The sequence below is a fragment of the Adlercreutzia muris genome (assembly GCF_008831045.1).
GTDB lineage: Bacteria > Actinomycetota > Coriobacteriia > Coriobacteriales > Eggerthellaceae > Adlercreutzia > Adlercreutzia muris.
In genome coordinates, this window is record NZ_WAJS01000006.1 from 1 (window position 1) to 56,455 (window position 56,455).

Here is a 56,455-nt window from a genome sequence, read left to right on the forward strand (position 1 = left end):
CAACAGCTACGGGAGCACGCTTTTTGAGCCAGTGAGAAGTTGGCGCGGAGCAACTTGCGGCGTCGATTTATCGAGCACGACCTCGCGGTTACTCATCGTGGGGAGCACACTTTTTGAGCCTTAACTCGGTGTTGCGGCATCTAGTTGCTTCCGTCGGAGTTCCTCTGAGGGTGCTTTTCCTGAAGCGAGGCTGTTTTTCCAGACCGCGACGGGGTTCTGCGGTATTATGATCGGTTAGGAAAACGCGCTTATTTTTGGGGCGCATAAGGGGAAGGACGGAAGTTTGAGCACCTACGATTGGAAGGTCGGCAAGGAGTACCGCGAGATTCGCTACGAGCTGTGCGACGGGGTGGCGAAGATTTCCATCAATCGGCCGCATCGTCGCAATGCGTTCACGCCGCTCACGGTCATGGAGATGTACGACGCCTTCTCCGAGGCCCGCGACGATGCCTTGGTGGGCGTCATTTTGCTCACCGGCGTGAACCACGGCGGCGCCCACGAGGACGAGGCGTTCTGCTCTGGCGGCGATCAGAAGATTCGCGGCAATGGCGGCTATGTGGGCGAGGACTCCATCCCGCGCCTGAACGTGCTGGACCTGCAGCGGCTCATCCGCGTGGTGCCCAAGCCTGTCATCGCCATGGTGAACGGCTACGCCATCGGCGGGGGGCATGTGCTCTCCATCCTGTGCGACCTCACCATTGCCGCCGACACGGCGAAGTTCGGTCAGACCGGCCCTAAGGTGGGCTCCTTCGACGCCGGTTACGGCGCAGGGTACTTGGCCGCCATCGTGGGTCAGAAGAAGGCCCGCGAGATCTGGTACCTCTGCCGCCAGTACAGCGCCGCCGAGGCGCTGGAGATGGGCCTGGTGAACAAGGTAGTGCCCTTCGACGACCTCGAGCGGGAGTGCATGGACTGGGCCGCCGAGATGATGCAGTTTTCCCCCACGGCCCTGCGCTTCATGAAAGCCTCCTTCAACGCCGCCACCGATGGCCTGGCGGGCATTCAGCAGCTGGCCGGCGACGCGACGCTTCTGTACTACACCACCGATGAGGCCAAAGAGGGTCGCGACGCTTTCAAGGAGAAGCGCGTTCCCGACTTCACCCAGTTCCCGAAGTTTCCGTAGGATGGGGAGCCGAGGGGTGTTCGGGATCCGTCGATGATCGATATATTTGAAAGCACTGCTCAGGCGCGGCCCGATGCCGTGTTCTTCTCCTTCGTCGATCGGGCGGGGGAGGAGACGGCCTACACCTATCGCCAGACGCGGCTCATGGCTGCCCAGCTGGCCCGGCGCCTGCGGGACAAGGGGGTCTTTCCCGGCGACATGGTGGCCGTGGACCTGCCGAATTGCCCCCTGTACGTGTTTCTGGCCCTGGCCGCTGCCTACGGGGGCTTCGGGCTGGTGGTCCTCAACCACCGGCTCACCGATGCCGAGAAGCTCATGCGGCTTTTGGAGCTGGAGCGCTGCGGCGTGCGCATCGCCCATCGCGTGGATGCCGCGAGCGAGCGGCGGCTCTTCGATCAGGTGAGCCAGTCGCTGCTGCGGGGAGAATCGCGCACGGGGCGCGTGGACGATTCCCTCGGCGGCGTGGTGGAGGACGCCATCCACTTCGCCGAGCGGGCGGCCCACACCTTCGATGCGGGGCACCGGGCCCTCATCATGTTCACCTCGGGCACCACGGGCAAACCGAAGGGAGCCGAGCTCACCTGGCGCAACCTGGTGGAATCGGCCGAGGCGTCGAACCGGGTGCTCTCGCCGCGCACGCTGAACCGGGGCCTATGGCAGGCGGTGCTGCCCTTCTTCCACGTGGGGGGCTTCCAGGTGCTCGTGCGCAGCGTGTGCAGCCGCTGGTCGCTGCGACTCTACGAGCGTTTCGACGCGGGCACGGTGCTCCGCGACGCCACGGAGCTGCACGCCACCCATATCTCGGTGGTGGACAAGATGCTCCAGGATATGCTGAACTGCCGCCCGAGCGTGCTGGCCCAGTACCACTGCCTGCTGCTGGGGGGCGGCCCCCTGAACGCGAACACGGTCAGTCTCGCTTTGGAGGCCAAGGCGCGCATCTATGCCAGCTACGGCATGACCGAGACCTCGAGCCAGGTGGCGAACACGCTCATCACCCCTCAGTTCACCGGTGGCCTGCGGCTGCTGCCCGGCTATTCGGCGCGCATCGTGGAGCCGGACAGCGCCGGCTTCGGCCGCTTGGCCCTGCGCGGTCCCGGAGTGTTTTCCGGCTACGCCAACGGGCGGGCGGCCTTCACGGTGGACGGGTTCTTCCTCACGGGCGACACGGCCGCATTGCACGAGGGGTGCCTCTACATCCGCGAGCGCACGGCGGACATGTTCGTGTCCGGCGGAGAGAACGTGTACCCGGCCGAGATCGTCGATGCCCTCGTGCGCATCCCCGGCATTGCCGATGCCTACGTGTTCGGCGTGCCCGACCTGAGGTGGGGGCGTCGCCCCGCCGCTGTTGTGGAACTGGCCCCGGCCGCGCCGCCCCTATCGGCCGCCATCATCAAAGATGCCCTGGCCCGGCGCCTGTCGCGCCTTTACATTCCCGAGCAGATCTGCATCGTGGACGAGATGCCGCGCACGGGTATCGGCAAAGTCGATCGGGTGGCCTGCGAGGGGTTGTTCCGCCAGCATATCGACATCAAGCGCGTGGTGCTGCACAAGGTGCGCCTGCCGTTTTCCAAGCCCTTCAAGACGCCGAAGGAAACCCTGACCTACCGCGAGCTCGTTATCGTGGAGGTGGTGGACAAGAAGGGCCGCGTGGGCGTAGGGGAATGCACGGCCTTCGACACTGACTGGTACTTGCCCGAGACCCTCGGCGACGATCTGGCGGTCATGCGGGAGGTGCTGGCCCCTCGCGTGATCGCCGGCACCTACCTGCATCCCCGGGAAGTGGCTGCCGACCTGGCGGCAGTGGAGGGCATGGAGCGGTTTCCCATGGCTATGAGCGCTATCGAGATGGCCTGCTGGGACCTGTTCGGCAAGGTGACCGAGCAGCCGCTGTGGGCCCTGCTCGGCGAGGAATTCGACCGCCTCTCGCGGGTGGCCGCCTTCTGCGAGGAAGAGCCCGCGGCCCTGGGCCACGCGACGGCCGTCGGGCGGCGCGCCCGACCGCGCCAGGTGTACAGCGGGGCTGTGGTGGGCATGGGCACGCCGGCCCAGACCGTGGCCGAGGTGCGCGAGTGCGTGCGCCAGGGCTACCAGCGGGTGAAGCTGAAAGTGGCTCCGGGCAAGGGGCTGCCGGCGGTGCGGGCCGTGCGCCGGGCCTTCCCCGACCTGCTCATCACGCTGGATGCGAACCAGAGTTTCAGCCTGCACCACATGGCCGAGCTGCGTTCCTACGACGAGCTGGACATCGGCTGGATCGAGGAGCCGCTGAATCTGGATGCGGCGGGGGTGAGCCGCCATGAGAACGCCTTCTCCCGGCTGGCCTCGTTCCAGCATACGCTGGCCATGCCCCTGTGCGTGGATGAGTCCTTCGTGAACGCCGCCGAGGCCGCTCGCATCTTCGATTACCCGGAGCTGCGGTGCGCCATGGTGAAGATCGGCAAGTTCGGCGGCATCCAGCGCTCTTTGGAGTTCGTCCACAAGGCGCTCTCGCGGGGGCGCGAGGTGTGCATGAGCGGCATGTACGACACGGGCGTGTCAAGGTTCGTCCATGCGGCCTTCCAAACGCTGCCCGGCGTGGTCATTCCCGGCGACTTGGGTGCCACGGACCGCTACTTCGACGCCGATCTCACGGTGCCGCCCTATACGGCGCCCGACGGCATCATCACGCTGAACGGGGAAGGTCACGAATTCGGCATCGGCTGCGAGCTGGCCCCCGACGCCCTGGCGGCTCACCGCCAGCGTCGCTTCACGGTGGAGTAGGAGGGCCTTGCCCCCGCCGGGCGCGTTGCGCTGGCTGCCGAGCGGCCGCGGTGCCCCTTGCAGATTCTTGTGCCCTTTTAACGGCTTGGCAACATTGGCACAGGTACACCATTTATACTAATTGGGTAAGCGATCTTTCTGAGATGGAGGATTCCGTGGGCGGCTTTTTCGGAGCAGTTTCCCAGCGCGACGTGGTGCTGGATGTTTTTTTCGGTGTGGACTACCATTCCCATTTGGGCACTCGGCGGGCGGGCATGATCGTGCGCGATCACGCCGACGGGTTCCAGCGCCAGATTCATTCCATTGAGAACACGCCGTTCCGCACGAAATTCGAGGACGACATCGTGCGCTTCCACGGCACGAGCGCCATCGGCTGCATCTCCGATGCCGACCCCCAGCCGCTGCTGGTGCGCTCGCACCTGGGCACCTTCGCCATCACCACCATCGGCGCCATCAACAACGCCGAGGAACTGGTGGAGGAGTACTTCTCGGGGCGCACGACCCAGTTCATGGCCTTGAGCTCCGGCGCGGTGAACGCCACCGAGCTGGTGGCGGCCCTCATCAACCAGAAGGACGATCTGGTCAGCGGCATTCAGTACGCCCAGTCGAAGGTGGATGGGTCGCTCACGCTGCTCATCATGACCGATACGGGCGATCTCATTGCGGCCCGCGACTTCATGGGGCGCCTGCCCGTGCTGGTGGGGCGCGACGAGAACGGCCATTGTGTGGCCTTCGAGAGCTTCGCCTACCACAAGCTGGGCTACCACGATGAGTATGAGCTGGGGCCGGCCGAGATCGTGCGGCTGACGCCCGATGCGGTGGAGGTGCTCGCCCCGGCCCGTGACGAGATGAAGATGTGCGCCTTCATGTGGGTGTACTACGGCTACCCCAATTCCAACTACGAGGGCATGAACGTGGAAGTGATGCGCTATCGCAACGGCGCCATCATGGCGCGCGACGAGGCCGCTCGCGGCGCGCAGCCCCAGGTGGATTACGTGGCCGGCGTGCCCGACTCCGGCGTGCCCCATGCCATCGGGTACTCCACGGAAAGCGGCATGCCCTTCGGGCGCCCCTTCATCAAGTACACGCCTACCTGGCCGCGCTCCTTCATGCCGGCGAGCCAGGATCTGCGCAACAAGATCGCCAACATGAAGCAGGTGCCGGTGCCCGAGCTCATCCGCGACAAGAAGCTGCTGTTCGTGGACGACTCCATCGTGCGCGGCACCCAGCTGCGCGAGACGGTGAACTTCCTGTACGATTCGGGTGCTGCCGAGGTGCACATGCGCAGCGCCTGCCCGCCCATCATGTACAGCTGCAAGTACCTGAGCTTCTCGTCGAGCAAGTCCGATATGGACCTCATCGCCCGTCGTGTAGTGGACCAACTGGAAGGCGAAGAGGGCGTGGCGCATCTGGACGAGTACGCCGATGCCACCACCGAGCGCGGCCAGTGCCTGCTGAAGACCATCTGCGAGGACATGGGCTTCGATTCTTTGAGCTACCAGAGCCTTCAGGGCATGATCGAGGCCATCGGCATCGACCCGGAGAAGATCTGCACCTACTGCTGGGACGGCCGGGAGTAACGGCGAGCGGCGGTTGATGTTGCCGCAAGCGAGCTTCTTAGGCGAGTCGCATAACCGGCTCGCCTTTTTCTTGTCTTCTGAGTCTGTAACAAATATTTACAGATTTACGAGAAAACTGAAAAAATCTGTTACAGATTCAGAAGAAGAACTTTGCCGTTGCCAAACGATGAGGGTGGCCTGCGAGCTCGATGTGGCTTGATAAGGCAGGGAGCGCATTTACCGCATGAATGCGTCGGCTTCTTCCAAGTCGCGGGCTTCGCAAGGGATTGGCGTCTTTTCTTCGACCGCGCGTTGGGTGCGCTTCTTCTCGGCGCGCAGGGGCAGGTACTCGCTGATGACGATGCCGGCGAAGATGAGGGCGAAGCCGGCGAACAACGACGGCGTGAGCACTTCGCCGAGCAGGGCGATGGAGAACACCACGCCGAAGACGCATTCGGTGGAGAGGAAGAGCGACGCCTGGGCGGGATCGACCCGGGCCACGGCGGCGTTCTGGAGGCCGAGGGCGATGCATGAGGCGAAGACGGTCAGGTAGGCGAGGCTCACCCAGGTATCGGGTGCCAGGTGCGCGAAATCCGGCGTCGGCTCGGTGAGGGCTCCGGCGGCAAAGCCGAGGATGCCGGCCGCTATGAATTGGATGACCGTGAGCACCGTCATGGAACGGCCGGGGGCGAACTTGGCCGTGTACAGCACGTGCAGGCTGAGGAAGAGCGCCGAGAGCAGCGTGACGAGATCGCCGAAGCGCAGCGAGAACGCGCCGGCGCCCGTGTAGGAGACGCAGGCGACGCCGGCTGTGCAGGCGAGCGCCGCCACGATGTTGAACCGCGTAGGTTTCTTCCGGATGACGAACCAGCTGAAAAACGGGATGATGACCACGTACAGCGTGGTGAGAAACGAGCTGTTGGAGGCAGTAGTGTCGGTGAGTCCCGAGGAGTTCGCCCAGTAGGAGAGGAAAAGCAGCACGCCGAGCACGGCTCCATCGCGCAGATGGCCCGCGCCGTCGGCGGCCAGGCGGTCGCGTAGCTTGCGGAAGCTGACGAGGCCGAGGATGATTCCCGCGCCCGTGAAGCGCACGCCCACGAGCCAGGAAGGCGGGAACTCGTCTACGGTGGATTTAATGACGACCGTGCCCATGCCCCAGATGGCCGCCGCAACGAGCAGCGCCGCTTTGTAGGCCCACGAGGGCAGCCCGTTTTGTTTGAGCTGAGAAAACATAGTGCCGAGCATGATAGCACGGCAGCCGTGCGCGGTGCGAGAAGGTGGGGCAATCCTGAGCTGTCTCGGCTGGTGCACGAGAGGCTTTCGCGGGCTATATATGCAGGAATTGTGCCCTTTTCTGTAAAGTGTTGCTGCTGGCTTGCAATCGTCGCCCAAACGAGTAATATAAATCCTTGCCCATTGAGGCAACCCATTGCGGGGTGGAGCAGTCTGGTCAGCTCGTCGGGCTCATAACCCGAAGGTCGTCGGTTCAAATCCGGCCCCCGCGACCAAGAATTGTCGGCCGCCGAGTTCGCTCGGCGGCTTTTTTGTTAGAGCGTAGGCGTTGCGATGGGCATGGGGGAGACATTCTGGCCGGGGCTTAGTTGGGCATAGCAGTAGGTACTCTCACTGCAAGGAGCCCTCATGAGCGACATCGAGATCTACGAATCACCCGATGGCGAGATTCGCCTGAATGTCCAGCTTGAAGACGAGACCGTTTGGCTGACCCAACGACAGATGTCTGCTCTTTTCGGACGTGATAAGTCAACCATCTCAAGGCATATTCAGAGTGTGTTTGATGACGGCGAGCTTGAAGCCGATTCAACTGTTGCAAATTTTGCAACAGTTCAAATCGAGGGCGGTCGTGAGGTCGAACGCATTGTTGAGCACTACAATCTCGACATGATAATCTCTGTCGGCTATCGGGTAAAATCCCAGCAAGGTGTTGCCTTTCGTCAATGGGCGACCAAGATTCTCAAGGAGTACGCCGTTAAAGGATTTGCGCTTGATGATCGTCGACTCAAAGATGGTCGTAGTCGCTATTTCCGCGAGTTGCTTCAGCGCGTGCGCGACATTCGCTCCAGCGAACGCAATCTTTATCAGCAAGTGACGGACATTTACGCCACGGCGATTGACTACGATCCCAAAGCGTCCATCACTCGCACGTTCTTCGCAACGGTGCAGAACAAGCTGCACTATGCGGCTCATGAGCACACGGCGGCTGAAGTTATTTACGAACGCGTTGATCGCGATAAGCCGCTGGTGGGCATGACCACGTTCGACGGCGACTACGTGACGCGGGCTGACGTTCGCATCGCCAAAAACTATCTCACCGAAAAAGAGTTGCAAACGCTCAACCTGCTCGTGTCCCGTTTTCTCGATTACGCGGAATTGCAAGCGTTGGAAGAGCGCACCATGACCATGCAGGACTGGATTGAGGAGCTCGACCGAGAGATCATCAACTCGCGGCGCGCGTTGCTCGAAGGCAAGGGGCTCGTATCGCACAAGCAGGCCATTCAGAAGGCGGAAGCAGAATTTGAGGCGTACCGTGCCCGCGAGATGCGCGAACTGGAGAGCGATTTCGATCGTGCCATCAAGCAACTAGAGGGGTAGCGGCCCATCGTTCGTTCGAGAGCCTGTATCGGCTGAACTCACGAGCCAGGGGGCTCGGGACAAGTTTTGGACGCGTTGAGACATTTGTTCCGGAGATTTCCGCGAAGTCCCCCTCCTCATCCTGTGCCGCCGCCTAAGCCGTGTGGTTGGGAGATGTTCCTGTTCGGCTTCCTGTTGTTCGTATCGACTTAATATGGGAAGATATTCAGCGTAAACGGACAAAAGGGGTGATGGGCGTGCAAGCTATCGTCGACTTGGCGGAATCGAACGGCGGTCTGGTGACGACGGCGCAGGTTGTGGGCGCTGGGATTCCCCGAGCGCGAATCTCGGACATGGTGAAGACGGGCGATCTTGAGCGTGTGCAGCGCGGTGTCTACTGTTTGGCAGGCGCATGGGAAGACGAATTCCTTGCCACCCAACTCCGTTTCCCCAAAGGCATCCTCTCGGACGGAACTGCGCTCTATCTCCACGGTTACGCCGATCGCGTGCCGTTTCAACTCACGATGACCTTCCCGCGCTCGTACGGGGCGACCAAGGCGCGCGAGGCGGGCATCGAGGTGCGCACGTGTGCGGATGAGGTGCTCGGTCTGGGACTCACGGCGATCAGGACCCCGTACGGTAACGAGGTGAGCGCCTACGATCTGGAGCGCACGCTCTGCGACATCGTCCGGGGACGTCGTGTCGTTGACGTGCAGGTGGTCAATCCGGCGATGAAGCAGTACGCCCGCAGCGGGGGGAAGGACGTTCAGAAGCTGCTGGATTACGCGCAAGCACTCGGTGTAGAGAAAAAGATACGCAACTACTTGGAGGTGCTGCTGTGAGGACCAAAAATGCAATGCAGCTCAAGGCTATTATTGGCAATCGCGCCAAGGAGAGCGGGGTACCGCCGCAGTTGGTGATGCAGAACTATCTGCTCGAGAGGTTGCTCGAGCGGATATCTCTCTCATTGTGGCGGAACAAGGTCGTCGTCAAGGGAGGCATGCTCATCAGCTCGCTGGTGGGGGTTGATAGGCGAAGTACCAAGGACCTCGACGCGACAGTTCGCGGCTTCCCGCTTACCCACGAGAGCGCAGAGAGGGCATTCCGCGAGATTGCGGCTGTAGAGGCTGATGACGACTTTTCGTTTGAGTTCGTCCGCACTGAGGATATTCGCGAGGCCGACGACTACCCAGGTATACGCGTGCACCTATTGGCCAGCTATGACAAGATGCGTTCGCCTGTCACCGTCGATGTGACTACAGGAGACAAAATTACGCCCGATGCTGTTGAGTACAGCTACCCACTCATGTTTGACAACCGCTCGCTCTCGCTCATGGCCTACCCGCTCCCTACTACGCTGGCGGAAAAGCTGGAGACGGTTGTGAGCCGCGGTATCGCGAACACGCGGCCGCGCGACTACTACGACCTGCGCACGCTCTGGCTCACAAGGAAGGCGGAGGTGGAACTGGGTGTGCTCCGGGATGCCCTTGCGGCTACGTCTGAGAAGCGCGGCTCATTTGGCGGGATGGGTCGCTACCGTGAGGTGATGGCTGAGGTAACTTCTGACGCTGTCATGCAGGATCGATGGACGGCGTATGCCCATAGGTATCCGTATGTTGGAAGCATGACCCTCGCTGAGGCGTGCGAGACAGTTGTGGCGATCATGGAGGATATCAGCTGGTAGGCGCGCTTGCGAATTTGCAGACACCCCCACCGCAGTGACGCGGCACGGAGGCGATGCAACGCGGATCCAAGGTATGGGAAGGAACTTACTTCACCACGGCGAGGTTCACGCTGGCGAGCAGGCCGGGGATGCTGCGCACGGCGGAGCGGTTCCATTCCTTGGCGCGGTCGGGTAGCTCCTCCCAGGGCACCAGGTAGGGGCTGCGCTTATGCTCCACGTCCTTGGAAGAACCGTAGCGCCAGCCGGCCTTCTGCCGCTCGCGCAGCCAACGGCGATGCTCCAGAATAGCGAGGCACTCCACTTCGCTGGCCGTGAAGGCGGCCACGCAGCGATCGGGATAGCAGCTGCCGGCGGGGAGCACCTCGTAGCCGAGGGTGTCCAGCTTGCGGTGGATGCTGCTGATGTAGGCGATGGATGAATCGCGCAGGTCGGCAGGAAGGCTGGCAAAAGTGGCGAACTCCTGGTCGGCCTGGGAGGCGATGCGGTCGGCGGTATAGCGCTGGAACGAGGTGTGCGCCAGCTCGGTGATGACGTCGGTTTTGCCCGCTAATGTCATCGTACTTTCTATTGCAAATGAGTTTTGACGGAGCGCTCTCGGCCTGATGACTGGTGAAATATTGCTTGGCGGCTTTTACCAAGCCTCCTTTGGTTCATAGATCGATACCCATATTTTCATTAAGGTTATGCAAGGATGCTAAGTGTTTCGTTTGTCTACTGAGCGTCACAGAGCGATTCCATCCTTGACGAGGAGTTCGCGGAGTACATGCGGCGGTGTGGAGGGATTTGAGGCAACGCCTATTTGTGTCCATGTGTCCAGAGAAAGCTCTTGGAGCACATCTTGCGGTGTGGAAGAATTCCTAGCGATGCATGGGCGTACGCGCCCCTCGCAATCACGTGACAGTTCGCGGAGCACATCCTGCGGAGCATGGGAGTTACATGCTACGCATCTGCGTACTGGCTCTTCGCTGTCGTGTGAGAGACTTCGGAGCACGTCCTGTGGTGCCGAGGAACTTCTGGCGGGTATACACCGCATTAGCAGGTCCTCGTCAAGCGAGAGTTCGCGGAGTAGATCGGAGGTAGCAGAAATCTTCTCCGCTGCATGCAAGCGTACTTCTCTGAAGCGGTCGCGCATGAGATCCCGAAGTATGTCCCCTGATGCGTTTGGATTATCGGCGACGGCTCTCCGCACGTCCAGTTCATTATCTTGGACGAGTATCTGAAGCAGTTCCTGCGGTGCGGAGGGGTTGCGCGCGACGTTACACCGCACGCGCTCGTCGACATCGCGATGCAAAAGGCGGAGCACGTCCTGGGGTGTGGTGGGATTGCACGCCAGGCTTCCACGTACTTCGGTGTCGCGAGAGAGCTCCCGGAGAACGTCCTGCGGCGCGGAGGGGTTGCGCGCGACGTTGATCCTCACTCTTTCGTCGACATCACGGTATAAAAGGCGAAATACGTCCTGCGGCGCAGATGGGTTTTCGCCGATACCCATGCGCACCCATTCGTCGCTATCACGCGCGAGCTCTCGCAGCACATCCTGGGGTGTGGAGGGATTCTGCGCGACTCCCGTGCGTACCAGATCCTCGTTGTCGTGAGAGAGTTCGCGAAGTATGTCTTCCGGTGCCGATAGGTTTTTTGCTACAGCCCATCGCACATCTGTGGTGCAATCGCTTGAGAGCTCACGGAGGATGTCCGGTGGGGTGGACGGGCTTTCGGCGATAGATGCGCGAGGCATCCAATCGCAATCGCGTGAGAGTTCACCAAGTAGATCTATTGAGGCAGAGTTGTTGCGAGTCACCGATTTTCGTACGTAGTGATCACTATCATGAGCAAGCTCCCAGAGTACCTCTTGTGGTGTATTGCGGTTTATAGCGATTCTCGTCCGCACCCCAGCGTTCCGGTCGTGTGAGAGTTCTCGGAGCGTATCCTCCGGTGTGTTGCGGTTTCCAGCGACGTTTTTCCGCACCTCTTCGTCCCAGTCGTGCGAGAGCGCCCGCAGTATGTCCTGCGGTGCATTGGGGTTCTGGGCAATTCCGTTTCGTAAATGGTGGTCCATGATGCCCGCCTCTCTGCTGCCTGGGATGTGTGGTGAAATGGCGATTCGTATTATACAATCACAGGGGAACAATTGCATGACGCGAGAGGGCTCGTCGATGTCCTTTTGAGTAATAAGCAGTTGAGGAAAGGGGTTTGGCAGAGATGCTCGAATCACTGCTTGAGACAGGAGCTGCGCGGCTCTACTCCTGCCTTCGTCGTTGGAGAACTGAACGTCGAAGGCGATATTTGAGAAATGCAATATATTTTGAGACCTCAAGTGAGCAAAATACGAGAACCAAGAAAAGGATAACTCGACTCCTTAAACAGAAGAAGAATATGGTTGCCGAGGATGCGTTCGTTGTCACGGGAATGCATGTAAACGCTAGTAATCTAGTCTATGAAGCAGCAGTTCTACGCGCGTTTTTTAATAACAAAACTGATCGATTCACTTTTCTTGAATGTACGCGAATTTTAGCTCTCTATGAGCATACTCTAATTGCCGAATTCGTGAAGTCGATGGGTTCTCGTAAAGAGCCTATTGATGCACTCGCCTTTTCTGGATTATATAAGATACGATACAAATCGGGCTATATCCGCACTCGCTATGACGAGTGGGACGATGAGGAAATATTTGAAGAGTACTCCGGAATTAAGTTTGTTGAGGGCTCTTCGCTATCTTTCTGCGTTAACGGAACCGGGAAAGAGCTTGCAAGGATTCTATCGGAAGTTGACGTTTGAACTTGAGTGGATGAAATATCCAATCCTCTCCAGTTATCGCGGAATTTGCAACAACTGAAGAGGAGCGACTCGAACCGAGCAGGCCCAGACATTCGGCGCCCACGCCGGCGAAGAAGAGGATGCGGGTGTCTACCCAGTAGTCGACGGCTTTCGCCGCGGCCGAGCCCAGGGCGAAGCCCGCATCCATGGCGTTCACCTCGCGGGGGACCGCCCTGGCTTCTCGCTCGTGTTTGAAGCCGTAGTGGGGTGAGGTGCTACCTCAAGTACGCCTTGATCACTCCCATAGCCTTCGTCACTGAATCGCAGGTTTCAGGGAATTCGATGCTGGCCGCATAGGAGTGTGTTTCCAGATATCTGGCCCATAACTTGGTAAGGCCTTCATCTTTTCGGACGGCGGAAAGCGTCTTTTCATAATCTGCGATGACATTCGCACCACCTCGTTTTTCATAGGTAGCAGCCAAAGCCTGCCCCAGTGTTTCGAGGTTGCATCGCATGCTTAACTTTGAAGCATGAGTTGGGGAGACACATTTGCGTCGCGGGCCTTCTTTTTGATTATCGCTTTGAGCTGCATAGCATTGGTCGTTTTCACAGGAGCACCTCCACGTAAGTTCTGATTTTGTTACCCACACCAAGTTGGGTAGCGTATTCAAGGAGCTTTGGGATATTTCGCTCGGGTGAGGCGAGGTACGCCTTTACGGCAGGGTTGAAGGTTTGTGTATTGACGACGGCTTGTCCGCGCACCATATCGCAAAGGGATCGCTCGGCGTCATAGAACTCTCACTCCATTGCCATAGGGGGTTACTGCCGTCGTTTCGCCAAGGGAATGCAGTTCCTTGCCAACGATTTTCGGAATGATGCCCTCGGTGGTCGCGGATGACAGGTTGTATCCTCGCGGGAAAGTCATGGTGATGCGCTCGGGGGCGCTTTCGGCGAGCCCCTGCAGGTACAGGGCGGTTTCGTGAGAGAGGATGCCGCGACCAAACCGATGCGAAGCTATGAGGCACTCATCTTCCCAGGCATCGGGGTGCAGTACAGGCTCCGCGATATGCGAAGCAGTTCCCCGTTTGAGGCCGACCTGGCCAAAGTTGCCCTGGGTATGCCTAAGGTGTCCACATCCGCTGAGGATACGAACCCATTTTTTGCCAGGAGTATGTCTTCCACGGCTTGATTCATGATGCGGTGTCCTTGTGAACGTATGATGCAATAATGCTACACTAAAAATTATATACATAGCATAAATATATCAACAAGAGGGACACTGTATCGGCGCAATGCGAGCTTGGGCATTGGTGGCGAAGCAGCTTAGTGGTCCGGGATCTGAATGGGAGCGGGCATGGTAATCTAAGCGAATATTCGCGCGAAAAAGACGTATAGATTGCCATGAGCAATGGCGGGCGAGTTACTACCCCCTATCGAACAGAGGGCTCTTGGAGCTGATGCTCACGGGGATGGCGTACACCTGCCCCACGTCCTCGCCCAGCAGGCCCAGGTGCTCGGCGGCCACGCCAGCGGAGAACATGATGCGAGTATCTACGCGGTAGTCGGCGGCCTTCGCCGCTGCTGCGCCCAGAGCAATGCCTACGTCCACGGCGTTCACCTCACAGGGCGCAGACGCGGGTTTCTCGCCGCACGTGGCGAAGCCGCAGCGACCGCAGTTGAGGCCCTGCACCTTGGCGCGGGTGCCCACGAGCACCACGGCCAGGCTCTGGCGCACGCAGTCGGCGTCGCGCAGGAAGAACTTGTGGCCGCGCTCTTCGCCGATGGCCTCCATGGCGCAGGCGATGCGCTCCTGCTCGTCGCCGTCTGCAACGGCGCATTCCACGATGTCCACGCCCTTGCCCTTGGGGGCCGTCCGTGCCGCCACGCACATCTTCTGGGCAATGTCGAGGGCCTGGGCCTGACGCAGGTCGCGTTCGTTGTAGATCAAGGGTTCCTGCCTTTCCAACTCTGAACATACGTTTTGAAGGGCGATTAGGCCACTTTGCAGGGCCCTTCGCTTTTTCCGATTGGCCTTTCGGCCAATGCATGGTTCAAGGTCCGCCAAGAATCTTACCGCATCTGCCCGCTGGGGGAGACCGGCTGACAGAGGCGCTACAGCGCTCCTGCGCGATAGGCTCGGATGGCGGCGAGGGTCGCATCGGCGAAGTGCTGGATGGCGTCCACTTGAACCCAGCGGCCGTCTTCCCGATAGCGCAGGGAATGCCCTCGGCTGCGGCCAACGCGCAGGTGCCCGATGGAGAGGGTCACGCTGCCGGGGATCTCCCGGGTTTCGACGTGGGTGCTGATGCTCGAGCCTCCCAGGGCCCAGGCGGCGAGGCCGGCGTCTGAAATGCTGCCTGTCTCCTGGTAGACGGCCAGGGCCGCCATGGCGCCGAAGCCGTCGTCCTTCTCCTCCGTCTGGTAAACGCGCCTCTCGGTGCGTCCCGGCAGGCCGGCGCACACGATGTGGGATTGCCTTGTGAAGTGGTAGCGCTCGCCGTTAACCGCGATTCCCCAGGTGAAAACCTCCCACGTGCCGGTTCCGTCCTTCGCCTGAAAACGTGCGAGTGCTTGCTGTGCGTCCATGAATCCGTCCTTTCGGAATTGCGCCATGGCGCGATTATGGCGCGATTGGCGCGATTATGGCGCGATTGGCGCGATTTTCGCGTTGCTGCTCCTACTTCAGGTAGCGGGTGGAATAGTTGTCGAGGTGCTTGCCGATGTGCGAGACGATGATGCGGCCGGTCTCTTCGTCGAAGGCGAAGTAGAGGCGCAGGCTGTTGGGGCTGGCGTCATCGTTTCCCTTCGCCAGGTGGGCCTCCGCGTTGATGGCGCGGCCCTGGTAGGTGTCCTGGTACTGGGTCATGAGCCGGCTGTCCTTGCGGGTCATCTTGCCCGCGCCGCGCTTTAGCTCGAAGGCCGATTGGGCGTTGAACTTCTTGGCGTAGTCGCCGGCATCGCGCGAGGCGAAAAGGGGGTGGGCGATGGCGCACAGGTCGTGCAGGGCGTTCCAGACCAACGCCGGCTCCGTGATGCAATCGCTCAGCGACTGATAGGCGCGATCGGTGAAATCGACGCGATCGCCGTGGTGCGCGCAGAAGAGCCGAAGGATATCTTCATAGGGCAGCGGCCAGCAGTGCAGGTCGTCGGCGCTTTCTGTCTGCCGTCCCGCCCGGCTGAGCTGGCCCTCGAGGGTCGTCGCCTTCGCCTGGGCCAGATACAGCTCGCTTTCGAGCTCGTCGTTGCGGGCCTTCAGCTGGTCGTTCTCGTGGTGCAGCTCCTCCAGAAGATCGACGGCGACGGCCTTCTCCTCCTCGGCCGCCTCCGCCATGTCCAGGGCTTCCGAGACGGACTCGTCCTTCACCTGCTTGGTGTGAATGAGCCAATCGCGGCGCCGTTTCACCCCGTCGGCCCGCAGCATGGTCTCGTAAAAGTGCACGTCCTGGGCCAGCGCCCGGCGCAGGATGCCGATGAAATCCTCCTCGCCCATGGCCTCGATGTCTCGGGCCGGGAAGAAGCGGTGGCGGCCCGCGTCGCCGGGCTCTTCCACGCGTGGACGGCCGGCGTATACGCGTACGGTGCCATGACAGCAGCGAAAGGCCAGCTCGGGAATGCACGCGCGCATCTCCTGGGTGAATGCCCCGTCCTGGGAATAGCACACGAAGGCCGAGGGGCCCAAGGCCGCGGCCACCCGTTTCGGGTCTACGGCGAAGGAAGGTTCGTCGCTGCCGGGCTCGAAACGGGGGCTGATGTAGACGAGGGGCGTCTCCCGCTCGCCATCGGCGATGAAGTTCCACAGATCTTTGAACTGCCCCACGTGCAGCAAGGTGGGCTCAAGGGACAAAGGCCGGCCCGAGGCGGTGCTGACGAGACGATCGTTTTCCAGAATGGTCCGGATGAAGCCAGGGAAAGTGAGCTCGGGCTCGGGCTGGCAGGGGCCGAGGAAGCCCGGCGTGTCGCCATAGGACAGGGCGACGGCCACCGAGCCCGCATCTACGGCCGTCCAGACGAAGGAGATCTCGGTCGTCCAGTGACGCGGGGCCGCACCGGGCTCCTCGGCGATCTCCTCGATGGTGAGGGCCCAGTGGTTCCCGCCGTCTTCCAGGCACAGCTCCGAACGGAAACGGACGGGGCGGCCTTCCTGGAAGGGCACGCGGCCTGTTCGCTTGAGGGCGCTCCAGAAGGCCGCTTCTCGGGGAAGGGCCGGGTACTTGCGCGTGGCCCACGCCCGCAGGCTGCACAGAAGGCTCCACAGGGCATCGTCGCCCTCATCCGTCGTGCGAATGTCGAAGGAGGTTTTGTAGAACATGGTCTTGTTCAGATCGTGCATGGAAGCCTCTTCTCGGTGCGATCCCGTCGAGCAGTTACGATGATGGTTTCCATAATAATAGGACGGGGCCTGGGGTCTCAAGAGATTGTGGGCGAAGAGGTGTTTGCAGGTATGGCTGCGAAAGAGCCGAAGGGGGCCGGCGGCGGTATCAGGCGAATGGGCTGCCTGCGAGCGGGCCCCGCGTGAGGAGTGGCGCGGGGCTCGGGGAGGAAGGGCGGAAGGGGCCGGGTGGTCGGCTGAGCTGCGGGGTTCGCGCGGTGCCGCCAGTTGCCGGGGAGGTCACGGTTGGCGGCGCGCCGCCCCCGCGGCGGGCGGGGTCGGGTAGCATGGGGCCATGACCGTATTTGAAGCCCGACATATCGGCGTGCAATACCAGCGCAACGGAGAGCCCTTCGCCCCTTTCTCGGACGTGAGCCTTACCTTGGAGGGCGGCCGGATGTACAACCTCACCGGCCCGTCGGGGTCGGGGAAGTCTACGCTGCTGGCGGCCTGCGCCCTCATGCTGCCGCGCTCGGGCGGATCCCTTGCCTTGAACGGCGTGCCCTTCGATCGCTTTCATCCCACCGAATGGCGCCGGCGTGTGTGCCTGGTGCCCCAGGCTTCGGCTTTGGTGCCGGGCACCGTGCGGGACAATCTGCGGTTTCCCTGGACGCTGAAGGTGAATGCCGGCACGGAGCCGCCGAGCGATGAGTTCCTCGAGGAGCTGCTGGCCCTCGCGCAGCTTAACGGGGTGACCCTCGACCACAATGCGGCCCAGCTCTCGGGCGGCCAGCAGGCCCGGGTGGCGCTGCTGCGGGCCTTCGCCACGCGCCCGACCGTGATGCTGCTCGACGAGGTGGAGGCGGCCCTCGATGAGGAATCTGCCGTGGCGGTGAGCCGCCTGACCCGGGCGCTGCTGACCGGCGCCACCACCTGCCTGCGCATTCGCCACCGGGCCGACGACGGCTACGCCTGCGGAACGTTCACCTTGGCCGATGGCGCGATCAGCTACGAGGCCCATCCCGTGACTGCCGACAACGCCCCAGTGGCGGGGACGGGGGCCGCGGTCGGGATCCTGGAGGGGGCGAGCCGATGACCGGCGGCGTGGTGAACATCGGCTACGGGGAGCTCGTAGGGGCGAGCCTGCTCATGCTGGTGGCCGGTATCGTGTCGTGGCGGCTGCGGCTCGGTCAGACTCGGCGCATCGCCGTCTCCACGGTGCGAGCCTTCGTGCAGCTTCTGGCCATGGGGCTTCTGCTCGTGTACCTCTTCCGCTATCAGACCTGGTGGCTCGTGGGGCTCGTGCTCGTGGGCATGTGCATCGCGGCCACGCAGATTGCCACAGGGCGCACCAAGAACGTCATGGGCGGCCTGTGGGCCGACACCTTCGCCTCCATCACGGTGTCGTCGCTCGTCATCTCGTTCATCGTAGTGGAAGGCGTTATCCATGCCGATCCGTGGTACAACGCCATGCAGCTCGTGCCCATAACGGGCATGATGCTGGGCAACACGCTGTCCGCCTCGGCTGTGGCCACCGACCGGCTGCTGTCCTCCATGGATTCGCGGGCGAGCGAGATATACACCATGGTGGCCCTGGGCGCCACGCCGCGCGAGGCGGCGTTTCCCTCCATCAAGGCGGCGGTGGGCGCGGGTATGACCCCGACGCTCGCTCAGTTGTCGGCTGCGGGCATCGTGCAGATTCCCGGCATGATGTCGGGCCAGATCCTCGCCGGCGCCGACCCCATCATCGCGGCGAAGTACCAGATCGTTGTATTGCTCATGGTGTCGGCGGCCACTACGCTGTCCATCGTCGTGATGTGCTTCCTCGCCTACAAGAAGCGCTTTGCGGCCGAGGGCTACTTCCTCGACCCTGCCCTGCGCGACGATATGGGCTCCCGGGGCTCGGGACGCTAGGCCGGTCTGCCTGCGGCCGAGGCGCGGCGGGCGAGCGGGCTGCGGCGATGAGCGGGTTATTCCCGTCTGTGATCGGCGTGGAGGGGCTCACGGGGCCCAGAGGTGGTTTACAATAGGCGCCGTCAGTTTTTAAGTTCTTTGGGAAAGAAGGCTTTACCGTGCCGGCACGAACCATGGCTCCGCGCTCCTGCGCCCCCGCGCAGCGGGGGGAGACGGCGCCCGAGATCGCACCGGTCGCGGCGCTGCTCACGCGCCGGACGTTTCTAGGGGCGAGCGCCTGCGCCGTGGCAACCCTGCTGACGGGCTGCGGCAGTTCGGAAGCCGGCGTGCAGGCCCGTCAGATCGCCGAAGTTCCCTGTCCGTACAACTGGGACAACCTCATTTGGGATGGCGGCCGGCCCGTCTACTACGAGAACGACCAGATTTGCTCCCGGTGGGGCGTGGACGTTTCCGAGCACCAGCACACGGTGGACTGGGAGGCCGTGGCGGGGGCCGGGGCTCAGTTCGCCTTTGTGCGCATCGGCAACCGCGGCGCTACCGAGGGCAAGCTGGACGTGGACGAGTTCTTCCTGGCCAACGCCATCGGCGCCCAGGCAGCGGGCATTCCCGTGAGCGCCTATTTCTTCTCCCAGTCCTTGGACGAGGCGGAGGCCCGCGAAGAGGCCGCCTTCGCCATCGAGCAGCTGCGCGAGGCCGAGCACGAAGGCGTGACCTTCCACATGGTGGCCTACGACCACGAGCCCGTGGAAATCGAGGGCGCCCGGGCCAACGACTTGCCGCCCGACCAGTTCGCCGCCAACGCGCGGGCTTTCTGCGAGCATATTCAGAAGGCCGGTTTCTCGCCCATGATCTACGGCAATCAGCAGGATCTCATGCGCCTGTCGGTGGAGGAGCGGGCCACCTATCCGCTCTGGCTCGCCGAGTACGGCATCGACGATCCCACGGTGACCTTCAACTTCGCCATTTGGCAGTACACCAACAAGGGCACCGTACCCGGCATCGACACCGACGCCGATCTGAACATCTGGCTCGAGACCCCCTAGAAGAAACTCAATAGAAGGAGCTTCATGAACATCAACAAGGCCATTCTCCATGTGTTCGACTTCGTGTCCTGCGTGAACGTGTTCGCCCAGACGGAGATGGACTTGGGCAACAAGACGGCCAAGCGCTACGTGACGAGCCAGGCCAAGCGGGCCGTGGGCAATCTGGACAGCAAGCGCGGCGCCTTCGCCGAGAACAGCCTGTTCGCCGAGGAGCTGCGGGCCTACTTCCGCGGCGAGCGCGACTTCGTGGGGCTTACCCGGCAGATCGGCGAGTTTTTCGTGGGCGAGTTGTCGCGTATGGAGAAGACCCCCTCCACCGACCTGCTCATCATCGACTTCGAGGGCGACCTGGACCAAACGGTGCGCGAGATGACCGACGAGGAGGCCGAGGCCGCCTTCAAGGGCCGCGGCACGCGGTACTTCGCCATCGTATTGCTGGAGGCCCGTCAGGCCTACATGCACGAGGTGGGCTCCAACGATTTCGGCGATGCGGCCACTACCATCGCGCGGCACCATGCCATTCTGCCGAATCCGTCCCAGAAAGTGGCGTCGTTCGCGCTCATCGACGGCGATGCCATGACCGTGTGGTTCGTGGACAAGGAGCGCGAGATTGCCGGCGAGAAGCGTTGGCTCATTCCCGACGGCCTGCTGCAGTGCTCCATGGAGGCCTCGAGCAAGGAAGTGCTCGAGGCCGTGACCACCGTGGTGGAGGAAGTGGCCGAGGAATACGGGGCGAACACGGCCCGGGCGCTCGCCCGCGCGAAGTCCTACGTGGCCGAGAACGCCGAGGACTCCGACGAGGTGGACGCCCATGAGCTGGGACGCGAGGTGTTCGCCGACGAGCCGGTGCTCCAGGAGCGCTTCGATCGCGCGGTGGACGCCGGGGCCATTCCCGAGCGCGTGGTGGTGGAGAAGGCCGTGGCGAAGCGGGTCACCAAGAACCACAAGATTCGCACCGACACGGGCATCGAACTGACCTTTCCGGCCGAGTACGGCGAGAACCCCGACTTCATCGAGTTCTTCAGCACGCCGGACGGCCGCATCGAGATCGCCCTGAAGAACATCGGCGCCATCGAGAACCGCTAGGGGTTTAACGCCAAGACCTTATCAACATTATGGCGATTCTCGCAAGTGCCGAAAAGGAAAACGTCAAAACCGCCATCTCCCAAGTTGAGGCGTTTTCCCGGGGCATTCGGATTATCGCCGCGGGAGTCTGAGGTGCTCGAGTACCTTTTGAGGGGCTACACCGTTGCCCGTCTCAGGGAACAGCTGTTTATATCGCCGAACGCGGGAAAGGGGTGGCGCGTGCGATAATACTGAGATATATTTTTGCGTATACGGTATATTTATAGCTTAGTGGTATATTACTTATATAAGCACTCTTAGAGAATGGACAAGTGAGGTGAAATCATGTGCCAGAACCCCTTTACTCCAGCCTTTGGTGGTAAGCCTCAGCACTTTTTTGGTCGCCGATCTGAGCTTTCTCTGGTAGGAGACGCTTTGGATAACAGCCTTAGCCCCCATCGCGCTCTCTTCATTACAGGCAACCGCGGGTGCGGAAAAACGGCACTTCTTGAGCAGGTCTCCGAACTGGCCATAGCTCACAAATGGCTTGCTGTAGATGTTCATGCTGAAGATGCTCTCATGTCTGCCGTGAAAAAACTCGCCGGCGGTACCCAGCGAGAAGAAACGCGAAACGCGCAACCGGAAGCATTCGGCGTAACGTTGGGGGGAGTGTCCACGACGTTATCTACAAGCTTCACGGGCATCGACCTTTCCGATTTGATCCAAGAAAAGCTTGATGGATTGCGCTCGCCCAGGGGGATTCTCATTACAGTGGATGAAGCGCAAAAGATGTCGGAGCGCGATGCGGAGGGACTTTGCACGGGCGCTCAGATGGCCATGCGAAAAGGCTACGCAGTTATGCTCGTGCTGGCCGGTCTGCCCGAATCGAAAGAAAAAATAGCCACTTATCGTGGTTGCACATTTATGGAGAGAGCTTTTGACATCAAACTTTCAAGCTTACTCATTGATGAGACCTACGATGCTTTTCGTGGATTACTGGCGCTGAGCACGAACTTGGTCGCTGACGAAGAGGCCATTGATCATATGGCCCGCTTCAGCTTAGGGTATCCCTACCTTATGCAGCTCATTGGGTTTTACGCTGTCGAAGTAGCTGGTGACTGCCAAAAAGGACAGTGGGTATCTGTGGGGCCAGGAGACGTGGCGGTGGCTGAGATGACCGCCTATGCCGCCTATCGCGAAAATGTACTCAAGGCAGCTTTGCGGCCTGTGCGCAATGGGGTGCGGGGATATCTCCACACTATGGCATTGCTTCTTGATGCTGATGGACGCGCTGAAACGCGGAAGATTGCCGCAGCCTTGGAAAAGGAGCCGTCTCAGTGCACCATGATGCGCCAGCGACTTATTGACCGACGGCTTATTGTGGCGGATGGCCGCGGATTCGTTCGCTTTAACCTTCCCTATCTGGGTCAATATCTTCTTGAGGAAGAATTTGCTGACGAAAACGCTACGTCGACGCCAGGTGCATGGTTATTCTAGTGCTTGTGTTTTAGGGCTCATCCTCTACCGGCGTAAGTTGCCGAACAGGCCGCGCATGAGCTGGCGGCCGGCCTCGCAGCCAATCTGACCGACGACAGAGTTCGCCGTCTTCGCCATCTGCTCACGCTGCTTCTGCTCGGCCTTGGCGGCAGCGGCGACTGCGACGGGGCGGCGACTACGGCTCTGCCTTGGCCTCTGGCCGCCAACAGTTCGCTGGCGTTCGGAAAAATCTAAGGTCGTGCCTGCGGCGCAAGGGGTAGAATCGGCTGCGATTACCCAGTGGAAGGAGCATTCCCATGACCCATGCGCCCCAGGCAACGGCCCTCTACGAGCGACGCGAGGGCTATATTCCCCGCGTGGCAGCCATCCATGACCTGTGCGGCTACGGCAAGTGTTCGCTTGGCGTAGCCATTCCCGTGCTGTCGGCGGCCGGCTGCGATGTGTGCCCGGTGCCCACGGGCCTGTTTTCCAGCCACACGGCCTTTCCCGGCTGGTACATGCACGACACGACCGACATCCTTGCCGACTACCTGGCCGCCTGGGCCGGCATCGGCGTGGAGTTGGACGCAGTGTACTCGGGCTTTCTCGGCGCGCCCGAGCAGGTGGACATCATCAAGCAGGTGTGGGACACCTACCCGGACGCGCTGCGCGTGGTGGATCCGGTGATGGCCGACCACGGCAAGGTGTACCCCACCTACACGACCGAACTCGTGGCCGCCATGGGCACCCTGGCCGACGGGGCCGACATTCTCACGCCGAACCTCACCGAGGCTGCCATTATCCTGGGTCGCGAATGGGAAGGTGCCGACGTGGACGGGGAGACCGTGCGATCTATCATGGGGGCCCTGCGCGAGCGCGGCGCGAAGAACGTGGTGCTGAAGGGTATCGAGCACGGTGACGGCCTCATCCACAACTACGTGTGGGGTGATTCGGTTGATTTCACCGAGACCACCAACGCGAAACTCCCCTATATGCTCCACGGCACCGGCGACGTGTTCGCCAGCACGCTCCTGGCTGCGGTCATGGCCGGTCGCGACTTGGCTTGCGCCACGGCCTTCGCGGCCGACTTCACCGCCGACGCCATGGTGGTGTCAGCCAAACAACCCGATTTCGAGGCCCGCGGTGTCTCCTTCGAGCCCCTCTTGGGGAAGGTGACGGCGCTTTTGGGCTGAGCGAAAAGGAGGTGAGGAGGGGCTGCGCGGTGATCCGGTGCAGCCCCTCCTCCTTGACAGCGGTTCTTCTGCCATCTAGAATGTATGACATGTCATACGAAAGGTGGTCGCCATGGAATCGGTACTCACGGTGCGTTTGGACGGCGCGGTGAAGGAGCAGGGGGCCGCAGTCATGCAAAGGTGCGGCTACACGCCCTCGGCGGCAGTGCGGCGTCTGTTCGATTACGCGGTGCGCCACGACGCGCTGCCTTTCGAGGCTCAGGAAAAGCCCTCTCGTGAGGAGATCCGCCGTCGCGTCGCCGCGTTCGACGCCTGCCATACGACGGGGCCTGCGCTTTCCGACGACGAGGTTCGTGCCCAGCGATTGGGGGAGCGCTATGGAACTGATGCTCGATAACAACATCGTGCTCGACCACATCCAGCGACGCGAGCCCTTCTACGAGCTGTCGCGGCGTGCGTGCCTGCTCGGCATTGTGGGAGAAGCGAACACCTACATCAGCGTGAGCATGCTGACGGATTTGTTCTATCTGCTGCGGAAGGACTTCGGAAGTAACGGGGCCCAGGCTATGCTGGAGAACAACCTGTCGTTCTTGAAGCTTGTGAGCGTGACGCCCGAGGATGCTCAGGTGGCCCTTCGCGCACGATGGAACGATTTCGAGGACTGTCTGGTGGCCCGCTGCGCCGAGAAGATAGGCGCCGACTACATCGTCACGCGCAATGTGAAGGATTTCGCCGCCTCGAAGGTGGAGGCGGTTACGCCCGAGGAGTTGTTCACTCGCCTCGAGCAGCAGGGCTTCATCTACGAGGAGATTGACTGGTAGGAGTGGGGAGAGCGAAATCGCGTCTGGGGAGCGCATTGAACGGCTTAGGACCCTCGGCGAGCAGAAGCGCGCACTTGTGAGTATGGTTCGGGGAAATAGCTTGGGTGCTCTGGACAGAGAATAGGCTTCCGGTTTCTATTCGTAGAATGCCCCGTTTTCGAACGTTTTCCGATTACTAGTCGGAAAATTTTCGAAATTCGGGATTTATCTGATTACTAGCAAGATAAAATAGCACCGTCGGCTACAAGGACCGCTTTAACGGGCAAGGAGGGCGATACCATGATTCGACGACCGTTCTACATGGACAAATTTCGCGATCTGCACTCGTCCGAGGTAGTAAAAGTCATCGTGGGCGTACGCCGGTGCGGCAAATCGACTTTGCTCAAGCAGTTGCGCAATGATTTGGTGGAACAGGGCGTTTCTCCCGAGGCCATCATCTATATTGATTTCGAGTTGCCCTCAAATGCTCCCCTTACGGATACCTCGGCGTTTCTTTCCTTTGTCGGCGAGCGAGCGCGACAACAGAGCCAGTCCTACCTTTTCGTTGACGAGGTGCAGGAGCTTGAAGGATGGGAAAAGGCTATCAACGGGCTTAGGGCTGAGTTCGGGTTGAACATCTATGTGACGGGATCGAACGCTCGCATGTTCGCGGGAGAGGAGTCGACGTATTTGGCGGGAAGGTATGTGAGCGTGCCCGTATTCCCGTTGTCGCTTGCAGAGTTTTGCCAATTTACCAGTGTCGAGGCGTCCGACCCCCGGGCGGTTGAGGGGGCCTATCAACTCTGGCTGCGGGAGGGGTCGTTTCCCGCTGTGGCCCTTGCTCCCAACGAGGCGCTCAAACAGGCCCTTCTCGACGGTATTTACGAGTCGGTATTCACGCGCGACATTATCCTGCGAGGTAGAATTCGCAACGAGGCCGCATTCGTGCGCGTTGCGTCCTTCGTCCTGGAGAACATCGGGAACTTGACATCGGCTTCGGCCATTGAACGGGCGCTGAAATCGGGCGGCCACCGGGTGGGGGCCGAAACCGTCGACAGCTACCTGCGCCTTATGCAGAGCGCTCACCTGCTCTATCGCTGCGATCGCTTCGACATACGGGGGAAGGAGCGCTTGCGCACCAACGGGAAGTACTATGTCGTGGATCCGGGGCTGCGAAATCGCGTCATCGGGTTTCGACAGAGCAATCATGGTCACGTTACCGAGAATATGGTGTACCTTGAGCTCGTCAGGCGGGGCTACGAGGTAAGTGTCGGAACGCTTCCCGGCTGCGAGATCGACTTCGTGGCGCAGCGGGAAGGAGCGCTCCACTACATCCAGGTGAGCGAGACGGTGGCCGACCCTGCAGTTCTTCAGAGGGAGCTTGCTCCTTTCGCGAAGTTGAGGGACGCCCATCCGCGGGTTCTCATCACGAAGGACCGGTCGGACTATGGGCAGGAAGGCGTCCGCCACATGAATCTCTTCGACTTCTTGTTGGGCGAGAAGCTGCCATAGCTTTCTAGAGACCGTCTGGGGCGCTGGTCGAGAGGGGCTGAGGCGTTGGCAAGGCGTCGCCCGCATGTCATCATGATGGGACGTTCTTCAGGCCGCCCCTTGGGTCAGGCTGCCTGGTTCTGGCAAAAAAGGACGCGCCCCGCGGGAGGGAATGCGGGGCGCGTAAGGGGAGGGTAAAGTTCGGGGGCGGATGTCGACCTTGGATCGAGACGGACGGCTTTCAGGCCGTCTCGGTCCGATCGGCGCCTAGTTCTCGGCGGCGTGCTTGCCGGCTACGCGGCCACTGGTCATGGCGTTGCCCATGTTGTTGCCGGCCGAGGGGCAGTTATAAGCGTTGCCGTAGCGCTCGCCCATGGTGTTGCCCACGGCGTACAGGCCGGGAATCACGTCATTCTTCGACGCGGTGAGCACCTGCATGTTGCCGTTCACGCACAGGCCGGCCAGCGTGTTCAGGCCCGGGCCGTACAGGTTCGGCGTGTTCTGGGCGGCGATGTAGAAGGGGGCCTCGTCGATGGGGATGAGGTTGTCGGCCGGCTTGCCGAAGTCGGTGTCCTTGCCGGCGGCGCACAGCTCGTTGTAGCGCTCGACGGCGGCCTTGGCGCTCTCCAGCGCCTCGCCTTCCAGGCCCGCGTTCGCGAGCACTTCCTCCACCGTGGAGCCCACGAACACGTCGTTGGTCATGGCCATGCCGCGGTTGGCGATTTCCAAACCGCGCACCGTCACGGTGCCGGCCGCGGGATCGGCGGCATCCATCTGGGCCTGATATTCCTCGATGCCCTCGGGGAATCCCCAGTTGGGAGCGCCGTGATCCAGGCCGCCCGCCTTGATGTAGTCCATGTGCTTCTTGTCCATGATGGCGAAATTGCCCTGCATGGCTCCCTCCGGGTTGATGGGCTGGCGCACGGACTGGGCCAGCACCAGGCCGGCAAAGGATTCGTTCATGAAGCGCTCGCCCTTGCAGTTCAGCCACAGGCAGGGTGTGGATCCCCAGGGGCCGAACGAAATGGAGGGTGCATCGCCGGCTACAGGACGCGGATGGCTCTCGATGGCACCGCCGGCCCAGCAGCCCATCTTGTGGCCTGAGCCGTCGCAGTCGGTCATGCCTGTGAGCATCTCGCGATCCACGCCGTGGCGCATGGCGTTCTCGGCGCATTCCGAGCACAGCTCCCATACCATATCGGTGTTGGCACCGAAGTCGCCTGTGGCCAGAATGACGCCTTTGGCAGCGTTGAACTGCACGTAGTTGCCGTCGGCGTCCTCGGCGATAACCCCGGTTACGGCGCCAGAGTCGTCCGACAGGCAGCGCACGGCAGTCATGCCGCAATGCCACTCGGCGCCCAGATCCTCGGCGGCGTCGCGGCAGTAGGTCTCGATCTCGGTGAGACGCGACACCTCAGTCAGCCCCGCTTTGCCCACTGGCTGCGCGTTCTGGGTGCCCACGGTTTGATGCCCTCCGGTAGTCGCGCCGCCTCGCCCCACGCGATCTGGCGGTGCTTTGGGAGGGAACGCGCAGGCGACGGCTCTCGGCGACAGGGTTGCCGGCGCTGCTGCGCACAAGGAGAAAAGAGCGAGCTATGGCGAAGTCCGCCGATATGCCCGACGCAGTGCCGCGGGCCCCTCGTCCCTTCCGCGGCGATGGGGATGGCGCCGATCCGTCACGCGGGATGCTGGCTCTTCTCGTGCTCGGGTTGGGCTGCCTGTTCTCGTCGCTGCTCATCTACTCCGGCACGGTCATCAGCTTTCTGCGCTTCCCCGTCTTCAGCCTGGCCTTGGGCCCTGCAGGCTTCATGGGGATGTTCGCCGAGACGACGCTTCTGGCGGCTACGCTGATCGCGGCCGTGCTGGCGGCGATGAGCCTGCGCCGTTCCCGTCCGCTGCCCTTCATGGCCCTCGGGGCCGTGGCGGCCGTGGCGTACCTCTGCTGCGCCCTCGGCTTCGGTTTTGCCTGCCACTTCGCCGTCGATATCCCGACGGTCTATCTGCTGCTCGGAGCGGCTGCCGCGGTGGCCGACTGCGGGATGGCGCTCGTGTGGGGCCGCGTGTGCGCACGGCGGTTGCCCATCCGTCTGGCCCTGGTGGTGGTCGGCGCCGCTTCGGCGTTCTCGGCCGTCCTGTGCTTCCTGTACGGATGGCTCCCGTTGGAGGGAATGCTGGGGCTGCTGTTCGTGTGCTCGGCCGTAGCGGCGGTGGTGCCCCTCGCGGTGCACGAGCCGCCCGCTCCGCAAGGAGAGCCCGCCGCTGCCGACCGGCCCGCCCTGGCGTCGCTGTTCGATGTGGCCGGCATGCCGAGCCTGGGGCTGGTGGCCTTCGCCTTCGCCATGGCGGTGATGCGCACGGCCTTCAACGAGGGGCAGGGCGCCTACTTGGGGGCCCTGGCGCTGTCGGGCGCGGGAGTTGTGGCCTTTGCGTTGCTGAAGCGCGGGCCGTTTCTGCTTTCCGGGGGCCTGCAGCAGACTTTTCTCCCCATCTTCGCCCTGGTCGTGCTTGCCGGCGTCAGCATTACCGCCACGCTTGGATGGGGCGGCGGGGCGTCCGACTGGCTCACCTACGGATTGTACTCGATGGCTGCCGTGCTCACCTTGGCCACGCTCTGCGCCGTGGCCCATGCCGGGGAGTTCTCGGCCGACCTCGTGTTCTCGGTAGCGCTGTGCGCGTTCTGCGGTGCCTCGTTTCTGGGGCAGCAGGTGGGCGGCGCGCTTCCCGACGAGATGATCTCCGTCACGGTCACCCTCACCACCATGCTCTACGCCTTCGCGCTCGTGCTGGTATCCCACGTGCGTTGTCGCTCCGAGGCGGATGGTATCCTCGGCGATGCGGGGGCTTCCGGGGAGACGTTTCCGGTTCCTGCGGTTGGGAGCGGCGCCCCGGTTGCGGGGGCCGAGGAGGCCTCGTTGCCCGATGCAGCACGAGGATGCGAGCCCCTGGGGTTTGCCGGCCGTTGCGCCGCGCTCGCCGACGCCCACGGCCTGACGGCCCGCGAACGGGAGATCCTCACGTACTTGGCCGAGGGCCACAACGGATCCTACATCGCCAGCGCCCTGTTCATATCGCCCAACACGGCGCGCACCCACATCCACAACATCTACCGGAAGCTCAACATCTCCTCACGCGAGGACATCCTGCGCCTTACCCGCGAGCCGCGCTCTTGACGGGCGTGGAGCTGTTCGCCGAACAGGGGTGCGGTACAAGCATCGCTCCCGCCCCCGAGGTGGAGGAGACACACTAGCGTGGGGTACGTCGAGAGACATTCGTGGGCGATAAACAGCAGGGCGCCCCGCGACATTCGCCGGGGGCGCCCTTTGCCTGCGTACGTGGTGAGGCGCCCTCTCGATTGAGGAAGCGCGCGGTTGCGGCGTTAGTTCCGCACGGCGTCCTTGATGAGGTCGTTCAGCTCCTCGTCGGTCAGGTTGTAGCTGTACATAGTGCTGTAGTACGCGCGGGCGAGAGGTTTTCGGATGCTGTTTCTTTTAACGGGCGAGGTTCAGATAGGGAAGACGCGCTGGCTGGAGAAGCTCGTCGCCGACCTGGCCGAGTGCGGCGTGCTGTGCGCCGGGGTGCTCGCGCCGGGGCAGTGGGTGGCCTCGGCAGGGGAGCGGGCCGACGGAAACGGCTACGAGAAGCTCGGCATCGACAACGTGCTCTTGCCCAGTGGCGAGTGCATCCCCTTCGCGCGCCGGGGCGACTTGGCCCGCGCCGACGGCACCTTCGACGAGGGATCCCAGGCCGCCCGGGCGGAACTGGCCTGGCATATATCCGACGCGGCCATCGAGCACGTGAACGCCCACTTCGAGAAGCTGCGCTCTCTGGCCTGCGCAGAATCTGTCCCCGAATCGGAAGGGTCGCCCCGCCTTCGGCGCCCTGGCCTGCTCGTCGTGGACGAGCTGGGCCGTCTGGAAATCTGGCGCGGCGGCGGCCTGACCGAGGCGGTGGGCCTGCTCGCCGAGGGCCCCTCTGCGGCGTTTCCCCATGCGCTCGTGGTGGTGCGCGACTATCTGGCCGACGACGCCGAGGCCCTGCTCGCCGCCGCGTGGCCCGATCGCATTCGCATCGCTCCCGACAAGGAGGGCCGGGCAGCCGTCCTGTCGGCGGCGCGTGCGGCTGAGCTTCTCTCTAGCTCTCTGCCATCAGCAAGTCGAGCAGTTCTTGGCGGGTGTTGATGCCGAGCTTCTCGTAGATGTGGCGCGTATGGGCCTTCGCCGTGCCCTCGGCGATGATGAGCTCGCTGGCCACGCCGGAAAGCGACTTGCCCTGGGCGAGAAGCTCCAGCACCTCGCCCTCGCGTGGCGTGAGGCGCCCGCGGGCGGCTACTTCCGCGCAACGGTGGGCAATGCGGCCGTGCTCGTCGTCTTCTGCGGCGCGCTTCCCTAGGAAGGCCAAGCCCCAACGCTCGTCTATCTCGCGCTTGTTCAGCACGAGAAGCGTGACAATCGCGATAACGGCGACGGCCGCCACGGATCCCACCGCAGGGCCGAGGGCGCCGAAAAGCCCCTGCCCGTCGAGGGCCTCCGCAGCTCCTCGGCCCACCCAGCTCACGAGCAGCAGTGCCTCCTCGATGCCGAACAGGAGAAGGGCGCTCACGCCGAAGCGCTTGGCAATGTCGCAGAGGAACAGCAGCACCAGCGCGTTGAACAGCATAACGCCGAGCGCGGTGCAGAAGCTGCCGGCCACGCTGCCGCCGATGCCGAACAGCGGCACGATGAGCAGCCCGCAGCAGATGAGCATAGCCGGAGCGCGGTAGAGCGTCGAGAGCGGTAGTCGGCTGGAAAAGCGCCATACCCACACGAAGAGCAGCACGCCGCCGACGAGGGTGGTCCAGGTGGAGTGGGAGCCGATGAGCGAGGGATGCTCGGCGCTGATGGCGGCGGAGCTGTAGCTGGCCACCAGCTCGAACAGCGCCAGAATGAGGAAGAACTTCCAGGGAATGAGCCGGCGTCCCGAAGCGGCGGGACGGTCTTCCGCGGGGATGTGGCAGCGGTAAGACCGGTGGGCGAGCGCTGCGGAAAGCGCGGGAAGCGCGATGAGCACGCCGTAGAGGTACTCTTCGCGGAAGCCTTGGAGCAGGAACGTGAGCAGCACGCCGCCGATGATGGTGAGCGCATAGTACAGCGCCACCCGGGCGGCTCCCAGGCAGCTGTAGATTTCGCACCACAGGAGAATGAGCAGGGCCGATCCGGCTCCGCCGGCGAGGGTGGCGGGGGCGACGAGGGGTGCTGCGGCTGCGGGCCAGATAACGGCTGCGGCATTCGCAGTGGCGGAGAAGCCGAGCAGAAGCGCGATGGACGGATACACCCACCGCTTGCTCGCCAGGGGAGCGAGCCGTGAGGAAAGCAGCGCGACAGTTACTGCGCACGCCGCGAGTACGATGTCGTAGGAGAGGTGGCCGGCCGCCGTGTTCACCGGCATGGGACAGACGGGGTTCGCATAGGAGAGCGACACCCAGGCACGCCACAGGGCGAACCCGAGAAACGACAGCGGCATATCTGCTATGGAGGCAAGCGAGCGCGTAGGCTGCGCAGCTGCATCATGGGTCATGGCGCGTCCCCTTCTCCCAGCCGATTCCCCAATGGGCGCCGGCGCGCTGCTGAGGGCTGTCGCCCGCCGGCGCGGCTCCGGTATCCGCGCACCATTATAACGTGCACTGCGGCTCTCCCTTCTCGGGGCAACGATTTCGACTCAGAGGGCGATCGGGATATTTTCCCAGGAAAACGGGGTGTTTACGAGAAAGGTTTACAAAGATAAACAGGGAAAGCGCTGCGCGGTGGATGTGCGGCCGAAGGCAAAGCGGCCATAGTGGAATCGCTCCTGACGCCTTCGCAGAACGTCGGGCAGGGAAGGAAACGAGACCATAGGAGGGTTCCCATGCACACCATTGCCAATGTTAACCAGGCTCCTGATTCCGCGTCGCTTACCCGTCGCGGGCTGTTCAAGCTCGGCGGTTTGGCCACCGCCGTAGCCGCCGGCACCGCCCTTGCCGGCTGCGCGCCCCAACAGGGCACGCCCGTCGCTTCCACGGGCGAGGGCGCTGCGGCCTCCGATGGCACGCCGAGCTTCCTGGTGCCGCCCGAGCCCATCACCGAGTTCGACGAGACTCGCGATTACGAAGTGGTTGTCGTGGGCGCCGGCGTATCCGGCATGGCCGCCGCACTGTCTGCCGCCGAGGCCGGCGCGAAGATTGCCTGCGTGCAGCGCGAGGCCACGCCCTCTTCCCAGGGCAACATGGCTGCTGGCGTCGATCTGAACCAGACGAGCGAGGCCGGCAAGCAGGCGCTCATCAGCTACCTTATCAAGTTGGCCGACCACCGCAGCAACCGGGCGCTCTTGGAGGCCTGGGCCGACAACTCCTTCGAGGCCCTGGCCTGGTTCAAAGAGGCCGCCTCGGCCGGCGGCATCGACGTGAACCCCGATGAGCCCCAGGCCGACCGCATGCTGCACATTAACGGCTACGACGTGTACCTGCACGCCAACACCTACTTCCGCATCGGCCACGACGAGGTGGTGAAGGCCATCGCCCCGGGCGCCGAGGCCGCGGGCGTTGAGTTCTTCTACAGCTGCCCGGCCGTGCAGCTTGTCACCGACGAGGCGGGCCGCGTGACCGGCGTGGTGTGCGAGGAAGACGGCAAGCATGTGCTCTTCAACGCCAGCAAGGGCGTTATCCTGGCCACGGGCGACTACCAGTGCGATCCCGAGATGGTTGCCTACTACTGCCCCGACATCAAAGAGTTCCCGCCGTGCCAGATCAATCGTACCGGCGACGGGCACAAGATGGGTGTGTGGGCCGGCGGCGAAATTGAGCCGACCACCCATACGAAGATGATCCACGATGCCCGCGTCGGCCGTGTGGACACGCCGCATCTGCTGGTGAACGCCAAGGGCGAGCGCTTCATGTGCGAGGGCCCCATGCAGGGCTACCTGAACAATTACGTGCGCGACTACATCCACGAGGCCGATGGCGATGCGGCTGCCGGCAACCTGTACACCATCGTGGATGCGAAGTGGCAGGATCAGATTGCGGAATGGAAGGCCATCGATCCGGAGATCGATGCCTCCAACTGCATGTGGTACTACGAGGGCAACACCATCGAGGAAGCCTGCGCCGCCATGGCCGCCGACACCGAGAGCGGCGCCTATAAGCTGGATGCGGCCGCCGTGCAGGCCACGGTGGACCGCTACAACGAGCTGTGCGCCAAGGGCGCCGACGACGACTTCGGCAAGAATCCCACCTTCATGCGCGCTGTGGACACCCCGCCCTTCATGGTGGTGCCCCACGAGTTCGGCATGGGCCTGTCGGCCATCATCGGAGGCTTGCTCATCAACGCCGACAACCAGGTGCTGAAGGCCGACGAGCACACTCCCATCGAAGGCCTGTTCGCCGTGGGCAACGTGTCCGGCTGCTTCTACGGCGGCGTGGACTACCCCATGGACGTGCTCGGCCTTTCCATCGGCCGCGCCATCACCGGCGGCTACCTCGCCGGCAAGCACGTGGCCGCGCTCTAGTCGGCATCGGGGCGGCCGTCGGGTTTCGTACCGCTTCCAAGGGACGCGTTCCGCGTCGCCGCTCTCGCGGGGGTGTGCTGCCTGCACCCACATGTTCTCGCCCTCCCCTTGGCGAAGGCCCGCTTCCGGCGGGCCTTCGCTTTCTTACGACATTGAAAGCCGTCGTGTAAGGACGGAAGGAGGGAAAGCGGCTATACTGGCGGTAGACCATTTCGATACAGGAGGTATCTGCTATGACCGAATCGCAAAATGTGCCGCAGGGTGAGAGCTGCGATCCCTACCAGGGTCAGCAGTCCTATCAGGCTGCGCCCCAGCAGTCCTATCAGGCCCAGCAGCCCTACCAGGCCAGCTACGAGCAGCCGCAGGTGGCCTATCAGCAGGTGTACGCCCAGCCCGTGGCTCCGGCGGCGCCCGCGGCTCTGTACCCCATGACCGACACCGATCGCACGCTGCGCCTCGTGGCGTTCATTTTCGTTATCCTGTCGCTCGTGGGCTCGTGCTGGCTCATCATCCCGCTGGCGTGGATGATTCCCATGGCCGTTATCAGCTGGGGCATTTACAAGGGCACCAAGGCCAACACCGTGGCCTTCGGGGTGTGCACGCTGATCTTCTGCTCGCTGGTAGCCGGCATCCTGCTTCTGTGCTCCAACAAGGACCGGTAGCCTTTCGCAGGGTGCTCGGTCTTCCCATTGCCGAAACGAAACGCGGGCGCTCCGAGAAAGGGGCGCCCGCGTCGTTGTCGGCTACATTGCAGTAGCCATCGGCGTCGCGCTTACTCCTCGTACAGCGAGAAGTCGTCCTTGCCGACGCCGCAGACGGGGCAGACCCAGTCCTCGGGAATGTCGGCGAAGGCGGTGCCGGGCTCGATGCCGCCGTCGGGATCGCCCACCTCGGGGTCGTAGATGTAGCCGCACACATCGCAGATGTACTTGTCCATGGATGGCCTCTCTTTCAAGGTTGGGGCGGCGTGCTCGTCGCCTCCGGTGCTTGCAGATGCGAGCCCATGATGCCACTGGCCAGCCCGCCACGGCCGCTCCCGACGAAGCCGAAACCGATTTGTGAAGTAGGGCGCTAGCAGGAAGAAACCCAAGGCAAGCAGGGGGAAACTAACCCGTAACGGCGCAGAAACGGAAATACCAGCCGAAACCTAATCAATCACTGCCGAGCGCATCATGGGGGGCAGCATTTCCCATGAGGAAGTCCACCGCCGTCCGCAGGGTCGAGCGGGGCTCGCTGTTGCGTAAGCGCTTTGGCCGTGGCCGGACGCGCCCGCGCCGGCGACTTCCCCATCCGAGAGCGTGATGGCGTCGCGTCCGCGAGACGCGCAGGAAAGGAGCAGGCAATGGTTACCGCCGAGCAGCAAAAGATTATCGACCGCGCCCAGCTGCAACAGGTGAACGGCTGGCAGCACTTGAAGGTGAAGGGCACTCCCTACGAGTGCGGCTTCCAAGAGGGCTACCTGCTCGTTGACGAGTACAAAGACGCCCTGCGCGTCTATAAGTTCATGACCTTGGAATCTTTCGGCATGACCTACGAGTGGTTTGCCGAACAGGCACTGAAGCTGCACCGGGGCATGATTCCCACTCGCTGGCTGGAAGAGCTGCGCGGCATGGCCGAGGGCCTGACGGCCGCCGGCGTGCCCACCACCACCGACGACATGATCGCCTGGAACGACTGGATGGAGATCACCGGCTACTGGTGGCCCCAGAACGCCGGGAAGGTCATGAGCCGCCCGCTTATGAAGACCCACCGCAAGGAGCACTGCTCCGCCATCGTGGCCACCGGTTCGGCCACTGTGGACGGCAAGCCCTATCTGGGCCACGAGAGCTTCGACGAGTTCTGGAGCGGCCAGTACTTCAACGTGTGCAAGCGCGTGGAGCCCGACGAGGGCTATGCCTTCATCATGCAGGCCTCGGCCCCGTGCATGCTGTCCTCCATGACTGATTTCTATGTGACTGCCGCCGGCCTGAACATCACCGAGACCACCCTGGCCGGCTTCGACCGCTACGACGACGCCGGTATGCCCGAGTGGGTGCGCATCCGCGACGCCGTGCAGTTCTCGGCCACCATCGACCAGTTCGTTGAGCGGCTGAACAAGCAGAACAACGGCGGTTACGCCAACGCCTGGCTCATAGCCGACCACAACACCGGCGAGATCGCCCGCTTCGAGCAGGGCCTGGCCTTCACGAGCTTGGAGCGCACCTTCGACGGCGCCTACTTCGGCTGCAACGCCGTGTTCGACCCGCGCATCCGCAACCTGGAGTGCAAGGACAACGGCTTCAACGACCCGCGCCAGCAGACCGGTGCCCGCCGCCAGCGCTGGATGGAACTGATCGATGCGTACTACGGAAAGATCGATCTGGAGGTCGTGAAGAAGATGCTGGCCGACACCTACGATGTGTATCTCGGCTATAACTGCCCGTCGAGCCGCTGCATCTGCGCCCACTACGACGTGGACCCGCAGTACTACGCCGACGATCCCGATGCCGTGTGGAACATCCCGTTCTACCCGGCCGGCTCCTGCGACGCCAAGGCCGCCGGTCCCGACGACGTGAAGCATATGAAGATGTGGGGCCGCTACGGCCGGGCCGACGGGGTGGAGTTCGTGGCGCGCGACTTCATGGACCAGCATCCGCTGTGGAAGTGGATGGATGGCTACCTGCAGGATCGTCCCACCCAGCCCTGGACCCTGTTCGATTAAGAAGCCGGGAACCCGGATGCCGCGCCTCTCCACGGCGCTCGCGTCCTTTCCATATACCGCATTAGCCTATCGAGGATAAAGGAGCATAGATTATGGAAATCTCAAAGGAACAACTTGCGAAGATGGCTCAGGCCTATAAGAAGGCCGAAACCCAGCATGTGGCCCAGCGCGCCGTCACCAAGAACGGCATTCTGGCGTCGGCCGAGAGCGTGGAGGTGCTCGAGTCCATGAGCCCCAAGAACTTCGCGTTCTCCATCGACGTGGACGACCAGGCCGTGGCCAACCAGAAGATGTCCGGCCGCTGCTGGATGTTCGCCTGCCTGAACGTGCTGCGCTTCCATATCGAGAAGGAGCTTGACCTGCCCCGTGGCACCTTCGAGCTCTCCCAGGCCTACCTGGCGTTCTTCAGCAAGCTGGAGCGCGCGGCCTGGTTTATGGAGCATGCGGTGGCCACCGCCGACAAGGCCCTCGACGACCGCGAGGTGGACTGGCTGTTCAGCGCTCCCATGGCCGACGGCGGCGACTGGGACATGGTGTGCGCCCTCGTGAAGAAGTACGGCGTGATGCCCCATTCCGCCATGAGCGAGACCCACTGCACCAATGATACCGCCGAGCTGAACACCGTGCTCTCGCACCTGCTGCGCCAGGATGGCCTGAAGCTGCGCACCCTGGCCCAGGAGGGCAAGGACACCAAGGCGGTTCAAGAGGAGATGCTCACCGAGGTGTACCGCATCCTGGCTGTCTGCTTCGGCGAGCCTCCGGAGAAGTTCGACTTCACCTACAACGACGCCAAGGGTAAGTACCACGCCGACTTGGGCCTTACCCCGCTGGAGTTCCTGAAGAAGTACGTGTCCATTGACCTGGACGATTATGTGGGCGTCGTCAACGTGCCGGGCGAGGCGAACCCCTACGGCCGCCTGTATGCCGTGCAGGACTCCGACCAGATTCCCGAGCGCCGCAACCTGTACCTGAACGTGCCCATGGACGAGCTGAAGGGCTACGTCATCGAGTCGCTCAAGGACGGCGAGCCCGTCTGGTTCGGCTCCGACGTGCTGCAGCACTGCGATCGCGAGGCCGGCGTCATGGACTTCAACCTGTTCGATCTGGAGTCGCTGTTCGGCGTGAAGTTCACCATGGACAAGGCCGAGCGCTTCGCCACCCATGAGAGCCTGCCCACCCACGCCATGACCATCGCCGGCGTGGACATCAAGGACGGCAAGCCCACCAAGTGGAAGATCGAGAACAGCTGGGGCACCGAGAACGGCGGCAAGAAGACCGGCAACAACGGCTACTTCGTGTGCAGCGACGAATGGTTCGACAACTTCGTCTACGAGGTGGCTATCCGCAAGGACCGCCTGAGCCCCGCGCTGCAAAAGGCCCTGGATTCCGACCCGATCATCTGGCCGTTCTGGAACACCTTCAACCCGGTGTCTGCCTAAGGACACCCGCCGGCCGCACGCCCATCGCGCAGTCGGCTCCGCGGGCACCCAAGCCCGCACACACTATCCGCTGTCCGGCGGATCGGGACGCGACCGTTCCGCCGGACCTTCTCGTGAGGGGTAACAATGAGCTCCCAAACCGCATCTCACCCGGCGAAGGCACCGGCGAAGGGCGCAGCGAAGGCCAGCAGTGGAGCCTATATCAGCCTCATGGCACTGGTCATGATGAACGTGACCATCATCGGCAGCGTTGCCAATGACGTCCAGCAGGCTTATTACGGGCTGTCCTCCGTCACGCTCTTTATCATCGGCGCTCTCGTCTTCTTCCTGCCCACCGGCCTGGTGGCCGCAGAGCTGGCCTCCGGCTGGGGCCAGCGCGGCGGCATCTTCCGCTGGGTCGGCGAGGCCTTAGGCCCCGGTCTGGCATTCACCTGCCTGTTGATCCTCTGGTTCCAGACCTCCATCAACTTCGGTATGGGCGTTGCATCCGCATCGGCCACCATCGGCTTCTACACACCCGATTGGGACTGGGCCGTGCAGTTCATGAACCATCCGGAGAACCAGTTCTTCATCATTCTGGCATGGCTGGCCTACTATTGGGGCCTGACTTTCCTGGCCACCAAGGGCGTGAAGGCCTTCGCCCGCCTGACCAAGTACGGCGTCATCATCGGCACGTTTATCCCGCTGGCATTCATCGTCATCTTCACGGTGGTGTGGCTGGCCCAGGGCAACGTGTCCAATGTGACCCCCACGCCCGAAGCGTTCAACCCCTTCGGCGACGGTTTCAGCCTCACCAACCTGGCCCTGGCCGCCGGCGTGTTCTTCAGCTTCGCGGGCATCGACATGAACGCCGCCCACATCAAGCAGCTGAAGAAGCCGCAGAAGGAATTCCCCCTGTCTATCTTCATCGCCATGATCCTGACGCTGATCATCTTCATCGCCGGTACGGTGTGCATCGCCATTGTCACGCCGAAATCCGACATGAATCTGGTCTACGGCCTGTTCCAGACCTATAAGATCCTCGGCGCCACCTTCAACTGCCCGTGGATCTACGTGGCCTTCGTGTGGGTCGGCCTCGGTGCCTCCATGGCATCGCTCGTCACCAACATGGCCGGTCCCTCGTTCATGCTCGGTCAGGCTGGCCGCTCCGGCTTCCTGCCGAAGGTGCTGCAGAACTCCAACAAGCACGGCATGCCGAGCCGGCTGATGTACCTGCAGATGACGTTCATGACCCTCATTGCGTTTCTGTGCTTCCTCATCCCGAACATCGAGGGCTTCGTCGTGCTCATCACTCAGGCCATTACCATCCTGTACATGATGTACTACGTGCTCATGTTCGTCTCGTTCTTGAAGCTGCGCCGCGATCAGCCGAACCGCCCGCGTCTGTTCAAGGTGCCCGGCGGCAACGTGGGCGCGTGGCTCGTGGCTGGCCTTGGCCTTCTGGCCTGCTTGTTCGGCATCGTGCTGGCCATCATCCCGCCGGCCCAGGTGGCCGAGGAGGTGGGCAGCCCGGTGACCTATGTGGTGGTTATCGTGGCCATCATCGTAGTCACCTTTGCCATCTGCTTCGGTGTGTACCAGGCCTCCAAGCGCCATAACTGGGTGGACGAGAACAACGTGTTCGCCCCGTTCACCTGGCAGCTCGAGGGCTTGAAGAAGCCCCAGAAGGTGCTGTCCAATGTGCCGTCCGAGCTGATGAGCGAGGGCCAGAACCCCATGGGCATGCCCATTAAGAAGCTGTGGAACCCCAACGAGCAGATCGTGCTGCCCGACGAGTACGTGCACGGCAAGCACCATCCGTCCTCTCCGGCCATTGAGGCTGGCGACGATCCTGCGGCCATGAACCATCCGGTGAAGACCAGCGGCACGTCCATTGGCGCACTGGGCGCCATCCCCATGAGCCAGCCGACGGTGATTTCGAAGAAGGCCGGTATTGGCACGGCCGCCACCGTGGGGCTGAAGAAGGCCCCCGCGGTGTCGACGCCGGTAGAGGGAACCGAGCCGGTGCGGCTGGATGCTGCGGTGCCCGCCGCCCCTGCCGATGAGGTGGCCGCCCAGTCGGTGCCCCGCGACCCGGTGGCCGACGCCAAGCGGGCCACCGAGGCCGAGCAGGCTGCCCGTGCGGCGGCGAAGGCCTCCCAGGAGAAGGCCCATGCCTACGAGGTGGAGGCCGAGGCCCTGGAGCAGCAGGTAGAGGCCGATAGCGACCTGGCATCTGCCCGCCGCGAGGTGAAGGAGGCCAAGGCGGCCGCCGACCAGGCCCGACGCGAGGTGGGCCATCCCACAGCCGGTGCCGAGGGCGCGGCGAGTGCGGCTGCGACGGGTGCCGAGGGCGCTGACGCTGCGACCGGCGCTGCTGGCACGGCCCCGAAGGCGTCCGACCATAAGTAGCCAGCAACGAAACGGGCCGCGCCTCGGGCGCGGGGCGCGGCCCGCCCAGGATAGAGGTGTTCTCCATGAGCAACAACGCAAAGACAACTGCGGGCGCCCCGCCGAAGGCCTCCGCATCGGTCGCGGCCGCCGTAGGCGGCGCGGCATCGGTCAGGGCGGCGGATCCGGGCAAGGCCGCCCGTCTCTCGATGCCTGAGAACAACGGCGAGAAGGTGACGAAGCCGACGGTGGCCACGAAGCAGAACGCCGGCGACGACTTCAAGGCGACCCTCACCGTGAAGGATATGGTGGTGTGGGGCCTGATCACCATGGTGCCCATTTCCCCCATGGCCGTCTACGGCGGCGTATTCGCCGATTCCGGCGGTATGCCCACCCTGGCCTTCCTTATCGGGTTCGTGGCCGTGCTGTTCTCGGTGTTCTCCTTCGGCATCATGATCCAGCATTTTCCCTCTTCGGGCTCTATATTCACTTATGTGAGCCATGTGTTCGGCAAGCTTCCCGGCTTCATCGCCGGCTGGCTCATGCTTCTGCAGTACCTGGTCAGCCCGGCTATGGTGTACCTCATCGCCGCCATCGCCATCCATTCCATGTTGCCGGACGTGCCAATTCTGGCCCTGTGCTTCAGCTTCCTTATCATCGTGGCCATCGTGTCGCTCATCGGCATGAAGACGGCTATGGTGGTGAACAAAGTGGCCCTCGTGGCTCAGCTGGTGATTCTGGCGCTGTTCGTCGTGTGCGGCGTGATGTTCGTGGTGCAGCATCCTGAGAGCGCGAACTTCTCGCCGACCAACCTGTTCAACCCCGCGAAGTTCGAGTTCGGCGGCACCATGTCCGCGGTGTCGTTGGCCGTCATGTCCTATGTGGGCTTCGGCGCCATCGCCACCTTGACCCAAGAGGCGAAGGACCCCCAGCACGGGCCGTCGCGCGCCATGATGGTGATGGCCATCGTGCTGTGCGTGCTGTATGCGCTGCAGTGCTTCATCGCCACCTGCATCGACCCGTCGGGCGCCGCTTTCGCCGGCAACACCGACAATGCCTTCTACCTGGTGGCCAAGATGGCCGCCGGCCCCTGGCTCATGGTGGTGTGCGCCGTGGGCGTGGCCTTGGCTCAGGGCGTGTTCACCGCTATCGCGCAGCAGAACTCCATCGCCTTCGTTATGTTCACCATGGCCAACGGCGGCTGCCTGCCGAAGTTCATGGCCAAGATGGACAAGCGCACGAATTCCCCGCTGAACGCCGTCGTTTTCATCATCGTCTTGTCGGTGGTGCTGACCCTGGTCTTCCATTTCAGCAACATTGACATGAACACCGTGGTGAAGATCTCGAACTTCGGTGCGCTGTCCACCTATGTGATGCTGAACGTGTCGGTCATCGTGTTCTGCTGGTTCCAGCTGAAGGAGCGCACGGGGGCCAAGGCCGTGGCCATGCACTTGGTCTTCCCGGTGCTCGGCGCACTCGTGTGCTTCGGCATTCTGATGTCCGTGGGCACCGTGGCCCTCGTCGTCGGCGTGGCATTCATCCTCATTGGCATCGTGTACTACCTGGTGCTGACGAAGGTGCTCCATCGCCAGATCAACCTCGGGTAGGAAGCGGGGCGCGTCTCCCCATTGAAGAGGGCGGTCGCACAGGTTGGCGCAACGACAACTTGGTGCGGCCGCCTTTTTGCACGCAGAAAAGTTGCCATATTCCCTTCCCTCATGTTGCAAGCGAAGGCCTCGCCTTCGGGGAACTCCCTATTCGCCGGGCCCAAACGTCTTCCGGGGTCGTAGGGGCACCCTAGCTGACGGCGCAACTGTGGGGATGACGATAGGGGTCTTGCCGGCAGCCACGCGACGGCGGCAATATCATGATAGCGGCAGCGCCGCGTTAAAGTACTGCGGCCAGGGCCTCTTCCAGGGCTGTCAGATCATCGGCGGTGGTGGACCAGCTGGTGACGAGGCGGATGGCGGTGTGGGTCTCATCGACCCGTTCCCAGAAGCTGAAGCGGATGCGCTCGGCCAGAGCCTCCATCTGGGTGTTCTCCAGCACGATGAACTGCTGGTTGGTGGGGCTTTCGCGGAAGAAGGTGCAGCCGGCCTCGCTCAGGATGCGGCGCAGCTCGGTGGCCGCGTCGATGGCGGTGCGTCCTACCTCGCCGTAGAGACCGTCGGCAAATAGCGTGTCGAACTGCACGCCGAGCAGGCGACCCTTGGCCAAGAGCGCCCCGTGCTGTTTCGCGTGGGTGAGGAAGTGGGCGGGCATGGCGCCGCGCGGGAACACCACGGCCTCGCCGCAGAGTGCCCCGCACTTGGTGCCGCCGATGTAGAAGGCGTCGCAGAGGCGCGCGATGTCAGCCAGGGCGACGTCGGTATTGCGGGCGGCCAGGCCGTAGGCGAGGCGCGCACCGTCCAAGTACAGCGGAATCTCGTAACGGTGGCACAGGGCCGAGAGCTCTTCCAGCTCGGTCAGCGAGTACAGGGAGCCTAGCTCGGAGGGGTGCGCGATGAACACCATGCCGGGGAACACCATGTGGTCGTGGCTCGCGTCGCCGTAGAAGGTATCCAGGTAGGCGGCCACGTCGGCTGCGCGCAGCTTGCCGTCGCACTCGGGCAGGGCGATTACCTTGTGTCCCGTCGCCTCGATGGCGCCCGCCTCATGCGCCGCGATGTGCCCGGTGTCGGCTGCGATCACGCCTTCGTAGCCGGCGAGCAGCGACGAGATCACCACGGCGTTGGTCTGCGTGCCTCCCACCAGGAAGAACACGTCAGCCGCAGGGTCATCGCAAGCCGCGCGAATGCGCTCTGCAGCGCTCGCGCAGAACCGATCCGTCCCATATCCCGAAACTGGTTCGAAGTTCGTTGCCGCCAGCGCCTCCAAAATCCGCGGATGCGCACCGGTGGAATAGTCGTTCTCAAAAGAAATCATGGATGCTCCTCAGTGTCGCGGTCTCCCCATTATTCCACAATGGTGAAGGCGACGAGCTGTCGCGCAGGCTTCGCGTTGGTCGAGCCTCTTTCCTTCTTCAGCAAATTCGGGGAACGTCCTCTTGACGAAGTTGTGCGACTCTTATACTATGCAACACATAGTATCATGCGAAAGGAGGTATGATGGACGCTCAAATGAAGCGTGGGTTTCTGGAAGCCTGCGTGCTCGCGGTGCTGAGCCGCGGGGAATCCTACGGCTACCAGATCATCAAAGACGTGCCGCCGTCGCTGGGTCTCACGGAATCGACGCTGTATCCGCTGCTTAAGCGGCTGGAAGGCGCGAGCTGTATTGCCGTGCGCTCCGCCGAGCACAACGGGCGGCTGCGCAAGTACTACCGCATCACGAGGGAGGGCCGCGCCCGCGTGGGGGCCTTCATCGAGGAATGGAACGAGGTCGAGGCCATCTACCGCTTCGTGCGCGAGGCCTTGGATGCAGAGGCGGGGTCGGAACGGCCGCAGCCAAAGGAAGGAGCCGCATCATGAACAAGCAGGAATACCTTGCCCGGCTACGGGCGGCCCTCGCCTGCCTGCCCGAGGGCGAAATCGAGGAGTCGGTGGGCTTCTATGCCGAGATGATCGACGATCGGGTGGCCGACGGCATGACCGAGGAAGAAGCGGTGGCCCAGCTGGACGATCCGAAGGCCGCCGCACGGGCCATCATCGCCGATTTGCCTGTGGTGCCGCGGACCGTGGTGCGCACTAAGCAGAGGAACCGTGCGCTGTACTGGACGCTCGTCATTCTGGGCTTCCCCTTGTGGTTCCCGCTGCTGGCGGCAGCTGCGTTGGTGGCGTTTACGGGCGTGCTGGTCATCTGGCTGCTCGTCGCAGGGCTGTGGATGCTGGCGGCAGGACTTCTCTTCGGAGGCCCGCTCGGCATCGTCGTATGCCTGTGGGGCTTGGCGAACGGGCAGGTTCCCTACGGCGTCGTCGAGCTAGGGTCGGGGCTCGTGTGCTTCGGCCTGGGGCTGTTCTGCCTGCATGGGGCGCTGGCGGCCAGCAGGGCGCTTGCACAGGTCTCGCGTCAGTGGATTGCGAAGATGAAAGCGCCGTTCGTGAAGGAGAAGGTTCAGCGTGCAGCGGCGGTGCCGGGCGTGTTGGCCGAAGTGGCGAAGGAGGCCGTCGATGAAGCTTAGCGAGAAACACCCCTGGCTGACGTGGAAGAACATCCATTTAACTGCTGTGGCCTGTGTCGTGGCCGGCGTGGCCCTCATCATGCTCGGCGGTGCCCTGGCGGCGGTGAGCGCCAGCGGCTGGCACGACCTGGTCATGCAATTCGCAGGCCCTCCGCTGGGCTTCGGCGATGCGATGGGGGCCGCTCCCGTTGCGCCCGAGCCGCCGACGCTGCCCGCGCCACTCTAGGAAACGGCCGGTCGCCCGATGAGGCGGCCGGCCGTTTTTGCGAAGAGGCGAGACCGTAGTCGTCCGCGATGCTGTGCGGTGCACATGGGGACGCTGGAGCGTGAAGGTGCCAGTGGGCCGTTACTCTCCCTCGACCCGGTCGGTGACGAGGTTGATGAGCTCCTGTTTGGAATGGATGCCCAGCTTGCGGTAGATGGTCTTCGCGTACCACTGCACGGTGCCGAGCGCCAGGTAGAGCACCTCCGAGATGTGTTTCTGACTGTTGCCATGGGCGATAAGCGCCATGATCTCGGCTTCGCGCTCGGAAAGCCCCGCCTCGCGGGCCACGTCGGTGCAGGCCTCATCGAAGCTGGGGTGCGCATGAGGTGCGGGCTTCGCATCGGCGCTGCTTTCGGCTCCGGCTGCCGGGGCCCCTTGGATGGCCACGGCAGCTGCCGGGCCCGCCATTGCGCCACGAGTACCCGCTTCCGCAATCGTCGACGGTGCCACCGCGCTGCCCGCGTTCGCGCCCTCCTCCTCGTCCGATTGCGCCAGGGCGTGCAGCTCGGCGGCTGTCAGGCGGTGGTTCGCGAAGGCGAGCACCGAGACGAGCACCACCATGGACATGAGGATGACTGCGGGCGCCACATCGCCCTCGGTCAGGCCGAGGTCGCTTATCACCTGGGGGAATACAAGGCGCTGGAGGGCAATGGGCAGCACCTTGAACACGATCATGCCGAGGCTGACCACCATGACGGGGGAGACGCGGTCGTTCTTCACGAAGCGGAACATGATGAGGTAGGCGAGTACCTCGAAGCAGTTCAGCGCGCCGTGGGTGATACCGAGCCCCAGATAAGAGGTCGGCCCCTGCAGCCCGATGATCATCATGGCACCGAGCAGGAACAAGCCCGCGGCGGGAATCCACGTGTTGCGGTAGCCCTGCTCGAGGCTGGCGCCGCGGCGGGCCGACACCAGGCAGTAGGCCATGACGCCGGCGATGCAGGCGCAGCGCACGAGCAGCTCGCCGAAGGGCACTTCCTTATCCAGGTTGAAGTAGAGCCCCGTGACCACCCGGCCGCCGATGAGCAGCACCGCGAGCAGTCCCAGCAGCGCGAAGGGGGCATGGCGCAGGGCCACCGCCTCGTGGCTGTAGGCAGGGGCAGGCACTGCGGCCGGCTTCAGGAAAAACCAGCACAGGCCGGAAAGGGCGGCCGAGGTGGCGCACAGGGCCATGCGGCCCTCGGCGGGCAGGAAGTTTCCCATGGTAAGGGCCGCATATCCGATGGCCGAGCCGAACAGCAGCACCATGGTCTGGCGCGTATCGATGCGGGCGAGAGTCATGATCCAGCAGAGCATGAGGGCCATATAGCTTGCGGCCAGCACGAAGGTGACAACGAGCGCGAAGGGCAGCGAGTAATGGCCGATGGCGAGAGCTCCCGTCAGAAGCCCGTAGCCGGCAAGCCCCGACAGCGCGAGGGCCAGCATGACGCCGCGATGGCGCTCGACGAGCCGTTCGAGGGGCCGACGCGCCACGGCGGCTACGAGGAAGAGCGCGAGGCAGAACCCCAGCAGCGTCTCGTTGGCATGGGAGTAGGCGCGGGCTTCGGGGAAAAACCCCGGGATCATCCCCGGCGGGAAGAACACCCAGCTGAAGACAAGCCCCACCATGGCCAGGATGAACTGGCCCCCTCGCAGCGTGCGCACGATCTCATCCCCTTGATGCGTTTGATGCCCGGCGTCCCCGGAGCATCGCGAATGTAGCTAGGGGCATTCTACCCGAAAGGGCGGGAGGGGGAAACGGGATACGCGCCGGCTCGAGGCGGCAACCTGAGCGGTGTGCGAAAGCAGTCAGAAGCGAAAAAGAGGCATATGATCAGGTGATTCCCTTGCCTTCCCCAGCTTTTATGGGGTCATTGGAGGGGAGGGGGCGGCCGATTTCCCCATGAAACATGAGGTGATTTCCGAACGCCCGCGAGCCACAATCGGGGCGTCCCGGAAAACAAGAGGAAAAGAGCAAGCTGGGGCGCCCGGCGCGAGAGGCGCTGGGGAAGACGAGGAAGGAAGGGAAGCAGTATGAAGGCACGGAAGATGATTGTCGCCGTGGCGACGCTGGCGCTGATGGGCGCCATGGTGTGCGTGGCTGCCGCGTGCAGCCCGAGCACCGAGCCGCTGAGCCAGAGCGGTGGCGACTGGGAGGCCGTTATGGCCGAGCATCCAGACGACCCCTATGTGGCCAGCTACGAGGCGGAGGATCCCTCCACGCTCATCACCATGCACAAGAAGCTGGGCAATACCTGCGAGAGCTGCCATGACGATGACGTCATGAAGGAGGTAGGCAACTTCACCGAGCTGGTGGGTCCCTCCGAGAACACCATAGCCACGCGCGAGTTCTGCCTGAACGACGGCTGCCATAGCTGGGAGAAGATCGTGGACACCACGGTGCTCGACGGCGACAAGACCATCTACAACCCTGAGGGTACCTACAACGTACACGACAACCACCGCGGTGACGTGGACTGCGGCCAGTGCCACTCCATGCACGGCCAGCCGACGCTGAACTGTGTGGAATGCCACTACATGGACCTGCCCGAGGGCTGGGACGGCTTCGAGTAGGAACCCACGGAAGGAAGGGAACTATCATGACACAAGAACTCTCTCGCCGCAGCTTCCTGCTCGGCTCCACCACCCTGGGCGCCGCCGCTTTGGCCGCAAGCGCCCTGGGGCTCGTCCCCGAGGCCGCCCACGCCGACGAGGCGGATGAGGCCGCCCCAGCCGGCGATGTAACCGCCACCTACGACTGTGACTTCGTGGTGTGCGGCAGCGGCACCACCGGCCTGTGCGCGGCCACCCGCGCCGCCGAGCTGGGCGCCAAGGTCATTCTCGTGGACGTGAACACGGAAAACGGTATCGGCGGCAACTCCCGCTATGTGGAGAACATCGGCAACGTGGCCATGGGCACCGACAACGCGCTGGAGAACGTGGGCGCGGCCGATCACTACTACGACGGTTTGGCCTCCTACCATCGTTACGCGAGCAACACCATCGTCACGCGGCGCTACGCCGACGACGGTGAGAAGGTGCGCGCCTGGACCACCGACTTTCAGGGCATCACCTACAACGAGAAGGGCAAGTACGACCATGGCGAGGACGGCACCTCCGGCGGTCTGAACGCCATCTATACTATGTACCAGCTGGCCCAGGACTTGGGCGTGCAGTTCCTCTTCGACGCCCGCGCCTATCAGCTGCTCACCAACGAGGCGGGTGCGGTGACCGGCGTGCTGTGCAAGAGCCGCACCGGTGAGATCACCCAGGTGAACGCCAAGGCCGTGGACTTGTGCACCGGTGGCTTCGCGGCCAACAAGGAAATGTTCGAGCACTACACCAACGTGCCCTACGACTGCGTTATCCCCCGCGGCTCCATGGGTACCCAGCGCGGTGACGGCCTGAACATGGGCCTCGAGCTGGGCGCGCTGCTGCACCATCCCGAGGCGATCAACTACTGCAGCTGGATCCTCCCCGGCCACTACAACAAGGGGGCGCTCACCGTGTGCGGCGTGAACCAGGCCGACGAGATATTCCTGAACCAGGACGGCCGTCGTTTCTGCGACGAGAGCGTCATCAAGGACTGGACGCTGTCCGGCAACATCGGCTCCCAGCAGCAGCACGTCTTCGCCGTGATCGACCAGGCCTTCGTCGACAAGATCATGGCCGAGGGCGTCGTCACCCGCCGCGCCAACTATTTCGAGCCCGGCGAGCCGGTGCCCCACTTCCAGGAGGAGATCGACGCGGCCATCGTCCGCGATAACCCGCGCGTGTTCAAGGCCGACACCATCGAGGAATTGGCCGAGATGCTGGGCATGGAGCCCGCCGCCTTGAAGGCCGAGGTGGACAAGTACAACGGCTACTGCGACGGCGGCTACGACCACGACTTCCTGAAGGCGCCGGAGTTCCTGCGCAAGATGGACACGCCGCCCTTCTACGGCTTCCGCTGCCTGCTGGCCTTCTACAACACCGTGGGCGGCCTGAAGGTGGACGAGTACGCCCGCGTCATCCGCAACGATTTCAAGCCGATTCCCGGCCTGTACGCCGGCGGCTCCGATGCCGGCGCCCTGTTCGGCCCCTACTACGACGTGTCCTGCGCGCCCGGTTCCACCCAGCTGTGGGCCCGCGTGTCGGGCTACTGGGCGGCCGACCACGCCGTGAACGACTACTTCCCCACGCTGTAGCCCAGCGATTCCTGCGCCGTCTTCGGGCGGCGCAGTCGCATACCTTTGGCCGTCGACCCTTCCCCCTCCCCTCATCGACGGCGCTCACGAGTCCCGCCGGCGCTTCCCCATAAGCCGGCGGGACTCGTGCGTTCGGGGCACGATGGCGCCCTCCCTTTCGAGCCCGGCTGCTTCGGCGGCCGGGCTTTCTGCGCCAGGGGCCCCCTTGCGCCGTTCTGCGCGCTGCCTACGCTTTAAGCGCGGCTTCCCAGGTGGCTTCCTTGAAGCCGGGGATGACGGTGGCATCGGTGACGAGGAGGGGGCGCTTCACGAGCATGCCGTTGGTGGCAAGCAGGGCGTACTGCTCCTCCTCGGACAGGTCAGGCAGCTTCTTCGACAGCTCCATCTCGCGATAGAGCATGCCGCTCGTGTTGAAGAAGCGCTTGAGCGGCAGGCCGCTGCGCTCGTGCCAGTGCCGCAGCTCGTCGGCGGTGGGGTTGTCGGTCACGATGTCGCGGTCGGTGTAAGTTACGCTCTGCGCATCCAGCCACTTCTTCGCCTTCTGGCAGGTAGAGCACTTGGGATATTCCAGGAACAGAACGGTATCGGCCATGGGGGTTCTCCTTCTTTCAACTTCTAAGAAGAGCAAGAATTATAGTCCTTGGGCGGCTCATTCTGCGAGAGATGGTCGTCAATTTTGCTGTACGTACGAATCGCTTTATAAGCGCAGAAGATGCCTCGTAGAAGATTTGCAAAAGTGCCAGAATCATCAAAATAAAGATTTGCAAAAGTGTAATTCCGCTGGTGCAGGTAAAATGGCAGGCGATGATGATATGTCCAAACGCAAGGCCTTTAAGACCCTGGAACGCTGGCGAGGGCAGAAAAGTAAGACGGCCGCTACTCTTACGCGTTCTCTGGCTCGACGCTGGGAATTGAGCTGGGGCATGTGCGCTCGTACCCTGTCGGCTTCGTCACCGAAGTCACCATGTTTCCGATGGACTTCGAGGAGTTTTGCTGGACGGTAGGCGTGAACGATGACGCCCTTGCAACGGTGAGGGAATGCTGCGCCGCCCGCGCCGCTGTGCCGGACTTTCTGCACGCGCGGCTTCTCGCGCATTTTCGGGGCTACATGGTAGTAGAGGGAATGTGGGCGGCAGTCCAAACGTTCATCGACTCCCGAGGCGTTGGGACTAGAAGGCGAGGCGGTTCTTGGGGCCGATGAGGGGCCTTTCAAGATCGTGCTGCCATTCGTGTAGGGCTTATCGAGGGGCTTTTGAGGCGGTTTGCAGGTGCGGTCAACAGAGGGCCACGGCCGTCAGGTTTTGCTTGAGGTAGCCGCAGAATGGAGGTTTCGGTGTGCCACCGGTTTGAGATGGTGAGTGGGAAAGAGGCCGATGCGGTGGTGGACTGGCTGTACGCGGTGCGCCGGGCGGTGGCGCTCGGGGCGGGTGCGGCGTCGGTGGCACCGCTGTCGTTCGGGCGTCCGGCCAAGGTTCCGCTTGAGGCCATCGATTGCTATCCGGGCGCGGAAAGCCCGGCCATCATCGCGGAGGGCGACGAACTTGCGCGCGCTGATCTGGCCTGGGGTGTGGAAGTGCCCTGGAAGCGGGGGCTTGTGTTCAACGCGCGCATCGAGTCGGCGCTGGGCGGATCGGGCCTGTGGCATAAGGCCATGGAGCAGGCCCGCTGCATCGTGCCGGTGCACGCCTTCTACGAGACGCGGAACGTGGACGCGCCCTCGGGTCGGCGCCCCCAGTACCGGTTTTCCGCCCGCGGAAGCGAGGCGCTGCTGCTAGCCGGCCTGCGCCTGGGCGACCGCTTCGTGCTGGTGACCTGCGAACCCGATGCCGTGGTGGGCGCCGTGCACACCCGCATGCCGCTGTCGCTCACGGCTCCGGAGGCGCTCGCGTGGCTGAACGCCGCCGCCGATGCCCGTGCCCTGCTCGACCGCCACGCGCCCGTTCCCCTTACCTCCGAAGAGGAGCCCGTGCCCGCACAGCGCCCGAAGCGTTCTGCCGACCCCGACCAGCTGTCGCTGTTCTAGGATGCCTCGGGCCGGGGGCTCATGAGGTGCTCCACGCTGTGGAGCGTCATGGACCCCAGCAGCTGGGCGGCATCTTCCACGGGCACCACCTTCCCCGCGCGCACCCATTCGCGATAGCACTCCAGGGCCATGTTGCGGATGAGGGCGCACACGAGCTCCTCCTGGTCGGGCGTGATGCCCTCGCGCCAGAACAGCTCGTCGGCGAAAGCGCGGTAGCGGTTCATCTGGGTGGCGTAGATGCGCTCGCCGAAGTCGTAGAAGCTCGGCGAGCAGACGAGCCGCTCGATCATGGGCGGCTGGGCGGCCAGGTAGCGGAAGAACCGCCGGGCGTGGCCGTCCATATCCCACGGATCGTCGGGGGTCTTCTCATAGTAGGCGAAGAATTCGTCCATGATGCCGTTCATGATCTCGTCGTAGAAGGCCTCGATGGTCTCGTAGTGCAGGTAGAAGGTCTTGCGGTTGATGCCGGCGCGGTCAGTGAGGGCCTTCACGGTGATCTTGTCGAGGGTCGTTTCGGCGATCAGCTCCTCGAAGGCCCCGCGCAGGGCGTTGCGCGTGCGCACGACGCGCAGATCGCTTTTCCTATCGACCATCGTCCCCTCCTCGCGGCCCTGCTTCTTCTCGTTGTTCGTATCTTAGCGGGTATAACGCCGTTTCGGCGATCTCGTTAATGCCCACATTTCCAAAAATGGGGTATAAGCCCCGCTCTCTCTCAAATGGGCAGTGATTTCCCTGTTGACGCTTCGTAGACTGCACCCAGGAATCGCCGCTGGCCTTGGGGAAGGCGCGAGCGGCCAAAGACGGGTACGAGAAGAGCAGGAGGACACCATGGAGCAGAAAACGAGGAGCGGCGTGCTCAGCCGCCGCAGTTTCCTGAAAACCGCCGCTGCCGTCGGTGCGGTCGGCTTCACGGGCGCGAGTTTGGCGGGCATCGCCGAGGCAGCTGGTTCGCCGGCCGCGGGATCGGCGGGCGAGACCCAAGCCTTTACCTATCACAACGAGCATTGCCTGTGCAATTGCATGCTGCAGTGCACTGTGCGTGACGGGCGGCTCGCGATGATCCAGCCGCGCCCCAATGAGGACCATCGTTTCCAGAACGTGTGCCTGAAGGGCCTTTCCGAGGTGCAGAACATCTACGGCGAGGCGCGTATCCAGCGCCCCATGAAGCGCGTGGGCGAGCGGGGAAGCGGCGAGTTCGAGGCCATCAGCTGGGAGGAGGCCTTCCAGATGATCGCCGAGAACTTCAAGGCCATCCAGGACAAGTACGGCAAGGATGCCCTGTGGATCCAGTTCTCCACCGAGGCCTCGCAGCGCTTCCCACCGCTTCTGGCCAGCGTGCTGGGGGCCCAGGCCGGCGGCATGAACGGCTACGACATGGGCCAGGGCAACGGGCAGATCATGGCCTTCTCGCCCTGGATCGGCATGTTCGCGCAGAACACTATATGGGAGTGGCCCGAGGCTGCCGTGGTCATTCTGGCCAACACGAACCTGGTGGAGACGAGCCTCACCTGGTCGCGCGGTATGCTGGACGCGCAGGAGGCGGGCACGAAGTTCATCTGCCTGGACCCGCGCTTCAGCCCCACGGCGGGCAAGGCCGACCAGTGGGTGAACCTGCGGGCCGGCACCGACCCGGCGTTCTTCCTTGGCATGACGAAGTACATCCTGGATGAGGACCTGTTCGATCGCGAGCACGTGCTCGCCCACACGTCGCTGCCGTTCCTAATCGATGCGGAAACGGGTGCGTGCCTGGTGGACGTGACGCCGGGCACCGATCCCGAGACCGGCGAGCCGGTGGAGTTGAAGACCTTCTACGTGTGGGACGAGAACACGAACGCGGCGGTGCCCCAGGAGACCGCGGGCGTTGCTGCCGCCCTGGAAGGCGAGTTCACCGTTAACGGCAAGCGCTACCTCACCCAGTTCACGCGCCTGCGGAAGGACATGGAGCCCTACACCTTGGAATGGACTGCCGCCACCTGCGACATTCCCGCCGATGTGGTGGCCGATGTGGCCACCCAGTACGCGGCCGGCCCCTCCATCATCGATAACGGCGTGGGCGGCATCGACAAGTTCGGCAACAACGACGTCGCCGGCCACTGCTACGCGCTCATCGCCTCGCTCACGGGCAACTACGGCAAGCGCGGCACCGGCTGCGGCATCTACGGCTACCACGTGACGCCCTACGAGGCGCACCTGGGCGCCTGGCCGCTTCCCGAGGGCATGGCGCCGGCACCCAGTCCCCAGGGCTTCTACGATGTGGTCAAGGGCGACACCATCCACGGCGCGATGTTCTTCGGCGACATTCCCACCCAGAAGGCCGCGAACTGGAACAAGACCCTGGAGTGGATCGACTCGCTCGACTTCGTGTGCCTGGCTGACATCTATCACAGTTCGGTGACCGATTTCGTCGATCTGGTGCTGCCCTCGTGCAGCAAGTTCGAGTGCGCCGATGCCGTGGGCGGCATCAAGTGCGCCAACGCCCATATTCTGGCCAACCTGAAGGTGCTCGACCCGCTGTTCGAGAGCAAGTCGGACTTCTACATCGAAAAGGGCATCGCCGAGGCCATGGGACTGGGAGACGTGTTCCCGGCCGACGGCGAGGAATATGCGCGGGCGCTTTTGACCACCGACGACCCGCAGGTGGCCGGCTTCACCTTGGAGAAGCTCCAGGAAGCCGGGGGCGCTTTGCGCCTCATCGGGTCGGAGGACCTCATTGCGCCCGAGGTGGGCTTCACCTACGGAACGGCATCGGGCAAGCAGGAGCCCTACTACGAGGCGCTGCTGCAATTCGGCCAGGCGTTCCCCGCTTGGGAGCAGCCGTGCGAGGCCTATCCGGAAAACCCGCTGCGCGAGAAGTATCCGCTGCAGTTCAACCAGGCCCGCTCCCGCTTCCGCGTGCACTCGGCCTACTCGGGTGCGAAGTGGATTCAGGAGGTGAGCGAGCCCCACATCGAGCTGAACCCGGTGGATGCCGCCGCCCGCGGCCTGGAGGACGGCGATGCGGTGGAGGTGTTCAACGACCGCGGCTCCTTCCGCACCGTGCTGCGGCTGAACGAGTCGGTGCGCCCCGAGAGCGCCTTCATGGTGGAGAGCACCTACCGCCAGTACCTGGACGGCACCATTATGCAGGCGGTGTCCAACGATACGCTGAACGAGCGCGGCTATGCGCTGCCCTTCGGCCCCATGATTCCCTACAACGATACGCTCATCGAGATCAAGAAAGCTGGTGAGTAGCCATGACGAAGCTTGCCATCGGCATCAACCTGCGCCGCTGCATTGGTTGCAACACCTGTGCGGTGGCCTGCAAGATGCAGAACAACGTGCCCGACGGAATGCTGTGGAACCGGGTGCTGACCGAGGGCTGCGAGCAGTTCGACGGCGCCGAGGGCGTCTACCCGCACCTCACGCGCACCTACCTGCCCCTGGCGTGCCAGCATTGCGAGAACCCCGCCTGCGAGCGGGTGTGCCCCACCGGCGCCACCTACAAGGATGATATGGGGCGCGTGGAAATCGACTACGACAAGTGCATCGGCTGCCGTATGTGCATGGCCGCCTGCCCCTACAACGCCCGCACGTTCAACTGGAACGAGCCCGTGCGCGCCACGGGGGCTGCCTATGGGGATGCGCGAGTGCCCGAGCGCAGCCGCGGCGTGATGGAGAAGTGCACCCTGTGCAAGGAGCGCACCGACGAGGGCGAGGTGCCCATGTGCGTGCACTGCTGCCCCGGCGATGCGCGCATCTTCGGCGATCTGGACGATCCCGATTCCGCCGTGTCGCGCCTGCGCCGCGAGGGCAGCGCCGAAGTTCTGCTGGAAGATAAGGGCACGCGCCCGCAGGTTTTCTACGTTCGCTAGGGGGATTGTGCTATGACTTCGTTGATGAAAAACCCGCTTGTCGTCGGGTCGGGCGTGCTGGCCCTCGTGGGCGCCGGCGTGTACGTCTACCAGCTGATGTTCGGGCTCGGCATAACCGGCATGAACAACTCCACGAGCTGGGGGCTCTACCTCACCTGCTTCATGTTCTTCGTCGGCCTGTCCGCCGGCGGCCTCATTGTGGCCTCGTCGGCCTCCATCTTCGGCATTAAGAAGTACAAGGCCGTGGCGCTGCCGGCTGTCATCCTGTCGCTCGTGTGCATCTGCTGCGCGGGAGTCTGCGTGCTCGTGGACCTCGGCGGTATCCAGCGCATCTGGCGCATGGTGACGGGGCTGAACTTCATGTCGCCTCTGGCCTGGGACATGATCGTTATCACGCTGTACCTGGTCATTAACCTGGTGTACCTGTACTTTATGTGCTCGGCGAAGGCCGATCCGGCGAAGGTGGCGGTGGTGTCGCGCTTCGCGCTGCCGGTGGCCATCCTCGTGCACTCCGTGACCGCGTGGATTTTCGGCTTGGAAATTGCCCGCGAGGCCTGGCACACCGCCATTCTGGCGCCCATCTTCGTGGCCTCGGCTTTGGACTCTGGCCTGGCTCTGCTGGTGCTTGCCCTGTTCGGCCTCCGGGCGCGCGGCGTGTTCCAGACGCCCAACGAGCTGATCACGAGTTTGGCGGGGCTTTTGTGCACCTGCATCGCCGTGGACGCCTACTTCATCGGCTGCGAGATCCTCACGACGGCTTACAACGGCACCGAGGGCGGCCTGGCCGTGGTGAACACGCTGCTGTTCGGCGGCACGGCTCCCTTCTTTTGGTTCGAAGTGGTGTGCGGCCTGGTGATTCCCTTCTGCCTCTTGGTGTTCGCGAAGAACCGCCGCAACATGAAGATCGTGGGCGTGGCGGCTGTGCTCGTGGTGGCCGGCGTGTTCTGCAAGCGCTGCTGGCTCATGTTCACCGGGTTCGCCGTGCCCAACATCGTCGGCGGCCCGGGCATCACCCTGGGCAGCGCGGCGGCTCAGACCGGGGGTGCTGCCGATATGTGGGCGATCATGGGCGTGTATGCCCCCACGGTGCCGGAGGTCGTGCTGACCGTGGGCATCTTCGCGCTCGGCGTGTGCGCTTTCACGGTGTTGTGCCAGCTGCTGCTGAGGAAGTAGCCGACGCGGGGCCGTTGGCACTGCGGCATCCGCCCGGTGCTTATCTTCTCGGTCGTCTCTTATGTGCGGAGGAGGCAGTCCCACGGGGCTGCCTCCTCCTTTTGTCGCCAGCGGCATTTTTTGGCTTGACGATAAAATCTTCCCTTGACCCTTCCGCAGCGTAAGGGTTTATGCTGGGGCTCGACAGGATGGATGGAAGAGGTACCTATGGAAGAAACGGCCTACACGGTGGGGCAGTTGGCGAAGTTGGCGGGAGTGACGGTGCGGGCCCTGCACCATTACGAGGACGAGGGGCTGCTGCACCCGACTCGTACAGCCAACGGCTACCGGCGCTACGGGGCCGACGATGTGGCGCGGCTGCAACAGATTCTGCTGCTGCGGTCGTGCGGGCTGGCCTTGGGCGACATCCGCGCGGCCTTGGCAGACCCCACGTTCAACTTCCACGACGCGCTGACCGGCCATCTTGTCACGCTGCGCGCACAGCAAAAGGAACTGGAAACCCTGGTGGGAACGGTGGAGAAAACCATCGCGTCCCTGGAAGGAAGATGCACGATGACTGATGCAGAACGATTCGAGGGCATGAAGGCCCGTGTGATTGCCGAGAACGAGGCTGCCTATGGCGCCGAGGTCCGCGCGGCCTATGGCGATGCGGCCGTGGATGCGGCCAACGAGCGCATGGCCGCCCTGACCGAGGAGGAGTGGAACGACGCGGAAGCGCTGGGCGCGGCCATTCTGGAGCAGCTGAAGGCAGCCCGATCCACGGGCGATGCGGAAGGCGCCGAGGCGTGCGAGCTCTGCGCCATGCACGCCCGCTGGCTGCAGATGCACTGGGGCGCGGGCGCCTACTCGCCCGAGGCCCACACCGCCCTGGCCGAAGGCTACGTGGCCGATCCACGCTTCACGGCCTACTACGACAACGCCGCCGGCGAGGGGGCTACGGCCTTTCTGCGTGACGCCCTGGTCGCCTGGTGTGCGGAGCGGGCTTAGGGGCGGATCGGCGACGTAGCGGCAACGATCCGTTGCGCCTGGGGGCAGTCTCGTCATTCTGCCCCCAGGCGGCGCCAGAGGGCGAACAGCTGGC

The 56,455-nt window shown here is 63.2% G+C and carries 51 protein-coding genes and 1 tRNA gene; 36 read left to right on the top strand and 16 right to left on the bottom strand.

Going from position 1 to position 56,455, the window contains the following annotated elements; translation table 11 throughout:
* Window positions 1–283: 283 nt before the first annotated feature.
* The 3 genes from menB (at window position 284) to F8D48_RS02675 (ending at window position 5,460) form a co-directional block, all read left to right on the top strand.
* Window positions 284–1,123: a 1,4-dihydroxy-2-naphthoyl-CoA synthase gene (gene menB, locus F8D48_RS02665; protein WP_151429858.1), complete on the top strand. Its 840-nt coding sequence runs from the start codon at window positions 284–286 to the stop codon at window positions 1,121–1,123.
* 33 nt (window positions 1,124–1,156) lie between these two features.
* On the top strand, window positions 1,157–3,880 hold the full coding sequence (locus tag F8D48_RS02670) for an AMP-binding protein (RefSeq protein WP_151429859.1): 2,724 nt from the start codon (window positions 1,157–1,159) through the stop codon (window positions 3,878–3,880).
* Window positions 3,881–4,035: 155 nt separating this feature from the next.
* Window positions 4,036–5,460 carry an amidophosphoribosyltransferase gene (locus tag F8D48_RS02675; protein ID WP_151429860.1) on the top strand — a complete coding sequence of 475 codons (1,425 nt, stop codon included), beginning with the start codon at window positions 4,036–4,038 and terminating at the stop codon, window positions 5,458–5,460.
* 216 nt (window positions 5,461–5,676) lie between these two features.
* Here the strand turns inward: F8D48_RS02675 and F8D48_RS02680 are convergent, their stop codons facing one another.
* Window positions 5,677–6,672 (bottom strand): DMT family transporter, encoded by a 996-nt coding sequence (locus F8D48_RS02680; protein ID WP_151429861.1) that lies wholly within the window; start codon window positions 6,670–6,672, stop codon window positions 5,677–5,679.
* Window positions 6,673–6,869: 197 nt separating this feature from the next.
* Here F8D48_RS02680 and F8D48_RS02685 point away from each other — a divergent pair.
* The 4 genes from F8D48_RS02685 (at window position 6,870) to F8D48_RS02700 (ending at window position 9,712) form a co-directional block, all read left to right on the top strand.
* Window positions 6,870–6,947, top strand: a tRNA-Met gene (locus F8D48_RS02685).
* A 133-nt stretch (window positions 6,948–7,080) separates the two neighbouring features.
* The gene (locus F8D48_RS02690; protein ID WP_151429862.1) at window positions 7,081–8,049 is read left to right on the top strand and encodes a virulence RhuM family protein; all 969 of its coding nucleotides are present in this window, start codon (window positions 7,081–7,083) and stop codon (window positions 8,047–8,049) included.
* 230 nt (window positions 8,050–8,279) lie between these two features.
* Window positions 8,280–8,870: a type IV toxin-antitoxin system AbiEi family antitoxin domain-containing protein gene (locus tag F8D48_RS02695; protein ID WP_016309992.1), complete on the top strand. Its 591-nt coding sequence runs from the start codon at window positions 8,280–8,282 to the stop codon at window positions 8,868–8,870.
* A 14-nt stretch (window positions 8,871–8,884) separates the two neighbouring features.
* Window positions 8,885–9,712: a nucleotidyl transferase AbiEii/AbiGii toxin family protein gene (locus F8D48_RS02700; RefSeq protein WP_201757662.1), complete on the top strand. Its 828-nt coding sequence runs from the start codon at window positions 8,885–8,887 to the stop codon at window positions 9,710–9,712.
* Between the two features lie 85 nt (window positions 9,713–9,797).
* Here F8D48_RS02700 and F8D48_RS02705 read toward each other — a convergent pair whose 3' ends face one another.
* Both F8D48_RS02705 and F8D48_RS02710 read right to left on the bottom strand, forming a co-directional pair.
* Window positions 9,798–10,268, bottom strand: coding sequence for a RyR domain-containing protein (locus F8D48_RS02705; RefSeq protein WP_151429863.1), 471 nt, complete (start codon window positions 10,266–10,268; stop codon window positions 9,798–9,800).
* Window positions 10,269–10,433: 165 nt separating this feature from the next.
* Entirely contained in the window at window positions 10,434–11,765 is a 1,332-nt protein-coding gene (locus F8D48_RS02710) for a hypothetical protein (protein ID WP_160324279.1), read from the bottom strand.
* Window positions 11,766–11,899: 134 nt separating this feature from the next.
* Between F8D48_RS02710 and F8D48_RS11560 the strand changes: the two genes are divergently transcribed.
* On the top strand, window positions 11,900–12,484 hold the full coding sequence (locus tag F8D48_RS11560) for a hypothetical protein (RefSeq protein ID WP_170272702.1): 585 nt from the start codon (window positions 11,900–11,902) through the stop codon (window positions 12,482–12,484).
* Here the strand turns inward: F8D48_RS11560 and F8D48_RS12220 are convergent.
* From F8D48_RS12220 to F8D48_RS02740, 6 genes are all read right to left on the bottom strand, one after another.
* The gene (locus F8D48_RS12220) at window positions 12,432–12,671 is read right to left on the bottom strand and encodes a DUF2148 domain-containing protein (RefSeq protein ID WP_151429865.1); all 240 of its coding nucleotides are present in this window, start codon (window positions 12,669–12,671) and stop codon (window positions 12,432–12,434) included. The two genes, F8D48_RS11560 and F8D48_RS12220, sit on opposite strands and share 53 nt — an antisense overlap.
* Before the next feature lie 67 nt (window positions 12,672–12,738).
* Window positions 12,739–12,978 (bottom strand): hypothetical protein, encoded by a 240-nt coding sequence (locus F8D48_RS02720; protein ID WP_151429866.1) that lies wholly within the window; start codon window positions 12,976–12,978, stop codon window positions 12,739–12,741.
* A 499-nt stretch (window positions 12,979–13,477) separates the two neighbouring features.
* Complete coding sequence (locus F8D48_RS12085) at window positions 13,478–13,657, bottom strand: type IV toxin-antitoxin system AbiEi family antitoxin domain-containing protein (RefSeq protein ID WP_257475605.1); 180 nt, start codon at window positions 13,655–13,657, stop codon at window positions 13,478–13,480.
* A 229-nt stretch (window positions 13,658–13,886) separates the two neighbouring features.
* Window positions 13,887–14,411, bottom strand: coding sequence for a ferredoxin domain-containing protein (locus F8D48_RS02730; RefSeq protein WP_151429867.1), 525 nt, complete (start codon window positions 14,409–14,411; stop codon window positions 13,887–13,889).
* Between the two features lie 164 nt (window positions 14,412–14,575).
* Complete coding sequence (locus tag F8D48_RS02735; RefSeq protein WP_151429868.1) at window positions 14,576–15,049, bottom strand: hypothetical protein; 474 nt, start codon at window positions 15,047–15,049, stop codon at window positions 14,576–14,578.
* A gap of 91 nt (window positions 15,050–15,140) precedes the next feature.
* A complete protein-coding gene (locus F8D48_RS02740; protein ID WP_151429869.1) occupies window positions 15,141–16,793 on the bottom strand; it encodes a hypothetical protein in 1,653 nt (550 codons plus the stop codon).
* Between the two features lie 334 nt (window positions 16,794–17,127).
* Here F8D48_RS02740 and F8D48_RS02745 point away from each other — a divergent pair, with 334 nt between their 5' ends.
* The 10 genes from F8D48_RS02745 (at window position 17,128) to F8D48_RS02790 (ending at window position 25,775) form a co-directional block, all read left to right on the top strand.
* A complete protein-coding gene (locus F8D48_RS02745; RefSeq protein ID WP_151429870.1) occupies window positions 17,128–17,868 on the top strand; it encodes an ABC transporter ATP-binding protein in 741 nt (246 codons plus the stop codon).
* On the top strand, window positions 17,865–18,686 hold the full coding sequence (locus F8D48_RS02750) for an ABC transporter permease (protein ID WP_151429871.1): 822 nt from the start codon (window positions 17,865–17,867) through the stop codon (window positions 18,684–18,686). The genes F8D48_RS02745 and F8D48_RS02750 overlap by 4 nt, the downstream gene beginning before the upstream one ends.
* A 158-nt stretch (window positions 18,687–18,844) precedes the next feature.
* Window positions 18,845–19,729 carry a GH25 family lysozyme gene (locus F8D48_RS02755; protein ID WP_135971685.1) on the top strand — a complete coding sequence of 295 codons (885 nt, stop codon included), beginning with the start codon at window positions 18,845–18,847 and terminating at the stop codon, window positions 19,727–19,729.
* 24 nt (window positions 19,730–19,753) lie between these two features.
* Window positions 19,754–20,815: a nucleoid-associated protein gene (locus F8D48_RS02760; protein WP_151429872.1), complete on the top strand. Its 1,062-nt coding sequence runs from the start codon at window positions 19,754–19,756 to the stop codon at window positions 20,813–20,815.
* Between the two features lie 45 nt (window positions 20,816–20,860).
* On the top strand, window positions 20,861–21,043 hold the full coding sequence (locus tag F8D48_RS12090; protein WP_151429873.1) for a LuxR C-terminal-related transcriptional regulator: 183 nt from the start codon (window positions 20,861–20,863) through the stop codon (window positions 21,041–21,043).
* A 96-nt stretch (window positions 21,044–21,139) separates the two neighbouring features.
* Window positions 21,140–22,291: an ATP-binding protein gene (locus F8D48_RS02770; RefSeq protein ID WP_151429874.1), complete on the top strand. Its 1,152-nt coding sequence runs from the start codon at window positions 21,140–21,142 to the stop codon at window positions 22,289–22,291.
* A 296-nt stretch (window positions 22,292–22,587) separates the two neighbouring features.
* A complete protein-coding gene (locus tag F8D48_RS02775) occupies window positions 22,588–23,463 on the top strand; it encodes a bifunctional hydroxymethylpyrimidine kinase/phosphomethylpyrimidine kinase (protein ID WP_151429875.1) in 876 nt (291 codons plus the stop codon).
* A 112-nt stretch (window positions 23,464–23,575) separates the two neighbouring features.
* Window positions 23,576–23,860: a type II toxin-antitoxin system RelB/DinJ family antitoxin gene (locus tag F8D48_RS02780; protein ID WP_150838739.1), complete on the top strand. Its 285-nt coding sequence runs from the start codon at window positions 23,576–23,578 to the stop codon at window positions 23,858–23,860.
* Window positions 23,841–24,284 (top strand): type II toxin-antitoxin system VapC family toxin, encoded by a 444-nt coding sequence (locus F8D48_RS02785; RefSeq protein ID WP_135970475.1) that lies wholly within the window; start codon window positions 23,841–23,843, stop codon window positions 24,282–24,284. Before F8D48_RS02780 ends, F8D48_RS02785 begins: the two co-directional genes overlap by 20 nt.
* Before the next feature lie 279 nt (window positions 24,285–24,563).
* Complete coding sequence (locus F8D48_RS02790; RefSeq protein ID WP_016309969.1) at window positions 24,564–25,775, top strand: ATP-binding protein; 1,212 nt, start codon at window positions 24,564–24,566, stop codon at window positions 25,773–25,775.
* 246 nt (window positions 25,776–26,021) lie between these two features.
* Here the strand turns inward: F8D48_RS02790 and F8D48_RS02795 are convergent, their stop codons facing one another.
* Entirely contained in the window at window positions 26,022–27,215 is a 1,194-nt protein-coding gene (locus F8D48_RS02795) for an FAD-binding protein (protein WP_240806192.1), read from the bottom strand.
* Between the two features lie 134 nt (window positions 27,216–27,349).
* On the opposite strand from F8D48_RS02795, the gene F8D48_RS02800 reads away from it, so the two are divergent.
* A complete protein-coding gene (locus tag F8D48_RS02800) occupies window positions 27,350–28,924 on the top strand; it encodes a helix-turn-helix transcriptional regulator (protein WP_240806193.1) in 1,575 nt (524 codons plus the stop codon).
* 306 nt (window positions 28,925–29,230) lie between these two features.
* Complete coding sequence (locus F8D48_RS02805; protein WP_151429876.1) at window positions 29,231–29,932, top strand: hypothetical protein; 702 nt, start codon at window positions 29,231–29,233, stop codon at window positions 29,930–29,932.
* Here the strand turns inward: F8D48_RS02805 and F8D48_RS02810 are convergent.
* Window positions 29,886–31,307 (bottom strand): helix-turn-helix transcriptional regulator, encoded by a 1,422-nt coding sequence (locus F8D48_RS02810; protein ID WP_151429877.1) that lies wholly within the window; start codon window positions 31,305–31,307, stop codon window positions 29,886–29,888. The two genes, F8D48_RS02805 and F8D48_RS02810, sit on opposite strands and share 47 nt — an antisense overlap.
* 327 nt (window positions 31,308–31,634) lie before the next feature.
* Between F8D48_RS02810 and F8D48_RS02815 the strand changes: the two genes are divergently transcribed.
* Window positions 31,635–33,269: an FAD-dependent oxidoreductase gene (locus tag F8D48_RS02815; RefSeq protein ID WP_151429878.1), complete on the top strand. Its 1,635-nt coding sequence runs from the start codon at window positions 31,635–31,637 to the stop codon at window positions 33,267–33,269.
* A 233-nt stretch (window positions 33,270–33,502) separates the two neighbouring features.
* Complete coding sequence (locus tag F8D48_RS02820; protein ID WP_151429879.1) at window positions 33,503–33,931, top strand: hypothetical protein; 429 nt, start codon at window positions 33,503–33,505, stop codon at window positions 33,929–33,931.
* A gap of 110 nt (window positions 33,932–34,041) precedes the next feature.
* Here the strand turns inward: F8D48_RS02820 and rd are convergent, their stop codons facing one another.
* The gene (gene rd, locus F8D48_RS02825) at window positions 34,042–34,206 is read right to left on the bottom strand and encodes a rubredoxin (RefSeq protein ID WP_135970482.1); all 165 of its coding nucleotides are present in this window, start codon (window positions 34,204–34,206) and stop codon (window positions 34,042–34,044) included.
* A 405-nt stretch (window positions 34,207–34,611) separates the two neighbouring features.
* On the opposite strand from rd, the gene F8D48_RS02830 reads away from it, so the two are divergent.
* The 4 genes from F8D48_RS02830 (at window position 34,612) to F8D48_RS02845 (ending at window position 41,386) form a co-directional block, all read left to right on the top strand.
* Window positions 34,612–35,970, top strand: a complete 1,359-nt coding sequence (locus F8D48_RS02830) for a C45 family autoproteolytic acyltransferase/hydrolase (protein WP_151429880.1) — start codon at window positions 34,612–34,614, stop codon at window positions 35,968–35,970.
* Between the two features lie 92 nt (window positions 35,971–36,062).
* Window positions 36,063–37,409, top strand: a complete 1,347-nt coding sequence (locus tag F8D48_RS02835; protein ID WP_151429881.1) for a C1 family peptidase — start codon at window positions 36,063–36,065, stop codon at window positions 37,407–37,409.
* 126 nt (window positions 37,410–37,535) lie between these two features.
* Window positions 37,536–39,800, top strand: a complete 2,265-nt coding sequence (locus tag F8D48_RS02840; protein ID WP_205717315.1) for an APC family permease — start codon at window positions 37,536–37,538, stop codon at window positions 39,798–39,800.
* Window positions 39,801–39,865: 65 nt separating this feature from the next.
* Window positions 39,866–41,386: an APC family permease gene (locus F8D48_RS02845; RefSeq protein ID WP_151429882.1), complete on the top strand. Its 1,521-nt coding sequence runs from the start codon at window positions 39,866–39,868 to the stop codon at window positions 41,384–41,386.
* 280 nt (window positions 41,387–41,666) lie between these two features.
* Here F8D48_RS02845 and F8D48_RS02850 read toward each other — a convergent pair whose 3' ends face one another.
* On the bottom strand, window positions 41,667–42,704 hold the full coding sequence (locus F8D48_RS02850; RefSeq protein ID WP_151429883.1) for a threonine aldolase family protein: 1,038 nt from the start codon (window positions 42,702–42,704) through the stop codon (window positions 41,667–41,669).
* Window positions 42,705–42,886: 182 nt separating this feature from the next.
* Between F8D48_RS02850 and F8D48_RS02855 the strand changes: the two genes are divergently transcribed.
* From F8D48_RS02855 to F8D48_RS02865, 3 genes are read left to right on the top strand one after another with little or no spacing between them, the layout of a single operon-like run.
* Entirely contained in the window at window positions 42,887–43,246 is a 360-nt protein-coding gene (locus tag F8D48_RS02855; RefSeq protein WP_201757664.1) for a PadR family transcriptional regulator, read from the top strand.
* Entirely contained in the window at window positions 43,243–43,896 is a 654-nt protein-coding gene (locus F8D48_RS02860; protein ID WP_170272703.1) for a DUF1700 domain-containing protein, read from the top strand. The genes F8D48_RS02855 and F8D48_RS02860 overlap by 4 nt, the downstream gene beginning before the upstream one ends.
* Window positions 43,886–44,122, top strand: coding sequence for a hypothetical protein (locus tag F8D48_RS02865; protein WP_151429885.1), 237 nt, complete (start codon window positions 43,886–43,888; stop codon window positions 44,120–44,122). The genes F8D48_RS02860 and F8D48_RS02865 overlap by 11 nt, the downstream gene beginning before the upstream one ends.
* Before the next feature lie 120 nt (window positions 44,123–44,242).
* Here F8D48_RS02865 and F8D48_RS02870 read toward each other — a convergent pair whose 3' ends face one another.
* A complete protein-coding gene (locus tag F8D48_RS02870) occupies window positions 44,243–45,805 on the bottom strand; it encodes a helix-turn-helix transcriptional regulator (protein ID WP_151429886.1) in 1,563 nt (520 codons plus the stop codon).
* A gap of 369 nt (window positions 45,806–46,174) precedes the next feature.
* Here F8D48_RS02870 and F8D48_RS02875 point away from each other — a divergent pair, with 369 nt between their 5' ends.
* Both F8D48_RS02875 and F8D48_RS02880 read left to right on the top strand, forming a co-directional pair.
* Window positions 46,175–46,714, top strand: coding sequence for a cytochrome c3 family protein (locus F8D48_RS02875; protein ID WP_151429887.1), 540 nt, complete (start codon window positions 46,175–46,177; stop codon window positions 46,712–46,714).
* 26 nt (window positions 46,715–46,740) lie between these two features.
* Window positions 46,741–48,327: an FAD-dependent oxidoreductase gene (locus F8D48_RS02880; RefSeq protein ID WP_151429888.1), complete on the top strand. Its 1,587-nt coding sequence runs from the start codon at window positions 46,741–46,743 to the stop codon at window positions 48,325–48,327.
* Window positions 48,328–48,553: 226 nt separating this feature from the next.
* Here F8D48_RS02880 and F8D48_RS02885 read toward each other — a convergent pair whose 3' ends face one another.
* The gene (locus tag F8D48_RS02885) at window positions 48,554–48,919 is read right to left on the bottom strand and encodes an arsenate reductase family protein (RefSeq protein ID WP_151429889.1); all 366 of its coding nucleotides are present in this window, start codon (window positions 48,917–48,919) and stop codon (window positions 48,554–48,556) included.
* Between the two features lie 729 nt (window positions 48,920–49,648).
* Between F8D48_RS02885 and F8D48_RS02890 the strand changes: the two genes are divergently transcribed.
* Window positions 49,649–50,350, top strand: a complete 702-nt coding sequence (locus F8D48_RS02890) for an SOS response-associated peptidase family protein (RefSeq protein ID WP_151429890.1) — start codon at window positions 49,649–49,651, stop codon at window positions 50,348–50,350.
* Here F8D48_RS02890 and F8D48_RS02895 read toward each other — a convergent pair.
* Window positions 50,347–50,943 (bottom strand): TetR/AcrR family transcriptional regulator, encoded by a 597-nt coding sequence (locus F8D48_RS02895; protein ID WP_016309949.1) that lies wholly within the window; start codon window positions 50,941–50,943, stop codon window positions 50,347–50,349. The two genes, F8D48_RS02890 and F8D48_RS02895, sit on opposite strands and share 4 nt — an antisense overlap.
* A gap of 235 nt (window positions 50,944–51,178) precedes the next feature.
* Here F8D48_RS02895 and F8D48_RS02900 point away from each other — a divergent pair, with 235 nt between their 5' ends.
* The 4 genes from F8D48_RS02900 to F8D48_RS02915 all read left to right on the top strand — a co-directional run bounded on the left by F8D48_RS02900 (window position 51,179) and on the right by F8D48_RS02915 (window position 56,361).
* Entirely contained in the window at window positions 51,179–53,581 is a 2,403-nt protein-coding gene (locus F8D48_RS02900) for a molybdopterin-dependent oxidoreductase (protein WP_151429891.1), read from the top strand.
* 2 nt (window positions 53,582–53,583) lie between these two features.
* Window positions 53,584–54,201 carry a 4Fe-4S dicluster domain-containing protein gene (locus F8D48_RS02905; RefSeq protein WP_016309947.1) on the top strand — a complete coding sequence of 206 codons (618 nt, stop codon included), beginning with the start codon at window positions 53,584–53,586 and terminating at the stop codon, window positions 54,199–54,201.
* Window positions 54,202–54,213: 12 nt separating this feature from the next.
* Entirely contained in the window at window positions 54,214–55,374 is a 1,161-nt protein-coding gene (gene nrfD, locus F8D48_RS02910) for an NrfD/PsrC family molybdoenzyme membrane anchor subunit (protein WP_151429892.1), read from the top strand.
* Between the two features lie 207 nt (window positions 55,375–55,581).
* Complete coding sequence (locus F8D48_RS02915) at window positions 55,582–56,361, top strand: MerR family transcriptional regulator (RefSeq protein ID WP_151429893.1); 780 nt, start codon at window positions 55,582–55,584, stop codon at window positions 56,359–56,361.
* The last annotated feature ends 94 nt before the right edge of the window (window positions 56,362–56,455 follow it).

What these genes read in the sequence shown, in the direction of transcription:
- F8D48_RS02760 (WP_151429872.1), top strand. Translation starts at nt 19,754, where the DNA reads ATGAACATCAACAAGGCCATTCTCCATGTGTTCGACTTCGTGTCCTGC.
- F8D48_RS02900 (WP_151429891.1), top strand. Translation starts at nt 51,179, where the DNA reads ATGGAGCAGAAAACGAGGAGCGGCGTGCTCAGCCGCCGCAGTTTCCTG.
- F8D48_RS02750 (WP_151429871.1), top strand. Translation starts at nt 17,865, where the DNA reads ATGACCGGCGGCGTGGTGAACATCGGCTACGGGGAGCTCGTAGGGGCG.
- nrfD (WP_151429892.1), top strand. Translation starts at nt 54,214, where the DNA reads ATGACTTCGTTGATGAAAAACCCGCTTGTCGTCGGGTCGGGCGTGCTG.
- F8D48_RS02835 (WP_151429881.1), top strand. Translation starts at nt 36,063, where the DNA reads ATGGAAATCTCAAAGGAACAACTTGCGAAGATGGCTCAGGCCTATAAG.
- F8D48_RS02700 (WP_201757662.1), top strand. Translation starts at nt 8,885, where the DNA reads ATGCAGCTCAAGGCTATTATTGGCAATCGCGCCAAGGAGAGCGGGGTA.
- F8D48_RS02890 (WP_151429890.1), top strand. Translation starts at nt 49,649, where the DNA reads ATGGAGGTTTCGGTGTGCCACCGGTTTGAGATGGTGAGTGGGAAAGAG.
- F8D48_RS02815 (WP_151429878.1), top strand. Translation starts at nt 31,635, where the DNA reads ATGCACACCATTGCCAATGTTAACCAGGCTCCTGATTCCGCGTCGCTT.
- F8D48_RS02875 (WP_151429887.1), top strand. Translation starts at nt 46,175, where the DNA reads ATGAAGGCACGGAAGATGATTGTCGCCGTGGCGACGCTGGCGCTGATG.
- F8D48_RS02915 (WP_151429893.1), top strand. Translation starts at nt 55,582, where the DNA reads ATGGAAGAAACGGCCTACACGGTGGGGCAGTTGGCGAAGTTGGCGGGA.
- F8D48_RS02775 (WP_151429875.1), top strand. Translation starts at nt 22,588, where the DNA reads ATGACCCATGCGCCCCAGGCAACGGCCCTCTACGAGCGACGCGAGGGC.
- F8D48_RS02720 (WP_151429866.1), bottom strand. Translation starts at nt 12,978, where the DNA reads ATGCGATGCAACCTCGAAACACTGGGGCAGGCTTTGGCTGCTACCTAT.
- F8D48_RS12220 (WP_151429865.1), bottom strand. Translation starts at nt 12,671, where the DNA reads ATGGATGCGGGCTTCGCCCTGGGCTCGGCCGCGGCGAAAGCCGTCGAC.
- F8D48_RS02905 (WP_016309947.1), top strand. Translation starts at nt 53,584, where the DNA reads ATGACGAAGCTTGCCATCGGCATCAACCTGCGCCGCTGCATTGGTTGC.
- F8D48_RS02785 (WP_135970475.1), top strand. Translation starts at nt 23,841, where the DNA reads ATGGAACTGATGCTCGATAACAACATCGTGCTCGACCACATCCAGCGA.
- F8D48_RS02840 (WP_205717315.1), top strand. Translation starts at nt 37,536, where the DNA reads ATGAGCTCCCAAACCGCATCTCACCCGGCGAAGGCACCGGCGAAGGGC.
- F8D48_RS02820 (WP_151429879.1), top strand. Translation starts at nt 33,503, where the DNA reads ATGACCGAATCGCAAAATGTGCCGCAGGGTGAGAGCTGCGATCCCTAC.
- F8D48_RS02845 (WP_151429882.1), top strand. Translation starts at nt 39,866, where the DNA reads ATGAGCAACAACGCAAAGACAACTGCGGGCGCCCCGCCGAAGGCCTCC.
- F8D48_RS02800 (WP_240806193.1), top strand. Translation starts at nt 27,350, where the DNA reads ATGGCGAAGTCCGCCGATATGCCCGACGCAGTGCCGCGGGCCCCTCGT.
- F8D48_RS02705 (WP_151429863.1), bottom strand. Translation starts at nt 10,268, where the DNA reads ATGACATTAGCGGGCAAAACCGACGTCATCACCGAGCTGGCGCACACC.
- rd (WP_135970482.1), bottom strand. Translation starts at nt 34,206, where the DNA reads ATGGACAAGTACATCTGCGATGTGTGCGGCTACATCTACGACCCCGAG.
- F8D48_RS02680 (WP_151429861.1), bottom strand. Translation starts at nt 6,672, where the DNA reads ATGTTTTCTCAGCTCAAACAAAACGGGCTGCCCTCGTGGGCCTACAAA.
- F8D48_RS02810 (WP_151429877.1), bottom strand. Translation starts at nt 31,307, where the DNA reads ATGACCCATGATGCAGCTGCGCAGCCTACGCGCTCGCTTGCCTCCATA.
- F8D48_RS02740 (WP_151429869.1), bottom strand. Translation starts at nt 16,793, where the DNA reads ATGCACGATCTGAACAAGACCATGTTCTACAAAACCTCCTTCGACATT.
- F8D48_RS02805 (WP_151429876.1), top strand. Translation starts at nt 29,231, where the DNA reads ATGCTGTTTCTTTTAACGGGCGAGGTTCAGATAGGGAAGACGCGCTGG.
- F8D48_RS02735 (WP_151429868.1), bottom strand. Translation starts at nt 15,049, where the DNA reads ATGGACGCACAGCAAGCACTCGCACGTTTTCAGGCGAAGGACGGAACC.
- F8D48_RS02670 (WP_151429859.1), top strand. Translation starts at nt 1,157, where the DNA reads ATGATCGATATATTTGAAAGCACTGCTCAGGCGCGGCCCGATGCCGTG.
- F8D48_RS02745 (WP_151429870.1), top strand. Translation starts at nt 17,128, where the DNA reads ATGACCGTATTTGAAGCCCGACATATCGGCGTGCAATACCAGCGCAAC.
- F8D48_RS02830 (WP_151429880.1), top strand. Translation starts at nt 34,612, where the DNA reads ATGGTTACCGCCGAGCAGCAAAAGATTATCGACCGCGCCCAGCTGCAA.
- F8D48_RS02885 (WP_151429889.1), bottom strand. Translation starts at nt 48,919, where the DNA reads ATGGCCGATACCGTTCTGTTCCTGGAATATCCCAAGTGCTCTACCTGC.
- F8D48_RS02855 (WP_201757664.1), top strand. Translation starts at nt 42,887, where the DNA reads ATGGACGCTCAAATGAAGCGTGGGTTTCTGGAAGCCTGCGTGCTCGCG.
- F8D48_RS02780 (WP_150838739.1), top strand. Translation starts at nt 23,576, where the DNA reads ATGGAATCGGTACTCACGGTGCGTTTGGACGGCGCGGTGAAGGAGCAG.
- F8D48_RS02710 (WP_160324279.1), bottom strand. Translation starts at nt 11,765, where the DNA reads ATGGACCACCATTTACGAAACGGAATTGCCCAGAACCCCAATGCACCG.
- F8D48_RS02695 (WP_016309992.1), top strand. Translation starts at nt 8,280, where the DNA reads ATGGGCGTGCAAGCTATCGTCGACTTGGCGGAATCGAACGGCGGTCTG.
- F8D48_RS12085 (WP_257475605.1), bottom strand. Translation starts at nt 13,657, where the DNA reads ATGAATCAAGCCGTGGAAGACATACTCCTGGCAAAAAATGGGTTCGTA.
- F8D48_RS02850 (WP_151429883.1), bottom strand. Translation starts at nt 42,704, where the DNA reads ATGATTTCTTTTGAGAACGACTATTCCACCGGTGCGCATCCGCGGATT.
- F8D48_RS02865 (WP_151429885.1), top strand. Translation starts at nt 43,886, where the DNA reads ATGAAGCTTAGCGAGAAACACCCCTGGCTGACGTGGAAGAACATCCAT.
- F8D48_RS02895 (WP_016309949.1), bottom strand. Translation starts at nt 50,943, where the DNA reads ATGGTCGATAGGAAAAGCGATCTGCGCGTCGTGCGCACGCGCAACGCC.
- F8D48_RS02770 (WP_151429874.1), top strand. Translation starts at nt 21,140, where the DNA reads ATGTGCCAGAACCCCTTTACTCCAGCCTTTGGTGGTAAGCCTCAGCAC.
- F8D48_RS02880 (WP_151429888.1), top strand. Translation starts at nt 46,741, where the DNA reads ATGACACAAGAACTCTCTCGCCGCAGCTTCCTGCTCGGCTCCACCACC.
- F8D48_RS02790 (WP_016309969.1), top strand. Translation starts at nt 24,564, where the DNA reads ATGATTCGACGACCGTTCTACATGGACAAATTTCGCGATCTGCACTCG.
- F8D48_RS02860 (WP_170272703.1), top strand. Translation starts at nt 43,243, where the DNA reads ATGAACAAGCAGGAATACCTTGCCCGGCTACGGGCGGCCCTCGCCTGC.
- F8D48_RS02690 (WP_151429862.1), top strand. Translation starts at nt 7,081, where the DNA reads ATGAGCGACATCGAGATCTACGAATCACCCGATGGCGAGATTCGCCTG.